Consider the following 57,671-nt stretch of genomic DNA (forward strand, 5'->3'; position numbering starts at 1 on the left):
AGCTGCTGCGGGCGGAGTTCGACCTGGTCGAGGTGCCGCGGGTGGTGCCGGGCGAGGTGCCGTACCACTCGCAGGTGCTCTCCGTGCACGTCTCCCGCGCCAATCCGGAGACCCTGACCGTGGTCCGCAAGACCAACGGCGGCAAGGCCGATGCCCTCAACGTCGGCATCAACCTGGCCCGGCACCCGCTGATCTGCATGGTCGACGCCGATTCGCTGCTGGACCCGGACGCGTTGCTGTCGGTGGCCAAACCCTTCGGCGACGACCCGCTGCGGGTGGCGGCGTGCGGCGGCGTGGTGCGCATCGCCAACGGGTGCAAGGTGATCGGCGGCCGCGTGGTGGACGTGCGGATGCCCCGGCAGTGGCTGGTGCGCATCCAGGTGGTCGAGTATCTGCGCGCGTTCCTGATGGGCCGCACCGGCTGGTCGCGGCTCGGTGGCCTGGTGGTGATCTCCGGCGCCTTCGGCATCTTCCGGCGGGATCTGGTCGTCGAGATCGGCGGCATGGCCACCGACACCATCGGCGAGGACGCCGAACTCGTGGTGCGGCTGCACCACCACCTGCGCCGGCGCCGGCAGGACTACCGGGTCATCTTCGTCGCCGAACCGGTCAGCTGGAGCGAGGCGCCCACCAGCCTGCGGGTGCTGGGCCGCCAGCGGCGGCGCTGGCACCGCGGCATCGCCGAGATCCTGCGCAAGCACCGCGGCATGATCGCCAACCCACGGTACGGCCGGATCGGGCTGATCGCGCTGCCGTACTACGTGGTCTTCGAGTTGCTGGCGCCGTTCATCGAGCTGGCCGCGCTGGTGCTGCTGCCGCTCGGCCTCTGGGCCGGCGCGGTCGACGTCGCGTTCCTCTGGCGCTTCGCGCTGGTCGCCTACGGCTACGGCCTGGTGGTCAGCCTCGTCTCGCTGTTCATCGAGGAGGTCTCGTTCCACCGCTACCCGCGCTGGGGCGACCTGCTGCGCGGCATGGCGGCCGCGGTGCTGGAGAACTTCGGCTACCGGCAGATCCTCGCGGTCTGGCAGGTCCGGGGAGCGTTCGGCGCGCTGCACGGGCGCCGGGCCGAGTGGGGCGCCATGCACCGCGAGGGCTTCGGCGGCGCGGCCGAGTCAGCCGAGCCCGTCGGCGTGGGCGTCGACCGCTGACCGCGGATGCCGCAGGCCGGGGTGCCCGGCCGGTAGGCTGCGCCGGATCACCCACCAGCTCACCGCGAGGCAGGCGGCGACCAGCGGCCAGGTGAGCAGGCCGCGGGCGATGCCCAGCGCCACGACCGCGTGCGCGGCCCAGAGCGGGATGAACACGGCGAGGCGCACCAGATATTGCGCGACCCACACCCAACTGCCCAACGAGTACGCCCGCAGCAGCACCGGGTCGCGCCGCCAGCGCGTCTTCTGCCCCAGCACCGTGCCGACGATGACGCCCAGCAGCGGCCACCGGACGACGATGCTGACCGTCCACGCCAGCGCGCTGGCGGCGTTCGTGACGATCTGCACCAGGAAGAAGTCCTCGGCCCGGCCGGTGCGCAGGGCGATCAGCGCGGCGACGCAGACACCGAGCAGGCCGACCAGGACCGCCCGCGGTTTGTCGCCCTGCCGCAGCCGCCAGCCGGCGACCACCAGGGCGGCGACGATCGCGGCGCCGGCACCGATCCAGATCGAGCGCCCGCCGGCCAGCCAGCCGGCGACGAAGACCACCGGTGGCACGGTCGCGTCCAGCGCGGCCCGCCGCCCACCCAGCAGATCGGCCAGCGACTCCGGTTGCGCCACGTCCCACCCCGCTCTTCGAGTTAGGCCAGCCTAACCGGTGGGCGCGGAGCCGATGGGCCGAGGGCGGCGCAGGCCGGCCACGGCGTGGCGGGCGACCGGCTCGGTGATTGATCGGGGCGCAGCGGGGGAAGGGCAGAGCAGGGGGTGACTCGCGTGTCCGACTCGATGGAAGCGGTACGGCGACTGCTCGACCTGCGCTATCGCAGCCGGCCGGAGGACCTGCCACCGGCGCTGGCCGACGTCGCGCCGCTGCTTGACGCCGTCAGCGTCACGGTGCTGCTGGTCGACTACGAGCAACTGTCGCTGTGGCCGCTGCACGGCACGCCGGGGAACTTGGAGCCGCAGGTGGTGGATGGGACTCTGGCCGGGCGGGCGTACTGCACCGCGCAGACGACCAGTGCGGAGACCTGTCTCTGGCTGCCGCTGCTGCACGGCGCGGAGCGCCTCGGGGTGCTCGAGGTGTGGCTGCACGAGGAGCCGGATGAGCGGCGACGTCGCGACTTCCGGGTGATCGCCGCGCTGGTCGCGGAGCTGATCGCGAGCCGGCGGTTCTACGGCGACGCGGTGGAACGGACCCGGCGCCGGCTGCCGATGCAGCTAGCCGCCGAGATCATCTGGAACCAGCTGCCGCCGCTGACCTTCGCCGCGAACGGCGCCCTGGTCACGGCGGTCCTGGAACCCTGCTACGACGTGGGCGGGGACGCCTTCGACTACGCGGCGAACGGCGACGTTGTGCACATCGCGCTCTTCGACACCGTCGGGCACGGCATCAGCGCCAGCGCGCTGACCACGCTGACGTTGAACACCTATCGCAATGCGCGGCGTTCCGGACTGGACCTGGCCGACACGTACCGGTCGATCGACAAGTGGATCCGTGCGCAGTATCCCGGCGCGTTCGTCACCGCCCTGCTGGGTGAGCTCGACACCGGCACCGGTCGCTACCGCCGGATCGCCGCCGGGCACCCGGCCGAGCTGCTCATCCGCGGCCAGTCGGTGCTGCCGGGGCTGCCCACGCCGACGGCGCTGCCGCTCGGGCTCGGTCACATGCTGACCCGGCCGCCGGGCGTCACCGAGATGGTGCTCGAGCCGGGGGACACCCTGATGCTGTACACCGACGGGATCACCGAGGCCCGCTCGGCGGACGGGGAGCTGTTCGGGGTGGACCGTCTCGTCGACTTCATCGTCGCGGCGCTGGCCCAGGGGTCGCCGGCCGAGGCGATGCGCAAGCTGATCCACGCGATCGTGTCCTACGAGAACGGTGAGCTACGCGACGACGCCACCGCCGCGCTGCTGCAGTGGCAGCCGTCGCCGGCCTTCACGCCTTCGCGGTGGTGACCCGCCCGTTCTTCGTGCCGGGACCCCGGATGCCGGTGCGGGCCAGGATCGCCCGGGCCATCACGAGCACGCAGAGGCCGCCGTTGACGAACGACGCCAGGACGTCGCTGGGGTGGTGCATGCCGCGGTACATCCGGGTGAGTCCCACGCCGGCCGGCACGATCAGCAGCAGCCAGGCGGCCCGCTTGAGCCAGGTGCGGTTCGCCACCCGGAACAGGATCACGGCCAGGCCCAGGTAGAGCGCGACCGCCGCGGAGGTGTGGCCGGACGGGAAGCTCGACGTCGGCGGGGACACGTCCATCTTCTCCACGTCCGGCCGGGGCCGGTCGATGACCAGCGTGGTGAGGAAGAAGACGACGGCCTGGGCGCACACGGCGGCGCACAGGAAGATCGGCTCCCGCCACCGCCGCAGGGTCAGCCGCAGCGCGATCGCCGCCAGCACGGTCACCGCGATGATCGCGGGGGTGCTGGCCAGGGTGCTGAAGATCAGCGACACCAGGCTGATGTCATGGGTGCGGTCGCGCTCGAGCTCGCGGTTGACCGCATCCTCGATCGTCAACGGCCACATGTCGTCCATGACCTTGGTGATGAGCAGGCCCAGGGCGATCATCGCGCCGAGCAACACGGCGACGGGAGCGATTATCCGCCTGAGCGCCTGGACCGCGAAAGCTGCCATGCGCGGCGCATTACCCGGAGCCGCCGTCGCGCGAAACACGTTACCTTTCCGGCTAATGCCAGAAAAGCGACAATCACCAACATCCCATGATCTGTAATCAGGTATCGGTCTCACGGAACGCGTCAATACGGTCGCCTATTGTGAAGATCCGGCATTTCTCGCTCGGTTGATCGGATATCTCCGGTGTCGAAGACCTGTCTCGGCGGTAGGTTGACAGTAGCGGACGAATGCGGCGATTGAGTGGCACAAATGCCTTTTGAGCTGCGAAAACTCTCATTCCAAAAACGGTTGGTGCGAATCTGTCGATGCCCACGGGCGATCCACCGGGCTGGCGGCTCCGAAGTAAACCTATAGAGGTCGGGCGTTCCCCGAAGGTCCATCGGTGAGGGTGGTGCGATGATCCGGGTTGCGGTGGTGCGGGACGAGGGATACTTCGGCGTCCCGGTACGGGTGCTGCTGGAGGGTAAGCCCGATCTGCAGTACGTCGGCACGCTGCCGCTCGGTGGCGATCTGGCGCAACGGGCCGCGGAGCTGTGGCCGGGAGTCATCGTCATCGACACCGAGTACATGGTCAGCCAGGTGCTGCCGATCGCGGCCGAACTGCACGTCACCATCCCGTCCTGCGCCATGCTGCTGCTCTGCGACCCGGCCAAGCGCGGCATGCTCCCGCCGCGGCGCTGGGCCGGCGGGCTGAACTTCCTGCTCAAGGACGTGTCCGGGGCGGTGCTCGCCGATTCCATCCGGCGCCTGGCCGCGGGCGAACGCGTCGTCTCGCCGCTGCTGCAGGCCGCCTCGCTCAACACCGACCGTGGCCTGAGCACCCGGGAGCTGGAGGTGCTCGGGCTCGCCGCCGAGGGGGAGTCGGTCAACGACATCGCCGGCCGGCTCTATCTCTCCGGCGGCACCGTGCGCAACTACCTGTCGGCCGTCATCACCAAGACCGGCGCCCGCAACCGCCTGGACGCGATCCGCATCGCCCGCAAGGACGGCTGGCTCCGCTGAGCGTTTCCGGCGGGATCGCGGGCGGCGCGACGTACCGTTGACCTGGATGCCATCCCATCAGCTCGACGTGCCGGCGCTGCCCATCCTGCTGCCGCTGGGCGGCGTGCTCATGGTCGTGTCGTGGCTGCTGCTGCACCGGCGCGGCCTGCTCAGCGCCCGCCGGCTGACCACCGCATGGCTGGCGGGCTGGTATGCGGTCGCGGTGATCGGCGCGACCATGCTGCCGCTGCATCTCGCCTGGGGTCCCGGCGCCGGCCCGCCCGACCTCTACCGGATCATCCTCGTCCCGCTGGTGACCATGCGGGTGGACGACTTCCTGCTCAACGTCGTGATGATGCTGCCGCTGGCCGCGCTGCTGTTCCTGGTGGCGGGCGTGCGCGAGCGGGTCCGGGTCGTCCTGGTGGGCTTCCTGACCAGCCTGGTGATCGAGGTCGCCCAGGCCGTCATCGACATCGCCTGGCACGGCAACCGGTGGGCCGACGTCAACGACCTGACCTCGAACACCGTGGGTGCGTGGCTGGGCTTCCTGATCTTCTGGCGGATCATGCGCCGGGCCCGCGTGCGCCGGGCGGTGCGAGGCTGGTCGCTGACCCGGGCCGAGGCCGAGGCGGCGCCGGCTCATCGGCCTGTCACCCGGTCGTAGACCCGGTCGACCGCGGCGGCCGTGCGAGGCTGGTCGCTGACCCGGGGCCGAGGCCGCGGCGGCGCCGGCTCATCGGCCGGTCACCCGGTCGTAGACCCGGTCGACCGCGGCGGCCATCGCCTTGGCGCAATAGCGGTCGCCGGCCGAGCGCGGCGGTAGCCGGGAGCCGTGGCGCTCCTGGTGGCAGAGCACCTCGGTGCGCAGCGCGCGTGGCAGCGACTGCGGGTCACGCGCGGAGAGCCGATGCGCGCCGTCGACCGCCGAACGGGCCGCGGCAAGCTCCTCCAGCGGCGGGCAGGTCGCGTAGATCGTGGGCAGGCCGGCGGCGAGGGCCTCCAGCACCACCAGCCCGGCGGTCGCCGAGCCCGGCGGCGACGCGAACACGTCCATCGCGCAGAGCATTTCCCGTACGTGGCCCACGGCCCCGGCGAACCGCACCCGGTCGGCGACGCCCTCGATGCCGGCGAGGCGTTCCAGCGCGACCCGGGCCGGGCCGTCCCCGACCAGCAGCAGGGTTGCCCCGGGCACCTCGCCGACGGCCCGGATCAGGTGGTCGAACCCGCCGCCGTGCGCGAGACGGCCGACCCCGCCGATGACGGGCACGCCGGGCTCGATGCCGAGCCGCGCCCGAGCCACCGCACGCAGCACCGGGTCGTAGCGGAACTCGTCCGGGTCGAGGGCCTTGGGGATGACGGTGATCCGGGCCTCCGGCACACCCCAGGCGCGCAGGCGCCCGGCCACCGCCGGGGTCACCGCGATGGTGGCCTGCCCGGCGCGCTCGCCGGCGAGATAGAGCGCGCGGGCGCCGGCCGAGGCCGGGCGGCCCTCGATGAGCTGCTCGCTCAGGTGGTACGCGGTGGCGACGATGTGCCGGACCCCGGCCAGCCGGGCGGCGAACCGGCCTTGCACGCAGGCCCGGTACAGATGGGTGTGCACCACGTCGAAGCGGCCACGCCGGATCAGCCGGCGCAGCCCGACGATCGTGGCCGCGCCCCGGCCGGTGCCGAGCTCGTGCACGGTCGTGCCGCCGTCCCGGATCGCCGCCGTGACCATCCCCGCCCGGGCCAGCGTGACCACCTCGCAGTCGTGCGGCAGCCCGCGGACCAGCAGCCGCAGCTGATGGCCGGCACCACCCTGGCCCGGTGCGCTGATGACGTGCAGCACCCTCATGGCCCGGTGTCGATCCGCGCGCGGTAATGCATCATTTTCTGCTCCTGGGTCGGCGCCCGCGACAAACACGCTGCCAGAGCGGAAGCAGGTAATGAAAGTCGCAGATGTCATGTCGAACGTGAAAGCCGCCGATGACTCAAAACGCATTCGGCACCGGCTGAACAGCTGGTGCGGCGCGGGGCCGAAAGTGCCTGCTCGGCGGGCGATCGAGGGCGCGTGATCACCCTCCGGGCAGAACATGAGGAATGCTCATATAGGCCGTGACAATTGCTACTGTAATCGGTCCTGCATGACTGGCACGCTTTATTCGGAAGTGCTGGAAATTGATCAGCGAAGAGCGGTCCGCGCCATTCCGGTGAGCCGGAATGCGGGTGCGGTCGCTCTATTTTTCCTTGCCAGTTCTCACCGCGGCCGTCCACCGCCGGTATCCGTCCAGGGAGGAAATCCATGCAGGTACGGCGAGCAGCGCCCGACGCCACCGCGGGTGACTCGGCTCCGGGCGAGTGGCGGTCCAGGAGCCCGCGGAAGGCGCCGTGGCTACGCGCGGCGTTACCCGGCCGTGCCGCCCGGGCCGGCGTCGACGCGGCGGCGCTGGGCGTGGCCCTGCTGATCGCCACGCTGCTGCGCCACGACGGCGACTTCTACCGGGTCGACCTGTCCGGGCTGCTGGTGCTGTCGATGTTCGCCGCGGTCGTGCACACCGTCGCCGGCATGCGCTTCGGCCTCTACACCGGGCGCTGGTCGTACGGCTGCTTCGAGGAGATCGCCGCGCTGGCCAAGACCGCCGCCGTCACCACACCCGTGGTCTTCGTCCTGGACACCCTGCTCGGCCGGCTCGTGCCGCGCTCGGCCATCATCGGGGCGGGCCTGATCGCCCTGGTGCTCACCGCCGGCGTGCGCTACACCGTGCGCCTGCTCAACGACCAGCGGCTGCGGCCCTCGCCGGAGGCCGGCACCCGGGTCGTCGTGATGGGCGCCGGCGAGGGCGCCACCCAGGTCATCCGGGCGATGCTGCGCAGTCCGTTCAGCCCGTACGTCCCGGTCGCGCTGCTCGACGACGACCCCACCAAGCGCACGCTGCGGGTCATGGGCGTGCCGGTGGCCGGCGACCGGTACGCCATGGCCGACGTCGTCCGGCAGTACGGCGCCGACGCCGTGCTCATCGCCATCCCGAGCGCGAGCGCCGACCTGGTCCGCGAGCTGACCGAGCTGGCCGAGCCGCTCAACGTCGACCTGAAGGTGGTCCCGCCGGTCGTCGAGCTGTTCGGCCGCACCGTCAGCGTGGAGGACATCCGCCCGGTCAGCCACGCCGACCTGCTCGGCCGCCGCGAGATCGGCATCGACCTGGCCGCGGTGGCCGGCTATCTGGAGGGCCGCCGGGTGCTCGTCACCGGCGCCGGCGGCTCGATCGGCTCGGAGCTGTGCCGCCAGGTCGCCCGGTTCCACCCCGCCCAACTGGTCATGCTGGACCGCGACGAGTCCGGCCTGCACGCCGTGCAGCTCTCGCTGGACGGCCGCGGGATGCTCGACGACCGCAACCTGGTCGTCGCCGACATCCGCGACCAGCAGCGCCTCGACGAGGTCTTCGCCGAGCACCGGCCCCAGGTGGTGTTCCACGCGGCCGCCCTCAAGCACCTGCCGCTGCTGGAGATGCACCCCTCCGAGGCACTCAAGACCAACATCATCGGCACGTACCAGATCCTGCAGACCGCGCTGCGCCACGGCGTCGACCGGCTGGTGAACATCTCCACCGACAAGGCCGCCGAGCCGGTGAGCGTGCTCGGCTACTCCAAGCGGATCACCGAGCGGCTCACCGCCGCGGCCGACGAGGCCGCCCACGGCACCTTCTGCAGCGTGCGCTTCGGCAACGTGCTGGGCAGCCGCGGCTCGGTGCTGACCGCCTTCGCCGCGCAGGTCGAGGCGGGCGGACCGATCACCGTCACCCATCCCGAGATGACCCGCTATTTCATGACTGTCCAGGAGGCCGTGCGCCTGGTCATCCAGGCCGGCGCCATCGACAGCTCGAGCGAGGTCCTGGTGCTCGACATGGGCGAGCCGGTCCGCATCCACGACGTCGCCCGCCGGATCGCCGCCGCCGCCGAGCGGCACATCCAGATCGTCTTCACCGGGCTGCGCCCCGGGGAGAAGCTGGCGGAGGTCCTGCTCGGCCCGAACGAGCCCGACCACCGGCCGCAGCACCCGCTGATCTCGCAGGCCCCGGTGCCGCCGCTGGACGGCGCCGTGCTCTCCCTGATGGACCCCACCGCGCCGCGCCAGGACCTGATCGCCGTGCTGCGCTGGCTGGCCGAGAGCCCGGCGCTGTCACCGGCCCGGGAGGCCCCCGCGCCGGTGCCGGCGGCGCGCTCCGGGCGCAACCGCCTGGGCGTGCTGCGGCAGCCCGAGTTCACCGTACGTCAGGGACGGCAGCTGTGAGCCACACCGAGCAGGAGGGAAGCACGCCGATGCGGGTCGTCATCGCCGGTCAGGGGTACGTGGGGCTGCCGCTGGCGGTCCGCGCGGCACAGGTCGGCCACGCGGTCGTCGGATACGACGTCGACGAGGAACGCATCAAGCGCCTCGTCGCCGGGGAGTCCTACGTCGACGACGTGTCGTCGGCGGAGCTGCAGGAGGTCCTGGACGCCGGCACGTTCCACCCGTCGGCCGACCCGCGCTCGTGCGCCGGCTTCGACGTCGCGGTCATCGCGGTGCCGACGCCGCTGCGCGAGGGCACGCCCGACCTCCGCTACATCGAGGAGTCCGCCCGGACCCTGGCGCGCTACCTGCGCCCGGGCGCGACGGTCGCGCTGGAGTCGACCACCTACCCGGGCACCACGACCGACCTGGTGGCGCCGCTGCTGGAGGAGGGCTCCGGCCTGATCGCCGGCGTCGACTTCCACCTCGGCTACAGCCCGGAGCGCATCGACCCGGGCAACCGCACCTGGAACCTGGTCACCACCCCCAAGGTCGTCTCGGGCATCAATCCGGCGTCGCTGGACCGGGTCCAGGCCTTCTACGGCTCGGTCGTGGAGCACACCGTGCCGGTCTCCGACCCCAAGGTGGCCGAGCTGGCCAAGCTGATGGAGAACACGTTCCGGCACGTCAACATCGCGCTCGTCAACGAGCTGGCGGTGTTCGCACACGAGCTCGGCATCGACGTCTGGGAGGCGATCGCGGCCGCGTCGAGCAAGCCGTTCGGCTACATGCCGTTCGTGCCCGGCCCCGGCGTCGGCGGGCACTGCCTGCCGATCGACCCGTCGTACCTGTCCTGGCGGGTGCAGCGGACGCTCGGGCAGAGCTTCCGCTTCGTCGAGCTGGCCAACGACATCAACAACCACATGCCGGACTACGTCGTCCGGCGCCTGGTCGGCGCGCTCAACCAGCGGCGCAAGCCGGTCAACGGCTCGACCGTGCTGCTGCTCGGGCTCGCGTACAAGAAGAACAGCGGCGACGCCCGCGAGTCGCCGGCCCGCCGGGTCGCGTCGCTGCTGCTGGACATGGGCGCCGAGGTGCGCGCCGCCGACCCGCACGTGGTCGAGGACGCCCACGTCGACCGCCGCGTCGTCCGGGTCGCCGCGACCGCGGAGCAGCTCGCCGCGGCGGACGCCGTGATCCTGCTCGCCGACCACGACGCCTTCGACCTGGACCTCGTGGTCGAGCACGCCGGCTATGTCCTGGACACCCGGCACCGCGTCACCGGACCGAACGTCGAGTCGCTCTAGCGCTGAAGGAGTCGCCGTGCTGTGGGAAGGTTTCAACCGACTGGTCGCCGCTGTCGCTCTCGTACTGTTGTCGCCGGTGATCCTCGTGGTCGCGGCCTGGATCAGGATCGCGGACGGCCGCGGGATCCTGTTCGTCCAGGACCGGGCCGGGCGCGACGGCGTGCCGTTCCGGATGCTCAAGTTCCGCACGATGGTCCACGACTCGGTGGCGCTGAGCGCGCAACTGGGCATCAGCGACCCGTTCGGGCTGGTGGAGAACGACCCGCGGATCACCAGCTGCGGCCGCTTCCTGCGCCGCACCAGCCTGGACGAGCTACCCCAGCTGGTGAACGTGCTGCGCGGGCAGATGCGGCTGGTCGGGCCGCGCCCGGACGTGCTGCCGCAGGTCGCGAACTACTCCGCCGAGGACGCCCGGCGCCTGGAGGTCAAACCCGGCATCACCGGCTGGGCCCAGGTCAACGGCCGCGACGACATCGACTGGCCGCAGCGCTTCGCGCTGGACCGCTGGTACGTCGACCACTGGTCACCCGCGCTGGACCTGCGCATCCTCTGGCGCACCTTCGCCACCCTGCGGCGCGACGAGGCGCCGGTGCACGTCGACGAGCTCAACATCCAGCGGGCCCGGGATCTCGGCCGTGCCGCCTGACGACCGCCGCGAGGTCGGTTCCGAGTTCCACTGGGAGCCGGCCGTCATCGCACCGTCCCCGGACTCTCCGCTGCCGCAGCGATTCGAGCTGTTCGCCACCGGCTGCGGGGCGCTGTGCATGCTGGTGCGGCAACTCGCGCCGTGGGGACGACTGCACGTACCGTCGTTCTTCTGCATGGGGGTCGCCGAGGCGCTGTCCGCGGACGCGCCGATCACGTGGTATCGGCACCTGCCGGACGGGCAGGGCCCGCGGCTCACAAACCTGCATGCCGTGCCCGGCGACGTCGTCCTCGCGCAGAACCTCTTCGGCCGCGACGAGCAGGAGCCGTGGGACGCGTGGATGCGCGCCCACCCCGGCGTCACCGTCGTGGAGGACCACTCGCACGACCCCTTCGGCGCCTGGGCCCGGGCCAGCACCGCGCCGTACGCGGTGGCCTCGCTGCGCAAGACCCTGCCGCTGCCCGACGGCGGCCTGCTGTGGTCACCGCGCGGGCTCGACCTGCCGAGGCCCAGCGGCCCGGAAAGCCCCGGCGCCCACCTCAAGCTCGCCGCGATGCTGCTCAAGGACGCGTGGCTCGGCGGCCGGGCGGTGCCCAAGGAGGCCTTCCGGGCGCTGCAGCAGCGCGGCGAGCACGCCCTGCTCGGCAGCGCCGGCCCGGCCAGCGCGCTGACCGCGACGGTGCTGCCGCTGCTGGACGTGGCCGGCCTGCGCGCCGCGAGCACGCGGAACGCGCACGCGCTGACCGAGGCGCTGGCCGGCCGGGCGGGCCGGGAGTGGCGGATCCTGACCGGGGGGCCGGCCGGCGCGGCGCCGTTCCGGGTGCAGTTGCTCTGCGTCTCCCCGGCCGTCCGGGATGCTCTGCTGGCGCACCTGGCCGGGCAGGGGATCTTCGCGCCGGTGCACTGGCGGCAGGACCGCGGTGGATGGTGGAGCGGCGACGAGGCGGCGGCTGACCTGGCCGACCGCATCCTGACCGTGCCGGTGGATCACCGCTGCGGGCCCGGCGAGGTACGGCGGGTCGCCGAGGTGCTCGGCGCCTTCGCCGCCGCGCCCGCCCCGGCCTGACCGCTTACCCCCAGCGGTGCCCCGAGCAAATGTCGTTGCTCAGCGAGGGCGGGGGCCGCAGACTGCTCGGATGCCTATGCGCGTCGCTCTGGTGACCGGTGCCAACCACGGGATCGGTGCCGCCACGGCGCAGGCGCTGGCAGCGGATGGCGCCGCCGTCGTATGTGCCTACTGGCCGGTGGACAACCCGGCGGATCCGGGTGTCCCCGAGACCTACCGGGTCAACCGCGCGGAGACCGCTGACGCGGTGGTGGCCGCGATCCGCGACTGTGGCGGCGAAGCGGTGGCTGTCGCCGAGGACCTCACCGATCCACAGGCACCGCCCCGGCTTTTCGACCGGGCGGAAGCGGCGTTCGGACCGGTCGACATCCTGATCAACAATGCCAGCGGCTGGGTGCAGGACACGTTCAGCCCGCGCGGTGCCGACAGCTTCGGGCGGACGTTGCAGCCCGTCTCGGCAGCCACGTGGCGGCAGCAGTTCGCCGTCGACGCGATGGCGCCGGCCCTGCTCATCGCGGAGTTCGCCGGCCGGCACGCCGCCCGCGACGCGACCTGGGGCCGGATCGTGGGCCTGACCTCCGGTGGTGATCTCGGCTTCCCGGAAGAGGTCTCGTACGGCGCCGCGAAAGCGGCCCAGACGAACTACACCATGTCCGCAGCCGTGGAACTGGCCCCGCTCGGCATCACCGCGAACGTCGTCCACCCGCCGGTGACGGACACCGGATGGGTGACCGACGCGGTCCGCGACTTCGTGTCGCACAGCGCCGCGCACGTGCATGTCGCCACCCCGGCGGAGGTCGCGGAGGTGATCGCCTACCTCGCCTCGGACGCGTCGGGGCTGATCACCGGCAACGTGATCACCTTGCGCTGAAGGGCCGAGCAGCCCGCCCGCGGCGCGTCGGAGCCCCGTCACCGGCGCGGCGGTGACACGGCGCGCCGGACGGTCGATACTCGACGGATGCGGGCCCGGGCTGCCGTCGTACTGGTGTCGGTTCTTGCCCTGCTCGCGGCCTGCGACGATCCGCCGCGGCCGTCCGGCGCTGCGTCGGCGTCGGCGACGCTGTCGCCGCAGCCGCTGCGACTCCCCGTGGTTAGGCCCGGCGAGCCGTGCCCAACCGCGACCGCGCAGGCCTGGACGGGGCCCGGCCAGGCGGCGAAGGTGCTCGGCGACGGGCCGCTGTATCCGATCGCCGACTATTTCGGCGGCGATGCCGTCCTGGAGCTACGCGACGATGAGCGAGGGCCGGACGGCTCGTACGAGAAAAAGGTCCGCTGGTTGGGCGTCGGCTACGCCGGACCTGTGCTCTTGCGCGCCGCCCGGATCGACGGACCCGGTGTCGCAAGCGCCCGGTTCTCCTACGTCGGCAGCTCGCGCGCCGGCGGCCACTATGCCGAGCTCACCAATGCGGACAGCGACCTGCCGGCGACGACCACCGTCGGCGGGCCGGGGTGCTACGCCTACCAGGTGGACGGCACGACCTTCAGCAAGACGATCGTGTTCGGAGCCATCGCAGCGCCCTGACGGGTCACGATCACGGTTGGCCGGCGCGGCGACCAGGTCCGAATAGCCGTGGACCGCGTTCCACAAGTGGTTCTCGGGATAGATCCCGGATCCCTTGTGGGCCGAGCGCCAATCGCGTGCCCAGAAGCCTGCTTCGACGCGGCGCAAGTGAGTGAGGCTCGCAACCGCGGGATCTGGGCCGCCGGCATCGTGTACGCGATCGGGCGGGTCAACTTCCTCGCCGACCCGGACCAGAATCCCCATCTGCGCACCGATGACCTGGCCAACAAGGGCCTGGAGGTCGACGGCTTCCTGGTCGACGCCCGCCACCTCCCGCCGGAGCTGCAGGTGGAGGCATGGCAGCGGGGCCCCAGCCGGCCGGGCAAGCAGATCCATCAATGTAATCCAGCCGATTCGATCCGTTCCCATGCTCTTCAGCGTGGCGATGACGGAGGGATCGGCAAGCCTGAAGTCCTGTCCTGTCGCTACCACTACGCGGATCGGTAGGCTTTCCCACCCCGCGGTAGACACCGCGGACACCTAGCACCTGGGGGAGCGCCGTGCGACTTCATGTGGGATGCGCGATGTGGTCGCTGAAGTCCTGGCAGGGACGCTTTCTGCCGCATCCGCTCCCTTCTCAGGAGCGCTTGCGGTCCTACGCCGGCTGGTGCACCGCGGTCGAGGGCAACACCACCTTCTACGCGACGCCGACCCGCGACACCGTGGCCACCTGGGCGCGGCAGACCGATCCCAGCTTCCGGTTCGTGCTCAAGCTGCCCAAGGTCATCACGCACGAGCGGCGACTCACCGACGCCGGTGAACCCTTGCGGATCTTCCTGGACGCGATCGAGCCGCTGGGCCCGCGGACCCACGCCCTCTGGGTCCAACTGCCGGGGTCGTTCACCCCCGCCGACCTCCCGGTCCTCGACAGCTTCCTGCGCGGACTGCCCACTTCCCACCGGTACGCCGTGGAGGTCCGCCATCCGGCCTTCTTCGATGACGCCGGCTCGACGGCGCTCCTGGAGGGGGTGCTCGCCGCCGCCGAGGCCGAGTGGGTCCCCTTCGACACCACCGCGTTCTTCGCCAAACTGCCAACCAGCGACGCGGAACGGGATGCCTGGACCAAGAAGCCGCGGCTACCCCGGCGCTCGCAGGCCCTGACCGACCGGCCAATCGTGCGCTACCTCGGCCGCGACGCCACTGCGGAGACGGTCGAGGGCTGGCGGCACTGGGTCGACGTGACCGTCGGCTGGCTGCACGAGGGCCGCTCGCCGACCGTGTTCGTGCACACCCCGGACAACGCGGACGCCCCGATGCTGGCCCGCCGCTTCCACGACGAAGTCCGGGCGCGGGTCCCCGAGCTCGCACCGCTGCCGGAGCCGACGCCGACCGAACCGCTGACCCTCTTCTGACCGTTCACAGCCGCCGCTACGGCGGTTCGTGGTCTGCGACCACACCCCGCGCGATCGAGGCTCGTCTCGATCGCGCGGGCCTCGCCGGCTCCCCCCGCCCGGCGACAGGACCCCCCCCAACGCCTGCTGACCCGTAAATAGAGAGTTCGGGGGCAGGCGGCAGCGTCCCGGCGGAGCCGGGATGTTTGTCGGGTTTTAGGGGTGTGTCATGTGGTGGGTTGCAGGGTGACTTGTGGCCGAGTTGTTCGAGTTGGTGGATCAAGCTGCGGGTGGAGCGCCACGGGCTCCCGACGTCGACCGGACGGCTACCACCCCACATCCACGACCATCGATCATGGCAGGCGATGGCCGACGCACACCCAGTCCCACCACAACACCGCATCCACCCACGACCGCAACCCACACGGCCCCATTTACGCAGCCCGACGGCGCCCCCGAACGGGGGCACGGATGCCTTTGCTCTGCTTCCCCATCGGAAACACCCCCTCGGTCGAGGCCCGGCATCAACCGAAAGCAGAACCGCACATGCCACCCGGTGTTTCCTATCGGGAAGCAGAGCAAAGCGAGTAACCACCAACACCCCTGCCGGCTGGACGCGGCGGCACCCCCGATCGGGCCTGGCGGTCGGGCCCGGCGGTCGGATCCGTTGGCCGGGCCTGGCGGCATTGGAGAACAAGCGCCGTGGCAGTACTACCCCCGGCCGGTCCAGGTTTCGAGCTCGGCGAATCCCCTGGTGAACGATGGGAGCATTGGGCGCAGGACCGCCGGGGCGATCGGCACCAGGCCGTCGGTGTGGGTGCCGCCGGCGATGTGGCTGTAGCGGTGGAGGCCGCCGCGGCCGGCGTTGGTGACCATGCGGTGGTAGATGTCGCCGTATGTCGCGGGTGGGGTCAGGGCGTCGAGAGTGCCCTGGATGCTGACCAGTGGACGCTTGATCCGCCCGGTTAGGGCGACGCGGGCGATGGCCTGGTGCACCGAGCGCGGCCGCACCGAGAGGTTGTAGTCGGTGTCGCAACCCGCCCCGGTGCCTTCGGCGCAGAACGGGGTGCCCGCTTCGGCAGTGCCGTCGTAGCGCGGGTCCAGTTCTTCGCGCGTGATTCGCTGCAGGAAGTCCCACTGGTTCTTGTGGTGGTAGCCCCAGAGGGCCTCGGATCCCTTGGGATAGCCGGCCGCGATCAGCTCGGCGTGGGCCTCGGGGTCGCCGGCGGCATAGCGGGGGTAGGCGCGTAGCGCCGGTGGGAGCGTGGTGAGCATGCTGGTGCTTCGAGTGAAGATGAGGGCGTTCCAGTCCAGGCCGCCGGTGTAGAGGTCCGGGCGGTTCTCCAGTTGCCAGCGCACCAGGTAGCCCCCGGCCGACAGCCCGGCCGCGTAGGTGGCGCGCGGGGCCTGGCCGTAGTGGCGTGCGGCCGCTTTCCCGGCCGCGACGGTGAGCTGGGTGACCCGCTGGTGCCATTCCATGATCGCGTCGCCGGGGCGGTGGCCGTCCCGGTAGATCTGCGCGCCGGTGTTGCCCTTGTCCGTGGCGGCGTAGGCGTAGCCCTTGGCCAGCACCTGGTCGCTGATGATCCGGTCGTTGGCGAACTGTTCGCGGGTGGCGGGCGGTCCCGCCACCACGAGTCCGCCGTTCCAGCGGGTCGGTAGCCGTAGCACGAACTGGCTGTCGTGCTGCCAGCCGTGATTGGTGTTCGTTGTGGAGGTGTCGGGGAAGTAGCCGTCCACCTGGACCCCAGGCACGCCGGACGGGGTGACCGTACCGGGAGCTTCCAGGCCCGCCCAGTCCGCCGGATCGGTGTGTCCGGATGGCACGGTGCCCGTGGTGGTCAGGTCTGCCAGGCACGCGGTGATGGAGTGTTCGGCTCCTGGCACCCGTACCCCCGGGCAATCCGCCTGCCGCGCGGCGGCGGGAACCGGGAGCAGGACGGCCAGCAGGAGCGGGGCCGCGACAACGCTTCGGAGTGTCATGCGGGGAAAACTAGGAGCCGCAGGTCACCCGGGATAAGTGCGAGACCGCCCGCACCGCCGCGGCCGTTGGGCACATGACCTTCGGCACCCGCCGTGGCGGCCGGCGTCCTCCTATGCTGAGCCGGTGACGCGGTCGATGTCCTGGATTCCGCCCGTTCTCTACAGCGCGGTGCTGGCCGGTGGCGTCTACTACTCTGCGGTCGGCCCGGGCCTCACTACGCGGACTGCCGGATTCGCGGGTCTGCTCGCCGTGCTCATCGTGCTGGACGCGCGGGACCGGCCGATCCCGCCCGGCCTGCTGCTGGGCTTGCGGATCGTGTTGTTCTGCGGGGTGACGGCGCTGGACGCGTCCGGCCTGTCGCGGGTGCTGTTCGTGCTCGTCCCGTTTCTGGCCTTCTTCGCCTTCGGCCGGACAGTCGCCCTGGTGCTCGGCGTGGGCTGTGTCGCCGCGGTGGCGGTGGCGTTCATGCTGTGGGTGCCGGAGTGGTACGTCCGCGCCGAGTACATCTCGGACCTGCTGATGTTCACCCTGGGCATCGTGCTGGCGATCGCGATGGCCGCGGTCGCCACCGGCGAGCAACGCGCTCGCCGGCAACTGGCGGGGACCCTCGATGAGGTCGCGGATCTGTCGGCGGCGCGGGAACGCAACCGGCTCGCCCGCGAGATCCACGACAGCCTCGGCCATCACCTGACCGCCATCGGTATCCAGCTGGAGAAGGCCGAGGCGTTCGCGCCTCTCGACCCCGCGACGTCCGCGCAGGCGGTGTCCAGCGCCCGCTGGTCGGCCGACCGCGCCCTGGCGGAGGTCCGCACCTCGGTCCGTACCCTCGGTTCGGAGACCGGACCGGTGGAGCTGTCCCGGTCCCTGGCCGACCTCGTCCACCATCTCGACGGCGGGGCCGGGCGCGTGCTGCTGACCGTCACCGGCCGTGAACGGCGGCCCTTGCTGGTGCTCTACCGAGCGGCCCAGGAGGGTCTGACCAACGCCTGCCGGCACTCCGGCGCGGCCCGGATCGGCCTCACGGTCGCCTACGACGACCGCGGAGCACGCCTGACCGTCAGCGACGACGGCCGGGGATTCGATCCGGCCGACGAGGGGTTCGGGCTGTCCGGGCTGCGGGAACGGGTCCGCCTGGCCGGCGGCGCCGTGGCCGTGGCCAGCTCCCCGGCGGGCACCGAACTCACGGTGGAGGTCCCCTGGTGAACGCGAACGTGAACGCGAACGTGAACGCGAACGTCACCGTCTTCGTCGTCGACGACCAGGAGCTCGTTCGCGAGGGCATCGCCGCCCTGCTGGGTCTGCAACCCGGCATCGAGGTGGTGGGCAGCGCCCGCGACGGCGCCGAGGCCGTCGCGGCTGTGCCCGGCTGCCGGCCCGACGTGGTGCTGATGGACGTGCGGATGCCCGAGCTGGACGGCGTCGCGGCCACCGCCGCCCTGCGCCGGCTGCTGCCCACCTGCAAGATCGTGATGCTGACGACGTTCGACGACGACGAGTACGTCACCCGCGCGCTGCAGGCCGGCGCGATCGGCTACCTGCTCAAGAACCTGCCGGTGGCGGATCTCGCCCAAGCGGTCCGCCTGGCACACGCGGGCGTCGCCCAGTTCGACTCGGCGGTTGTCGGCCGGCTGGCCGCGGCCCTGCCGGCCACCGACGTCCTCACCCCCCGGGAGACGGACGTGCTCCGGCTCATCTCGGTGGGCGCGAGCAACAAGGAGATCGCGTCCCGGCTGTATCTGAGCGAGGGCACCGTCAAGAACCACATCTCGCGCATCCTGAGCCGCCTCAACCTTCGCGACCGCACCCAGGCGGCCCTCTACGCCAAGGACAACGACCTGCTCTGAGCGCCGGCCGGGGTCAGCTCGCCGTCAGCCGGGCCGGCTCGCGGGGCCGGCTCACCGCGGTGCTCGCCGCGGCCAGCCCGGGCCGCCGCCGGGCCCGGTGCCACCGCCGGGTGCTCAGCGCCCAGCGGAGCAACGTCCGCGGCCCCGCGCTCTGCGTCGCTACATGCAGCAGGTATCGCCACGTCGGATACTCGCCGCGCCGGTTCGACAGCGCGTACGAGAACTGCTTGGCCGGCAGGTCCACATAGTCCGGCACCCGCTCGAACCATTCGCTGCTGGCCTTCGCCGCGCGCTGCAGCGGGGCCAGCGCCGTCTTGCGGCGGTGTTCGTAGCGTTCCAGCGCCACCGCCAGGTCGTCGTCGCCGGACACCGCGTCGGCCAGGGCCATCGCGTCCTGCATCGCCAGCTTGGTGCCGGAGCCGATGGCGAAGTGGGTGGTGTGCGCGGCGTCGCCCATCAGCACCACGTTGCCGTGGTCCCAGCGCTGGTTGGTGAGCCGCCGGTAGTTCAGCCAGCCGGTGCCGCCGACCTCGGCGCGGTGGTCGACCAGCGGCTGCCCGCCCAGGTGCGCGGCGAAGATCTCCTGCAGGCGGGCGCAACCCTGCTTGGCGTCCAGGCTGTCCAGCCCCAGCCCGGCCCACGTCTCCGGCGCGCATTCCACGATGAAGGTGCTGGTGTCCGCGGTGAACGGGTAGGCGTGATACCAGATCCAGCCGGCCGGGGTCTGCTCGAAGCCGAACGTGAAGGTGTCGAAGACGTGCGAGGTGCCCAGCCAGATGTACTTGTTGCGGCCCACCTCGATCTCGGCGCCGAAGTGTTCGGCGTGCTGGTCGCGGACCCGGCTGCGGGCGCCGTCGCAGGCCACCACGAGGTCGGCGGCGCCGGCCTCGGTCAGCTCGGTGAGCTCGTCGCGGTAGCGGATCTCGACGCCGAGCTCGACGGCCCGCGCGGCGAGGATGTCCAGCAGGTCGCGCCGGCCCAGGCTGAAGCCGTACCCGGCCAGGTGGGTCACCGCCTTGCCGGTGGCGCGGACCTCGTATTCGTCCCAGCGGCAGGCCGCCCGCGAGATGCGCTCGGCGCTGACCGGGTCGTAGCGGAACAGGTCGTCGAGCAGGTCGTCCCAGAAGACCACCCCCCAGCCGTACGTGACGCCGGCCGGGTTGCGTTCCAGCACGGTGATCTCGTGTGCGGGGTCCGCCAGCTTCGCCAGTACCGCGAAGTACAGGCCGGCGGGCCCGCCGCCGATGCAGGTGATGCGCATGCCGTGCTCCTAACGGTAGGGCGGGAAGGTGGCGGACAGGTCGTCGGGATCGGCGCCGGGCCGGCGGTCGGCGACCAGCAGCCGGTACGCGGCGGGATCGGTCACCACCCGCCAGGTGTGGAACGGGTGCCGGCTCGGGGAGAAGCCGGCCTTGTACGAGAACAGCGAGTCGTTCGTGCCGCCCTTGCCGCCGCCGAGGTGGAAGACGGTGTCGCCGCGGCCCTTGCACCACCGCCGCACCTCGTCGTACAGCAACTCGTCGGCGTACCGTTTCGGGGCCCGCCGGGTCGACGAGACGTAGCCGGTGGCGATGCCGTCGTGCTCGAAGAACGTGTTGCCGCCGACCACCTCGTCACCCTCCAGCGCGACGGCCAGGTGCATCCGGTCGCCGACGGCGTCGTGCATCGCCGCCAGGTGCTCGCGGGTGAAGAAGTAGTAGGACGACGCGCCGACCCGGCGCATGTTGTCGTGGTAGACGGCCACCCACTCGCCGAGCCGGTCCCAGTCGTCGAAGACGATCCGGGTGCCGGCGCGGCGCGCGCGGTTGATGTGATTGCGGTGGTCGCTGCGGGTCTGGGCCCACATCTCGTCGAGGCTGACGGTCAGGTCCATCGAGACGGTCTCGCCGTGCCGGACCAACGCGCCGAAGCGCCCCAGCGTGGCCAGCGGCGCGTCCAACAGCGGATGCATCCGCACGAAGGCCGTCACGATGCCCGCAGCCCGCAGCGTGGAGATCATCGCGGCGCACCCGCGCTCCCAGAAGCCGGTGTCGCCGGTGCCGACCGGGCCGGGATACCCGTACGGCGACAGCGCGTCGCGCAGCTCCGAGCCCGGCACGTCGCGCAGGATCAACGGCATCAGCAGCCGCCGGCCCTCCTCGGCGTAGTGGAAGGCCACCGGGGTGCCGCCGTAGAGCTTCGCGTCGAGCTCGACGTACGCCGGCTCGTGGTACATGTCGTGCGGGGTCTGCTGCAGCGCCTCTTTCCATTCGCGCGCCGTGGGTTCCAGCAGCGAAGCCTTCATGATGATGCCTCCTCAGGACCGCAGGATCCGGGCGTTGAGCGCCATGTTCGCGGCGAACTGATCGTTGACCACCTGGTGCCGCTCCAGCCGCTGCTGGACGGCCGCGTCGTAGCGGCCCAGCTTGACGAAGCCGTCGGAGAACCACCCGTTGTCGGCGCCGGTGCCGTCCACGAAGCTGCGGTAGGTTCGCCCGCCGGGCCAAATCACCTTGGTCAGCAGCGCGGAGAAGGCGGCCATGTCCGCGCCGGTCCAGCCCCGGCCGTGGTCGCGCGCCTCCACGACGTACGCCATGACGCCGTTGCCGTGGCTCACGTCCTGCCCGGGCCGCCTGGCCGAGCCCCAGACGTCGCTCCAGAAGTACGCGGTGGGCTCGGCGGGATGGCGCCGCAGCTGACTGCGCAGGCCCGCGCCGTTGCTCGGCAGGTGCAGGTCGATGTTGCCGGCAACTTCGAGGTAGCGCCGGCGGCGGGCCGGGTCGGCGGTGATCCGCGACAGGTTCAGCGCGATCAGCGCCCAGTGCGCCGCCATGTGCGTCCGCTCGCGGTAGATCGTCTCGCCCGCCCCGCGGGAATACCACTTCTGGAAGACGTGGGTCTCGGCGAAGTCCAGCAGCCGGTCGTAACGGGCGCGGTATTCCGGATTGTCGGGGGTCGCCGCGTTGTCCCGCATGGCGACCAGCAGCGCGGTTCCGTACCGCCAGAAGTAGCTCTCGTAGAGCGGGACCTCGTCGCCGCGCTGCCCGGAGCTGCTCGACGCCCAGCCGCGATAGCCGTCCTTGAACCGGCTGCCGCGCAGCGAGGACGACGGCCGGGCCGAACCGGCCACGTTCTCGACGAATTCCAGGGCGCGGTCGAGATAGCGTTTCTCGCCGGTGGCACGGAACATCGCGATGCAGGAGTCGACCGAGTAGGACAGGTCGTAGTGGTCCCAGCTGTCCGCCGACAGGCTCATCGGCCGGCTGTTCTCGTACTGGTAGTCCCAGCTCTGCAGGAAGACCGACGCCCAGTGCGAGACCGGCCGCAGCTTGACGGCGCGCGGCGGCGCGGCCGGCGCGGCCGGCAGCGGTTCCATGATCGTGGGTACGTCGTTCCGCGGCGGCGCGCTCGCGGCGGTCAGCGAGGCGAGGGCGAGCAGCAGCACCGCCCGTCGGCCGATCTTGGCATGGTCCGGGGTCATCGGGGCACCGGCTCTCGGAGGGGCACGGGCAGCTCCGGCCTGGCCGGCGCCGCGGGGATCACCGCCGCGGCTGCCGCCATGGCCGCGAACAGCCAGGCGAGCCGGGCGTCGTAGTAGTCGCCGGAGAACAGGCTGCTCAGGGCGACGAAGACCGCCGCGGCCACGGCGAGCCCGGTCAGCTGGGGGCGCTCGCCGCCGCCGCGCACGGTCCGGGTCCACAGGACGATCGCGGTGGTCAGCAGCCCGATGCCGATCAGGCCGCCCTCGGCCGCGACGCCGAGCACGTAGTTGTGCGGATATTCGACGCCCTGGTTGACGCCGATGTAGCCGTAGAAGCCGTCCAGTCCCGCGCCGCCCAGCGGATGCTCGACCGCCAGCCGCCAGGCGGCGGCCCAGATGTCCGTACGGTCGGACAGGTAGCGCTGTTGCACGGTCTGCTCGACGAACCGTTCCTGGAACAGGTTGGTGAAGGCGGGCGGGGCGAACGCCCAGACGGTGGCCGTCGCGATGACCAGGACGGCGGCCCCCGCGGCGACCGCCCCGGTGCGCAGCCGGCCGCGGACCTTGAGCGAGGCGACGGCGCCGACGGCGACCCCGGCCAGCAGTCCGGCCCGCGACCCGGACAGCACCGCCGCGAGCAGGAACAGCGGGATGACCAGCAGCGGCAGCACGCGGCGGGTGCTCAGATAGAGGGCCACGGCGCTGATCACGCCGAGGATCTCGATCCGGACGAAGACGTTGGGCCCGCCGCCGAACGCCGAATAGCGGCCCTGGTCGCCGGGGCCGTTGATGAACAGCGCGGCGAGCGCGAAGACCACCGCAGCGACGAAGAACAGCAGGAAGGTGGTGCGGATGACCACCGTCGGATCGCCGATCGTGTACACGTAGTACGCCACCGTCAGCACGCCCAGCAGGATCAGGTCGAGCGTCTGCGGGCCGACCCGGGAGGCCTGCGGCGCCCACAGCCCCGAGGCGATCTGGAACAGGAAGAACAGCACGGTCGCGACCAGCCAGCCCTCGCGCCGGTGCACGCCCGGACCGTGCGGGCGCCGGGCGACGTCGACCGCGAGCACGACCAGGGCGACGAGCAGCCCGATCACCCGCAGGTCCACCCAGGCGAGGTCGACGAACCCGGCCCGGTCCAGGGTGAACCGCCCGCCGATCGCGACCAGGACCAGCACCAGGCCGGGAGCGAGGAAGACGCGCGGGTCACGCAGCCACGTCATGGGGTCTCCCGGGCGATCCGGTCACCGGTGACCCGGCTGGCGACGAGGGCGAAGACCAGGCAGGCGCCGTAGCCGAGCAGCGAGCCGTACGCGGCGCCGAGGATGCCGAGCGGCGGGATCAGCAGCAGGTATGCGGCGAAGCTGAGCGCGAAGCCGGTGATCTCCGCGGCGGAGACCAGGGCGCTGTGCCCCCGGGCGATGAGCAGGCCCAGGCTGATCCGGGAGACCGCATAGAGGCCCGCGGCGGCGACCAGCGGCAGCACCACGGCCTTGGCCGGGGCGTACTGCTCGCCGAAGACGGGCACGATGAGCAGATACAGCCCGCCGGCCGCGATCGGGGCCACCACCAGGCAGTAGACGACCGCGGCGGCGACGATCGGGCGGGTGCGCAGCGCGCCCTCGCGGTGGGTGGCCCGCCACTTGCCGAGGCGGGAGTCCGCGTACGCGCGCAGCGGCCAGGCCAGCAGCTCCGTCATGGTCGCGACGCTGGCGTACAGGCCGAGCGCGGAGGTGGAGGCCAGCGCCGGCAGCGCCAACCGGTCCGCCCGCAGCATCGCCATGTTGGACAGCGCCGCCGGGAAGAGCGCGAGCCCCTCGGCGCGCACCGTGCGGTTGCGGGTCAGCGGCCCGGCGGTCGGGGCCGGCAGCCGCAGCCACATGACGAGGTAGGCGATGGTCGGCAGCGCCCCGGAGAGCAGGTAGGCGCCGATCCACACGGCCGGCTGCGAGGTGCCGGCCACGAACAGCGTGACCAGCATCGCGAGCAGCAGCAGGGACTCGACGATGCGGGCGTACAGGAAATCGCGCACCCGGCCGACGCAGATCGCGATGGCCCGGGTCGCCAGGCTCGAGGCCTCGGCGATCGCGTAGCCGACGATCAGCATGATGACGACCGGCCCCGGATCGAACCGAGCCGGCGCCAGGACGGCGAAAGCGGCGGCGGCGGCGAGCGTCAGCCCGCCGGGCACGACGAGCAGCCGGGCGTAGGCCCGCACCGCCGCCGCGGGCGTGACGTCGTGGTAGCTCGCGACGAAGCTGCGTTCCGTGCCCAGCAGCAGCACCTGGGTGGCCAGGTAGACCACCTGCAGGATCAGGGCGACCTCGCCGCGGCCCGAGGGGCTCAGGGCGCGGACCATCAGGATGTTGGCCGCCAGCGCGACGCCGCCGGTCAGCAGCTGCGAGGCGACGAGCTTGACGTACGGCTCGCGAAGCTGGGCACCGAGCCAGCCGGCCGGGCCGCCCCGGCGCGGGGGAGCGAGCCCCTGCTCCGGCGCGGCGCGTTCCGCCTGCAGCTCACTCACCGGGCTGCGACTTCTCGTCCGGGACGCGTTGCGCCGGCAGGTGCGGCGGCTCCGGCCGGACAGCCTCGTCGACCGCGGGCTGGGCGGCGTCGGACTTGGCGGCGTCGGGCTGGGTGGCAGCGGGCTTGGCGACGACGGGCTTGGCGACAGCAGGCTGGGCGGTGGCGGGCTTGGCGGTAGCGGGCTTGGGGGTGGCGGGCTTGGCGACAGCAGGCTGGTCGGCGGGCTGGGGGACGGGCTGGGCGACGACCACGCGGGCCTGTCCGCGTACCGTTGCCGTTCCGGCGCCGTCGCGCGGGTGCTGCTCGGCCTCCTCCGGGGTGCCGACCGTGGCCTTGACCACTGTGGTCTTGACCACCGTCGCCTTGACCACCTGGGCCCGGCCCCGGGCGGGCGGCCGGGCGGTCGCCGGCTCGTCGCCGGCAGTCGGGGCACCGAACGTTGAGCCCTGGCCGGCCGGGTCGGCGCCGAACAGCTGGTCGACGAGTTCCGGGTCGGAGCGGGCGGCCGGCACCGCGTTCTCCCGGTGCCAGGCGCCGCCGGTGGGCAGCTTCTTCGGCAGCGCGTTGAGCACGGCGCCGGCGAGCCGGGCGCCGACGCGTTCGAGCAGGTCCATCGAGCGCTCGACGTCGACCGTACGGGTGCGGTTGGCCCGCACCACCAGCAGCGCGCTGTCGGTCACCTTGCTCAGCACGGCCGCGTCCGCCACGCCGTGCAGCGGCGGCGCGTCCACGATCACCACGTCGAAGCGCTCGGTGAGGGCGCGCACGGTCGCGCCGAGCCGGGGCGAGGCCAGCATCTCGCCCGGGTCGGCGGGCTGCTTGCCGGAGGGCAGCACGGTCAGCCGGCCGTCGAGGGAGTCCTGCAGCACGTCGGGCATCTCGGCCGTGCCCGACAGCACGTCGGCCAGGCCGTGGCTGGTGTCCATCGCCAGATAGCGGCCGACCCCCGGGCTGCGCAGGTTGGCGTCGACGAGCACCACGGTGGCGCCGGTCTCGGCCATGGCGATGGCCAGGCCGCACGCGACGGCGGTGGTGCCTTCCTTCGGCTGCGCCCCGGTGAGCAGCAGCGAGGTGCCGCGCTCGGCGTCGCCGTGCAGCCCGGCGACGTCCGGCAGCAGGCTGCGCAGCCGCCGGAACGCCTCCGCGAGCGCCTCGTCCGCGTGGCCGTTGCGACCGGAGCGGCCGCCGAGCGAGATGAGGCCGACCGCGCCGAGCCCGAGGCGGCGCAGGTCGTCCTCCTCGCCGATCGTCTTGCGGGTGGCCTCGCGGACCGCCACGGCGACCGCGCCGATCAGCAGGCCCAGCACCGCCGAGAAGCCGATGTTGCGCACCAGGTTGCCGGGCACCTCGGTGGTGACCGGATTCTGGGCGATCGAGACCGACGGGGTGGGCCCGTCGACGGGCGCCTTGGGCGGCGGGTCGAGCTGCTTGGCGAGCTCGACCAGCGACGCGGTGGCCGTGGTGACGATCGACTCGCTGCGCTCGGCGGACGGGTCGGTGGCCGAGACCACCAGCAGGTCGGTGCCCTCCTGCACCTGCGCCGACAGCTTGGCCTGGACCTCGGCGGTGCTGAGCGGCAGCTCCAGCTGGGTGATCACGTTCTCGGCCACCCGTGGGCCGGTGAGCAGCGCGATGTACGAGCCGAGCCGGCTCGCCTTGGAATCCGGGTCGCCGGTGCCGGTCGTCACGAACAGCACCATCGATGAGCGGTAGGCCGGCTTCGCGGTCAGGGTCAGCCCCGCCGCGGTGCCGGCGGCCAGCAGCACGGGTATGACGAGCCAGAGCCATCGGCGCCGGCAGGCCCGTACGTACTCACGCAGTTCCACTCTGGTTCTCTCCGCTCTTCACGCCTGCTCGACGGCGGCCCGGGCGGCGCGGCGACCCGGTTTCCGCACCGCCGCGGACCGGTTCAGTACGGCTTCGAACTGCGCGAAGAGCAGGTCCCGGGAGAACCGCTCCACGGCGAGCCGGTGCGCGGCCTCCCGCGCCTGCTTGAGCCACACCTCGTCGCGGAGGTGCGCGGCCAGCACCGCTCCCGCCTGCTCGGCGTCGTACGGGTCCAGCACCAGCCCGGCGCCGGTCTCGCGCAGCAGGTCGGCCTGCCAGCCGCCGTAGTTGACGGCGATCGGCCGGGAGGCGGCGAGCGCGTCGAAGAACTTGTTGGCCGAGTTGTCCCACAGGGCCCGCACCGGCCGGACGAAGCTGCTCGACATGGTGGCGGCGCCGAGGATCACCGGCAGGTCGGCCTTGGGCACCTTCTCCCACATGTGCACGGTGCGGTCGAGCAGGCCATACCCGGCGGCGAGCGCCTTGGTGTCCTCCCATTCCTTGCCGTGCCCGACGATGAGCACCTGCGCTTCCGGGTCGGTCTCACCCATCTTGCGGGCGGCCCGGACCAGGTATTCGACGCCGTTCACCGCGCCCAGCGCGCCGGTGTAGACGATCAGCGGCCGGTCGCCGAGCCAGCGGTGCTCGTCGCGGAAGCGCCGCACGGCCTCCGGCGCGACCTCGAACATCGCCAGGTCGGCGGCGTTGGGGATCACGGTGGTCCGGGTGCCCGGGCGGCGTGCCGTGACGCCGGCGGCCATGCCCGGCGACAGCGCGATGACCTCCTCGGCGTTGCGGTAGGCGAAGCTCGCCAGCGCCCCGGCGATCCGGCGGGCGATCGGGTTGCGCAGCACGCCCATCTCGATCGGCACCTCGGGCCACAGGTCACGGACCTCGAAGACGAACGGCACCCGGCGCAGCCGGGCCGCGACGACGCCCGGGACGGCGACGGTCAGCGGCGTGCTGGTGGCGAACACCAGGTCGGCCTTGAGGGCGGCGGCCTTCGCCGCCGCCAGGACCATGAACTCGGCGAACGCGCGCAGCCGCTGGGCGAAGGACATGTTGTTCGAGTACGGCACGGAGAACCAGTGCACCTGGATGCCGTCGTCGTCGGTGCGCCGCCAGCCCAGCGACCGCTTGCCGGGCGTGATGTCGGTGGTGATGACGTGCACCGTGTGGCCGCGGGCGACCAACCGGCGGGCCTGCTCGTAGGACCGGATCCCGCCGGTCATCGACGGGTTGCAGTAGTACTGGTGGATGTAGACGATGCGCATCCCGCCGTCACCCCTTCTCTCGGGCCACCGCGCGGACGGCGGCGACGACGCGTTCCCGGTCGTGGTCGGTGAGCGCGGAGCCGCTCGGCAGGCACAGCCCGCGGCGGAACAGGTCGGCGCTGACCATTCCGCCGCGCACGACGCAGTCGCGGAACACCGGCTGCAGGTGCATCGGCTTCCAGGTGGCCCGCGCCTCGATGTCGTGCCGGCCCAGGTGCTCGATGATGCGGTCGCGGTCGGCGCCGAAGGTCTCGGCGTCGACCAGCAGGCAGGTGAGCCACCAGTTGGGCACGCCGTACTCCGCCACCGGCATGAACGTCAGGCCGGGCAGGTCGCCCAGCGCGGCGCGGTAGTAGTGCGTGTTTCGGCGGCGGGCCGCGATCAGCTCGTCGAGGCGCTGCACCTGGCCGCGGCCGACCGCGGCGAGCAGGTTGCTCAGCCGGTAGTTGTAGCCGACCGCGCGGTGCTCGTAGTGCGCCACCGGCTCGCGGGCCTGGGTGGCCAGGTAGCGGGCCTGGGTCGCCACCCGGCCGTCGTCGGTGACGAGCATGCCGCCACCACCGGTAGTGATGATCTTGTTGCCGTTGAACGACAGCACCCCGGCCAGCCCGAACGACCCGGCCGGGCGGCCCCGGTACGACGCGCCGAGCGCCTCCGCGGCGTCCTCGATGAGCGCGACGCCGTAGCGGTCGCAGGCCACCAGCAGGGGCTCGTAGTCGGCGCACTGGCCGTACATGTCGACGGCGATCACGGCCCGGGGGAGCTGGCCGCGATCGGCGCGCTGGCGCAGCTCCTCGGCGACCAGCCGGGGGTCGACGTTCCAGGTGTCGGCGGTGCAGTCCAGGAAGACCGGCCGGGCGCCGAGATACATCACCGCGTTGACGCTGGCGGCGAACGTGAACGAGGGCACCAGCACGGTGTCGCCGCGGCGCACCCCGGCCGCGATCAGGGCCAGGTGCAGGGCCGCGGTGCCGCTGCTGAGGGCCACCGCGTGCCGGACGCCGACCAGCTCGGCCACCTGGGCCTCGAACGCGTCCAGGTCGGGCCCGACCGGCGCCACCCAGTTCGAGTCGAACGCGTCGAGCAGCAGCTTGCGCTCGACGTCGCCGACGTCCGGCGGGGACAGGTAGATGCGGGCGTCAGTCATGGACCCGCGTCCTCACGGCCCAGATCGGCCAGGCCGGGTGCAGGCCCTGCCGCTGGATCCACATCGGCGAGTCGCCCGGGTGCATCGGCTCGCGCAGCGTGGTGGCGAAGCTGCGGTAGCCCGCCTCGCGCACGGTGCGCAGGTCGCGGTCTCCGAAATCGACGGCGGGGTTTCCGTACGGGGCGGCGAAGTCGCGCACCTCGACGCCGAGCTGGTCCTCGATCTCCTTCTTGGAGTCGAGGATCTCCCGGACCGCCGCGTCGTCGTCGGCATCCGCCAGGCGCGGGTGGGTGACGGTGTGCGAGCCGAAGTGGTATCCGGCCGCCGCCAGGTCGCGGCAGTCCTGCCAGGTGAGGTTGCCGGGCTGCCCGACCAGCCCGGAGGTCAGGAAGAACGTGGCCGGCGCGCCGAGCTCGCGCAGCACCGGCGCGACCACGTCGCGCCAGCTCAGGTGCCCGTCGTCGAAGGACAGGCAGAACATCGGCCCGGTCATCGGGTGGCGCCCGGCGAGCACGTCGAGCGCGGTGTCCCAGGAGATCAGCGGGCCGAGGCGGCGGAACGCGAGCAGGTGCCGGCGCAGATCGCCGGCATATTCGCCGAGCACGTCGTGGTAGAAGGGGAAGTAGAGCCCGGCGGAGGTCGGCAGCCGCTTGAACAGCCCGGCCGGCGCCAGCACCCGGCCCTGGGCGCGGGGGCGTGCCCGCAGCTTGCTGCGCAGTCCGAGCTCGTTCATCCGTCGCTTGATCCCGGTCGGCGACCCCATGCTTCTCCCACCCCTCCGACTCGCCGGCGTCGGCGTCCCACTCACTTTGACAAATGGCGGCGGCCAGCGTCAGTAGCAATTGTCATAACGAACATGAGAAGCATTCACATCAATTCGAGAAGGGCCCGGACGGTCCTTGCGGAATGGCCGCACGGCGGGGCATCATCCGGCACAGGGCCTTTATTTCAGTGGCGCCGGGGGGATCTCATGCTCGCACTGCACCGGGTGGAACCGACGGCCGCGCTCTGGGCCGACCGGGCGACGTACGACGACCGGTTGATCTTCCACACCGAGGAGTGGCTGCGCTTCGTCGCCGAGTCGCAGCGCGCCGAGCCGGTCCTGGCGACGGTCACCGACGGCACGCGCGCCGTCGGCCACTTCACCGGACTGGTCACCAAGCGCTACGGCCTGCGGATTCTCGGCAGCCCGATGGCCGGCTGGACCACCTCCTACGTGGGCTTCAACCTCGAGCCGGGGGTGCCGCGCCGGGCCGCGCTGGCGGCCCTGATGCCCTTCGCCTTCGGCGATCTCGGCTGCGCGCATCTGGAGATCCGCGATCGCGGCCTGACCGAGACCGACCTCGAAGGGCTCGGCCTGCGCTGGGCGGCGGCGCCGACCGCGGTGATCGACCTGCGCCCGGCGCAGGACACGCTGTTCGGCGCGATGGCCAGCGCCTGCCGGCGCAATATCCGTAAGGCCGCCAAGTCCGGAGTCGTCATCGAAGAGGCGAATCCCGGCGACCAGGAATTCGCGGACGACTTCTACCATCAACTACGCGACGTATTCGCCAAACAAAATCTGGTGCCGACGTATTCGATCGAGCGGGTGCGCGCATTGATCCGCAATCTCGCCCCGGCGGGCCGCATCCTGCTGCTGCGGGCCCGCGACCCCGAGGGCCGCTGCGTCGCCACGGCGGTCCTGCCCTGGTATCACCGCACGATGTATTTCTGGGGCGGCGCGAGCTATCGGGAGCACCAGCATCTGCGCCCGAACGAGGCGCTGATCTGGCACGCGCTGCGCTGGGCGAAGGAGCGCGGGGTGACCGAGTTCGACTTCGTCGGCGGCAACTCCTACAAGGCCAAGTACGGCACCACCGAAGTGCCGGTGCCGTGGGCCCGCCGGTCCCGCTCGCCGCTGGTGGCGGGGCTGCGCGACGCCGCCAAGGAGGGCTTCGCCCTCAAGCAGCGCGCGGTCGCCCGACTCTCCCGGGTGCACCACTGACGTGTGTGCCGCGTCACCTATACGGGTGGTTGCGAAAAGGGCGTGCGACCAGCCTCGGCTGCTCCGCCGCCCTTCGACGGACAACGGTGAGCAGTTGATCACCGCGTGCGGTTGGGAGTTTGGCCTACTCTTGCGCACGTGAATGGGTGCTTGTGGTCGACGGAATCCTGATCCTGCTGATGCTGGTCTTCGCGATCAGCGGCTACCGGCAGGGGTTTGTCATCGGTGCGCTGTCCTTCGGCGGCTTCTTCAGCGGTCTGCTGATCGGGTTGCAGATCGGCCCGCTGATCGCGAACCAGTTCGCCGACAGCGCGGTCCGGCTGGTCGTGGCGCTCGTGACGATCCTCGCGCTGGCGGTGCTCGGGCAGACCCTCGCGGGCTGGCTCGGCACCAAGGTGCGCAGCTCGATCCTCAGCCCGTCGCTGCAGCGTCTCGATGACGGCGGCGGGGCGGTGATCTCCCTGACCTCGGTGCTGGTCGTCGCGTGGCTGCTCGCCGTGCCCCTGGGGTCGACGCCCTTCCCGGAGTTCAACAAGCAGGTGCGCAGCAGCGCGGTGCTGCAGGGTGTGGACGATCTGCTGCCCGAGCAGGCGCAGGCGCTCTCGGCCGGGCTGCGCCAGTCGCTGGACACGGACGGCTTCCCGGACGTGCTCGGTGGACTGACCCGCACGAGCGCCGCCCAGGTGCCGCCGCCGGACCCGGCCCTCGCGAAGTCCCGGCTCGTCACCGACGTGCGCCGGTCGGTGCTCAAGGTGCTGGGCACCAGCTGCGACCAGCGCATCGAGGGCACCGGCTTCGTGTATGCCGAGGAGCGCATCATGACCAACGCGCACGTGGTGGCCGGCACCAGCGCGGTGCAGGTGGAGACGGCGAACGGCCCCCTCGACGGCAAGGTCGTGGTCTTCGACCCGGAACGCGACCTGGCGGTGGTCTACGTGCCGGGCCTGCGCGCGCGGGCGCTGCCGTTCGTCCGCCGGCCGGCGCCCACCGGCGCGAACGCGATCGTGCTGGGCTATCCGCTGGACGGCCCGTACAACGCGCAGGCGGCCCGGATCCGCGAGGCCGGCGACATCACCGGCCCGAACATCGACGACTCGGCCAACGTGACCCGCGAGATCTATACGATCCGGGCCCTGGTCCGCCGCGGCAACTCGGGCGGCCCGCTGATGGCCCCGAACGGCGAGGTGCTCGGGGTGATCTTCGCGGTGGCCCGGGACGACCGCAACGTGGGCTTCGCGCTCACCGCGGCCGAGGCCGCCGGCGCGGCGCGGCTGGGCGCCGAACGCACCCGGGGCGTCGAGACCGGCGCCTGCGGCTGACCCGGCTCACCCGAGGGACCAGCGCTGCAACACCCCGTCCCGGACGGCGCCGAGCTGACGGGCCGCGCGATGGTGGCAGGTCGGCACGAAGCCCGGCACGCTGCCGGTGCGGTGCCCGGTGACGGGGTCCCAGATCTGCAGCCCCTCGGGCGCGGCCGAATACAACCTCGTGCGGTTCGCGAAGAGCGCGCCGGCCGGCCCCGCGAACGAGGTGACCTCCGCTCCGGTGGCGGGACTGAAGATCCGCACACCGTCCAGCATGGCCGCGTCGTCGTCGCCGATCCCGCTGACGGCGAGCAGGTCGTTGGCGATGAAACACATGGGCGAGTCCCAGTGGTAGTCCCGGTGGCACAGCCGTTGCCGCGACGGGCCGTCCTCGGACTCCCACACGTTGTCGCGCAACCACCGCCCGAGGTCCCAGACCGTGGGCATGCCGACCGGCGACCACACCCAGCCGTCGTCGGCGAGCCAGTGCCCGTCGGGCGAGACGTGCAGCCGGCCGTGGAAGTAGTCCAGGTTGTGCGCCGGGCGCGCGCCCGGCTCCACCGGATCGGGGGTACGGGCGGTGAGCAGCCGGCCGGTCTCGGCGTCGTGCACATCGAGGCGGTTCCAGTCCGTACGGTTGATCACGACGGACCGCCCGTCGTGGCGCGCGAAGGCCACCGAGAACGGCACGGTGTCCGGCCGGTAGGTGCCGCCGTCGAGCGTGAGCGTCGTGCGGCCCGACTGTCGCAGGTCGACGACCCGCCCGCGCCGGCCGTAGTCGTTGACGACCGCGGCGAAGCGCCCATCGGCCGACACGTGCAGCCTGCCGGTCAAGGCGTGGCCGACCCACGGCCGGTGGTCGGGCTCGGCGATGAGCAGATCGGTGGCGAGCACGGTGCAGCGATCCTTGTCGGGGTCCAGGGCGACGATCGCACCCGCCGCGGTCAGGCCCAGCCACGTCTCGCCCCGCCCGCCCGGCGCGAGGTCGATCACGGCGCCGGCCACGTCCGGCAGGGCCCAGGACCTGACGGTGCGGTCCACCGGCTCCGGGCGATCCTCGATGCCCGGTTGCCCGCGCCAGGCGGTGAGGCCGCCGTCCTCGGCGTCCTCGTTCAGCCGCTCGACGCATCCCTCGCAGATCACGACCAGGGTGATCGGCGCCCCGCCCGCGTCGCACTCCTCGCAGGCGATGTCGTATTCCAGGCGCCGGCCGGTCAACAGCCGCACCTGACTGACGAACTCCTCGGTGGGGCGCACCAGGTGCGGACACACCCTGGACGGTGCCTCATTCGCGGCATGCCCGCACGCCAAAGTCCTCACGGCGCCAACGTACCGCCGGATGTCACCGAGCGGTGGGCGCGGAGGTATCCGCCAGGTCCGGATCCAGGCCCTCCTCGACGACCGGCTCGGCACGGAGCCGCGGGAACGCCGCCGCCGTCACCGTGACCACCGCCACCCCGAGCAACCACCCCGCCACCACGTCGCTGGTCCAGTGCACGCCGAGCACGATCCGGCTCAGGCCGGTCAGCACCGCCACCGCGATCGCCGAGCCCCACAGCACCCACCGCTTCGCCCCCCGGGCGACCGGCAGCAGCACCAGCACGAACACCCCGGCGGTCAGCGCCGCGTTCAGCGCGTGCCCGGACGGGAACGAGAAGCCGGCGGCCCGGGCCACCGGGTCGAGCAGGTCCGGGCGGTGCCGTCCGACCAGCAGCTTGAGCACCACGCCCAGCAGCCCGCCGACCACCATCGTGGTCGCGACCCACAGCGCGAGCCGCCGGGCCTGGCGGCGGAACAGCCAGATCACCAGGCCGAGCGCCGCCACCCGGAGCGGGTTGGGGTCGAAGATGTTGGTCAGCCACAGGTTGGCCTCGGTCCAGTGCGGGTGCCCCAGGGCCCAGCTGTGCAGCGAGTCCGTGACCCGCTCGTCCAGGTCGTGCAGCGGGCGCCAGCCGCCGGTGACGAGCACCGAGATCAGCGCGAACGGCACCAGCACCAGCAATGCGAGAACGGACGCCGTGGTGAGTCGCAGTCCGAGCTTCATCATCACTCTCTACCCGGAATCCCGCCGCCGAACCCGGGCCGGCGAACCGGCCGCCCGCCGCCGGAGTGGGTTACCAGCGCCGGGTCAGCCGATGATCACGGTCTGCAACTCGGTGAACGCCTCCATCGGGTGGGCGCCCCCGACCCGGCCCAGGCCGCTGTCGGAGCCGGACCGCCCGCCGAACGGCAGGTGGCTCTCCCAGTAGTTGGTGGACTCGTTGATGTTCACCCACCCGGTGCGCACCGCGTCCGCGAAGGCGAGCCCGGCGGTCAGGTCGGCGGTGTAGACGGCGGCCAACAGCCCGTACCGGGAAGCGTTGGTCAGCTCGATCGCCTCGTCCAGGCCGCTGATGCCGACGATCGGCGCGATCGGGCCGAACGTCTCCTCGGTCGCGGCCGCGGCGTCGGCCGGCACGCCGGTGAGCACGGTGGCCGGCCAGTACAGGTCGGTGGCGAAGCCGGTGGCGCGGGCACCGCCGGTCAGCGCCGTGGCCCCGCGGCGGAGCGCGTCGGCGACGTGCTCGTCCATCTTGGCGGCGACCGCGGCGTTGTTCAGCGGCCCCATCGTGGTGGCGTCGTCGAGCGGATCGCCGAGCCGGATCCGGTCCTTGACCGCGCGGGCGAGCCGATCGGCGAAGTCGTCACGCACCGCGTGGTGCACCAGCAGCCGCTCGCCGGCGGTGCAGCTCTGACCGGCGCACAGGAAGCAGGCCTGCAGGGCGCCCTCGACGGCCCGGTCCAGGTCGGCGTCCGCCAGCACCACGAGCGGGCCGTTGCCGCCCATCTCCAGCAGGGTGGCCTTGCCGGCCGCCGCGCTCGCCACCGACCGGCCGGTGGCGGTGGAGCCGATGAAGGCGACCGCGTCGGTGCCGGGGTTCCGGGCGATCTCGTCGCCGACCACCGGGCCCGGCCCGGTCACCAGGTTGAGCACGCCCGGCGGCAGGCCGGCCTCCGCGAGGCAGCCGGCCAGCGCGACGGCCGACACGGCCGTCGACGGGGCCGGGGTCCAGACCACCGTGTTCCCGCTGGCCAGCGCCGGCGCGATCAGCTCGGCGGGCATCGTGTACGGCCAGTTCCACGGCGTGATCACCCCGACCACCCCGCGCGGGCGCCGGACCAGCAGCGCCCGCTTGCCGGTGCTGGACGAATTCGGCAGCAGCCCGCCCAGCCGCTTGCCGTCCTCGGCGGCCATCCGCCAGTACGTGACCAGCTCGTCGACCTCGTCGTACGCCTCGGCGCGCAGCGGCTTACCCTGGTCCAGGGTCAGCGTGCGGGCCAGGTCGTCGCGGCGGCCCTCGATCACATCCGCGACCCGGTGCAGCAGCGCGGCCCGCTCGAAGGCGGAGAGCCGGGCCCAGCCGGGCGCGGCCCGGCGGGCGGCCGCGATCGCGGTGCGGGCGTCCTCCCGGTCGCCGTCCGGCACGGTCCCGAGCTCCTCGCCGGTGGCCGGGCTGATCGCGACGGTGGTGGCGCCGGACCGCGCGGAGATCCAGGCGCCGTCCACGAACATCTGATGGTGCATGACTCTCCCAGCGGGCCGGACAACGAGGCGAGCCCACCCTAGTCTGTGCGCCTCGATGACCCTTGTCAGGTCACCGCGATCGTCTGGAAGGCGGTCCAGCCGCCCTCCTTGACGATCTTTCCGTTGTCGACCTCGAGGGCGGTGTGCGCCCCGGTCAGCTCGAACAGGCCGGAGTCGCCGGCCGGGGCCAGCCGCCAGGACTGGGTGGCGTCGCCCGGCCGGCAGGGCCGCATCAGCAGGACGCCTCGCCGTTCGTCGGTGACGCACGACTCCGGTCCCGAGGCGGCGGCCACGGGCGACGCGACGATGATGACGTGGTTTCTGTTCGCCTCCGTGCGCTTGCGGACCTTGGCGGGCCGCAGCGTCATCCGGGTGGACTCGGTGACGGCCGTCCCGGCGAAGTCCACGGATCCGTCCGGGTGTGACCCGAGGTGGTACTCGGCGCCCGCGTCGGCGGAGGTGGTGATGACGACGGGGACGCCGAGGTCGATCGCGAAGCTCTTCAGCTGGGACAGATTCGCATCGACCAGCTTCGGGCCGCTGCTGGCCGGCGCGGCGGACGGCGATGGCGCGGCGGACGGCGAGGTCACGGGTGCCCCGGATCCGTCGGTGGCCGGCGCTGCCTGAGGTGTGGCCGTACCGCAGGCGGTCAGCGCGGTGACGCAGGCGGCAGCCATCATCGATGTGGACGGGCGGCGCATCTTGATCTCCTCAGAGCTCGCCGCGGTCGACGAGGCTGTACTTGTCGGCGAACTGGGGCTCGCCGACGTGGGTGACGTCGGATCGCTTGGTGTCGGCGTCCCACAGCAGCCAGCCGTACTCGTTGCCGATGCTGTATGTGGGGCGTCCCTTGGCGTCTTTGTCGCGGGTCTCGGCCAGCGAGAACAGCGTGCCCTTGGTCGGGTTGCAGGCCGCGCCCACCACCGGAGCGGCTTGCTCCTCCGGCAGGATGTCGACGCCGAGGCAGACCTCCGGGCCGGCGTATCCCTCGTTGCTCAGCGACCGGATCATGTATTGCACGCCCACCGACTCCAGGACGAACTGCGACCGGGAGCCCGTGCCGTCGGAGATCTCCAGCTCCTCGCCGTCGCGGTCCAGCATGAAGTACCGGTTGACCTCGGTGAGCTGGATGGAGAACCGGCGGTCGCCGGCCAGGATCGCGGTGAGCGCGTCCGCCGGTGACGCCGAGGGCCGGGCGGCGGGGCCCGACGGGAGGGCCTGCGGGTCGCTGCCGAACACGTTGGCCCAATGCGCACCGAGCAGACCGACGGTCAGCAGCACCACAGCGACCGCGGCGGCGACCGCGACGCGGCGCAGCGGGCTGCGGCGGGTCTGTCGTGGCGGTCCTGGGACGGCGGCGGTGTCATCCGGCGGCGGGACCGCGACGGGCGCCGGCCCCACCCGATCCCGCCGGGCCTCCAGCACCTCCGTTTGGCTGCCCAGCAACGCGTCGAGCAGCTCGCGGGCGGTCGGCCGGTCCTGGGGATACTTTGCGAGCGCGCTCTCCACGAGACCGCGCAGCGGCTCCGGAATCCCCGCGGTTTCCGGCGGCTGGGTGAGAATGCGCATGGCCGTCGCCGCCGGGGAGTCGGCGGCGAACGGGGTGCGCCCGGTCGCCGCGTAGGTGACCACCGCGCCCCACGCGAAGACGTCCGCGGCCGAGGTCACGTCCTTGCCAAACTCGGCATCGAACCGTTCCGGCGCCATGTAGGCGACCGTGCCGACCATCTGATCGGTGCGGGTGTGCCGGCTGGTCGCCTCGAACGCCCGGGCGATGCCGAAGTCGATCACCTTGATGCCGCCCAGGGCGAACAGCACGTTGCCGGGCTTGAGGTCGCGGTGGATCACCCCGGCGCCGTGGATGGCGGTCAGCGCGGTGGCGACACCGACGGCCAGGCTGTGCAGGGCGGGCCCGGACAGCGGACCCTGGCCGCGCATCAGCTCGGTGAGGGACGGGCCGTCGACGAACTCGACCACCAGGTAGGGCGGGGTGTGCTCGGGATCGGCGTCCAGCACCGCGGCGGTCGAGAACGGCGGCACCTGCTGGGCCCGGGTCACCTCGCTGCGGAACCGGCCCCGGAACTCCGGATCGTCGGAGAACTCCGGCCGAACCATCTTGATGGCGACCATCGTTCCGTCCTCGGCGTGGCCGAGGAAGACGGTGCCCATACCGCCCTGACCGAGCCTGCCGAGCAGGTCGTAGGTGCCGAGCCGGGTGGGGTCGCCAGGACGCAGCGGCATGCTCATGATGTGGTCAGAGCCTGTTCTGTCGGTCGTCGCGGCGAAGCGTACCCATGCCTCATGCGACGGTCAAACACGTCGATCCCGGGCAGTTGCCCCCCTCACGGACGTGGCCGGGCACACCCGCGCCCGATCACCCGGCGGCCGGCTGTCGGCGTCCTCCATCAGCCACAGCCGCGGCACAACGGGCAAATGGTTAACCAGGCCGGCGGCGTGCAGAGTCATCCTGCCGACATGACGCTCCCTCCCGGGGTGGCCGTGCGCGATTCTGAAAGCTCGCCCGGGCGATCCAAGCGAGTGTGTTCCGAGGGTTTGACCGGTACCGGCAGGGGGCTCGCGAGGCTATGTCCAAGTTCGATGCTCATTTGCGGGGACGCCTCCGCCGGCTTGGTGCGCGCGATCTTACGAGCGCGGCGGTCGGCCCGGACGAAGGAGTGGATCCGGCTCGGAGCGAGCGGATCGAGATCATCGTCAGGTTCACCGGTGACCTCTCCGATCTGGTCGACGTCGGGTTCCTGTCCATGACGGTCGCCGAGCCGGGTCGCGAGCGGTTCCACATCGTCCCCGGCTCCATCCCCGTCGATCGCCTTGATGATCTCGCCGGCGTCGAGCACGTCGTCTCGATCAGCGACCCCGAGCCGTACCGGCCCTTGCTGGACTTCAGCATTCCGGAGATCCGCGCCGATCTTCTGCACAGCGGTTCGCCCACCCGCAAAGGTCAGGGCGTCGTCATCGGCATCATCGACTCGGGTATCGACTGGCGGCACCGGGACTTCGTCGGCTTCGACGATCGAACCTCGCGGATCACCGCGCTCTGGGATCAGCTGCTGAAGCCGGAAGCGGGGGAGACGGCCGGACCGGGCGGCGTCGGCGTCACGTACGACCAGCACGCGCTGGACCAGGCGGTTCAGGGCGTCGTGCCGGTCAACAGCCTGGACCGGGGGACCGTCAGGGACACCGAGGACGAGCACAGCAAGGGCCACGGGACGCATGTGGCGGGAATCGCGGCGGGTGACGGCTCGTCGGCCGGCTGCTGTCACGGCCCGGACACGTACGTCGGTGTCGCGCCTCGCGCGAGTCTCGTGATGGTGCGCAGCGACCTCGGCCAGGCCCGGGTGATCGCGGGCATCGACTTCATTCTCGCTCAGGCGGCCGGCCGGCCGGTTGTCATCAACATGAGCTTCGGTAACACCCTCGGACCCCACGACGGAACGGGGGACATGGAGGAACACATCAACAGCGTGGTGCTGGCTCAGCCCGGACGGGCGGTCGTCGTGGCAGCCGGAAACTCCGGCGACGTCAAGACACAGCCCTGCCACGTCGCTGCCACGGTCGCCGGCAACGACAGCGTGGACGTCGCGTTCACCACCGTGGACGGCATCCGGGGCAGGGCGTTTGTCGATGTCTGGTATGCGCGCGCCGGTCAGCTGACGGTTTCACTCACGTGTCCCGACGGGACGGTGATCGGACCGGCCACCCATGGCAACGATGTCGGACCGAGCCCCGCCAACCCCGGCGCCGCCGCGGCATCGCAGGCGATGGTCACTCTCACGTCGGCGATCAACGACGTCCTGGGCCGTGACAACCAGCACCTGGTGCGGATCGGGAAGCCGACGAAGGGCAGCGTGCCGGCGGGCTCATGGAAACTGACGCTGGCGAACCCCACCGGTACGCCCGTCGCGTTCCACGCCTGGACCTCGCCGTTCGAGTTCGTGAACTTCCTTCCGCCGGTCGAGCCACCGGACGCTAAGATCCGCGGCTCGGCCGACTCCACCGTGGGATCGCCGGGAACGGCGGCTCAGGCCATCACCGTGGCGAACCACGCGTCACGCACCGGCTGCTGCGATCTGTGGCCCTCGACGGACATCGAGCCTTCGTCGTCGCGCGGCCCGCTTGTCCGCGACGCAGCCGCGAATCCGAAGCCGAACATCGCGGCGCCGGGGCTGTTGATCACCGCGGCGAACGCCGACGCGGCCAATCTGCCGGGCAAGTGCTGTGACTGCTGCCCCGACGCCTGCTGCACCCTGTATGTCGACAAAACCGGGACCAGCATGGCCGCGCCGCATGTGACCGGCGCGATCGCGCTCATGCTGGAGGAGAAGCACGATCTGACCCGCGCGCAGATTCTCAAGTTCCTGTCCGACTCGGCTCGCGCCGCACCCGCGCCCGCGGACCCGAACACCTGGGGTGCGGGCAAGCTCGACGTGAAAGGGGCGGTGGACGCCATCCGCGCGGCCGGCGGGGGAGGCGGCGGCGGGGGAGGCGGCGGCGGAGGTCCGGCGCCTGTGCTCCCGGCGTACGCGGGACCGCCCCCGGCTGGGGCGCACCGCCGCAGCCCGATCCCCGGCGGCTTCCTTGAACTGCGCGGTCAGCTGGCGGCCCTGCCGGACGGGGAACGACTCGCGGCCGTCGCGAGCCGGCACTTCAGTGAGGTTCGCCGACTCATCAACACCAACCGGCGGGTAGCCGCCATGTGGCACCGGGCGCGCGGGCCCGCGCTTCTCCATCGCCTGTTCGCGGCCGAGACCCACCGCTGCTGCATCGCCGTCGGCTCAGCGGAGCGGAGATATTTCGAGCGCTTCGTGGGTCAGCTGGAGCTGTACGGCAGCCCGCGGCTCCGCGCTGCCATCGCCCTTGACGGACCGGCCCTGTTCGCGGTCCTGCTGGGTGCGCCGGCGATGTCGTCATGAGTGACGTGGCCGGCACGATCGAAGGGCTCGCGGCCGAACTGGCCCTGATCTTCGCCCCGCTGGCCGAACGTGCCGCGAATGGGACCCCCGACCTGCTCCTGGAGTGGGTCGGACTCCGTACCTTCGACGCCGCCGCCGGATCGGCCAGGTTGGCGTCCGCCCTCGTCTCGTGCACGGGATCGGCCGCGGACCTGACGGCGCTCGCCGAGGACCTGGTGGAGGCGGTCACAGCCGACGACGGCGGCGCCGTCGCGGCGACGGCGACGGCTCTGCTCACGAAGTTCGCGGTGACCGTGCAGGCCGTCCGGGACGCCGCCGACGAACTGCGGACCCTCAGCGCTGACCCGGCCCTCTCGGCGGCGCAGCGCGCCGAGGTGTCGGCGGTCGCCGACGAGTTCGTGTCGCGGGTGCTCGGCCGCCTGCTCGTGGAGTACCTGGAGGTGCGCTTTCCGCCGCTGGTCACCGCGCTCATGGCCACCGGTGTTGTCGAGGTCGTGGACCAGCCTCCCGGCCCGGCCGGGTCGCTGGTCGCCGCGCACCGACAGAAGACGCTGCATGCCGATCGGCTGGTCCGGCTGGTCAGCGATCCCGTCGGGCTGGTGGGCGAGGTGTTCCGGTGGGGACAGCCGGACTTCGACGGGCTTGCCCTGTTCACCAGCCTGAAGGCGTTGCTCCGGGAGAGGTTCGACATCCCGGCCGAGATCCTGCAGCCGCCGGGTAGCCCGGCCATGCTGGAGGCTTTCGGCTTCTCCGCCGAGGTGGATCCCACGCTGTCGCCGCCCGGTCTCACAGTCAATCTCCGCATGCCCGCCGGGATCCAGCGGAACGAGACGCTGGCCCTCGGTGACTGGGAGGTGATCCTCGAAACCGACGCCGCGTTCCAGGCTGACCTCGAGGGAACTCTGCGGCCGTTGCTGGACGTCGAGCTGACCGCCGCGGCGGGCACAGTCGACGTGACGGTGCAGGTGAGCTTCGCGCGCTCGCCCACGGCGGAGCCGTTCCTGCTGCTCGGCTCGCCCGGTGGCTCGCGGCTCGAGGCGCGGAGCCTGACCGCCGGGGTCGCCCTCGCCATCCACCTCGACACCGCGCAGGGCCGGGTGTCGCTCGATCCCGAGCTGAAGCTCGCACTGCGCGGGGGCAAGCTGGTGATCAGCTCTGCCGGGGGCGACGGCTTCCTCATCACGCTGCTGTCCGGGATCCACCTGGAGTCGGTCGTCAACACCGACCTGACGTGGAGCCCTGCGCTGGGCGCCAGGTTCACCGGCAGCGGAACCCTGCAGGTGGCGATCCCCGTCCATGTCGAGCTCGGACCCCTCAACGTGCAGACCCTCTACCTGGTCGCCGGTCTCGCCGGCTCCGGCGTTCCGGTGGAGCTGTCCGCCGGGATGTCGGCCCAGCTGGGCCCGCTGAGCGCCGCCGTCGACCGGCTCGGGCTCGCGGTGAGTTTCAGTCTGCCGACCGGCGGCGGCAACCTCGGCCCGCTCGACGTCGGACTGGCGTTCAAGCCGCCGACCGGGGTCGGGCTGGCCGTCAACGCCGGCGTGGTGACCGGTGGGGGATTCCTGAAGCTGGATCCGGCCGCCGGCGAGTATGCCGGCGCCCTGGAGCTCGAGTTCGCTGAGTTCCTCGCGCTCAAGGCGATCGGGCTGATCACCACCCGGATGCCGGACGGCTCCGCCGGGTTCTCGCTGCTGCTGGTGATCACCGCCGAGTTCCCCGGCGGGCTGCAACTGGGGTACGGCTTCAAGCTGATCGGTGTCGGCGGCGTGCTCGGCCTGCACCGCGGCATGCGGCTGGACGCGATCATGGAGGGCGTCCGGACCGGCGCGATCGAGTCGGTCATGTTCCCGCACGACGTGGTGGCCAACGCGCCGCGCATCCTGTCCGACCTCAAGGCGTTCTTCCCGCCGGAGGACGGTGTCTTCGTCATCGGTCCGATGGCCAAGCTCGGCTGGGGCACCCCGACGATCGTCACCGTCTCGCTGGGGATCATCATCGAGATCCCCGGCAACATCGCGCTGGTCGGCGTGCTCAAGGTCGCGCTGCCCACCGAGGACGAGGCGATCCTGCTGCTTCAGGTCAACTTCGCCGGAGCCATCGAGTTCGACAAGAAGCGGATCTACTTCTTCGCCTCGCTCTTCCACTCGCGGATCCTGACCATCAGCATCGAGGGCGAGCTCGGCCTGCTGGTCGCGTACGGCGACCAGCCCGACTTCGTGCTCAGCGTCGGCGGCTTCCACCCGGCGTTCAAGGCGCCGCCGCTGCCGTTCCCGGTGCCCAAGCGGATCTCGATCAACCTGCTCAACAGCGATGTCGGGCGCCTCGGCGTCGACGGGTACTTCGCCGTCACCAGCAACACCGCCCAGTTCGGCGCGCACGCCGAGCTGTACCTGGGCCTCGGCGCCTTCAGCGTCGAGGGCCACCTCGGCTTCGACGCGCTGTTCCAGTTCTCCCCGTTCACGTTCGTCATCGAGATCTCCGCCGGCGTGTCGGTCAAGGTCTTCGGCGTCGGCTTGTTCAGCGTCTCGCTCGAGTTCACGCTGTCCGGCCCGACGCCGTGGCAGGCCACGGGCAGCGCGTCGATCTCGCTGCTGTTCTTCTCCATCGGCGTCGACTTCGACATCACGTGGGGCGAGCCGCGCGACACCGCGCTGCCGCCGATCAACGTGGTGCCGCTGGTCAAGGGCGAGCTGGACAAGCCGGAGAGCTGGCGGGTGAACAACCCGGCCGGCGGCGCGCCGCTGGTCACGCTGCGCCCGCTCGCCGCCGGCGAGGCCGACATCGTGCTGCATCCGCTGGGCACGGTGGTCGTCCAGCAGCGTGCCGTGCCGCTGGACATCCGGGTCGACAAGGTCGGCGCCGAGGCCGCCGCCGACGTGTCCTCGGTGCGGGTCGTGGTGGACGGCGGCGGCCTGGTGAAGCTCTCGGATGCCGCCGACATGTTCGCGGTCGCGCAGTTCCAGAACCTCAGCGACGCCGAGAAGCTGTCGCTGCCGTCCTTCGAGCGTGAGCACGCCGGCGTGGAGCTGGCCGCGGACGGCACGGCGATGACGTCGGCCCGGGCCGTGCGCCGCAGCGCCCGCTACGAGCAGGTCATCATCGACGACCTGGGCAGCACGGCAAGCAGCTTCGTGCCGTACAACGCCGCGCTGTTCCAGCATCTGCTGGCCGGCGCCAGCGTGGCGCGGTCACCGCTGGCACAGACCGAGCGGGTGCTGCGGCAGCCCTTCGCCGACGGCATCGTGGTCACCGGTGACACCTATGTGGTGGCCGCCACCCGGGACAACACGGCGCGGACCGGGGTCTTCAGCAGCCAGGCGCAGGCCCGCGCGCACCTGGACGCGCTGGTCGCCGCCGATCCCAACCTCATCGACGCGGTGCACGTCATCCCGGCCATGGAGGCGGCGCCGTGACCGCCGGTGCGTACTCCTTCCTGCCCTGGCTGCGGCGCGGCATCGCCACGCGGATCAACGCGCCGGCCGCAGCGGCGACGCGGGCCGCCGTGACGGTGAAACTGAGCGTGCGGGGCGCCGGCATCGGCGGTGGCGTGGTGGCCCTGCCGGTTGAGCACGAAGTGGCCGTCTACGGTCCGGGCGATGTGGTCGGCGTGGATCCGCGCGCGATCGTCCGCACCGACCCGCACCACTGGATCACCAACTTCGATCCCAACTACCTGCCCGCCATCGAGTTCTACGACGAGGACTTCCCGTGGCGCTACAGCCCGGCCGTGGTCGAACCGGCCACCGGCCGGCTGCAGCCGTGGCTGGCGCTGATCGTGCTGAGCGAGGACGAGTTCCGCGACCAGGGCCAGCTGCCCGGCCGCCCGCTGCCGTCCATCGGGATCGACGACCTGAGCGTGCTGCCGCCCGCCGACCAACTCGGGGCGTGGGCACACGTGCACGTCAACCGGACCATCACCGCGTCCGATGCCGAGACTGTCGCCGCCGATGTGCCCGAGGCCCTGATCCGGCTGGCCGCGGTCGTCGCGGAGAACCCGGATCTGGCCTGTTCCCGGTTGCTCTGCCCGCGCCGGCTCGACCCGGAACAGGGCTACCACGCCTTCCTGGTGCCGACATTCGAGACGGGCCGGCTGGCTGGGCTCGGCTTGGATCCGGCCGGCTCGCCCAGCGCGGTGCAGTCGAGCTGGGTCGACTACGCCGGCCGCCCCGAACCGGCCGGCCTCTGCTACTACCACCGTTGGCAGTTCCGCACCTCGCCGGTCGGCGACTTCGAGTACCTGGCCCGGCTGCTCAAACCCCGTACCGCCGGCGCCCGGGTCGGCAGCCGCGACATGGATGTGCGCGCGCCCGACCCCGAGCTCGGGCTGCCCGGCATCACCAGCCCACAGCTCGGCGGCGTGCTGCGCCTCGGCGGTGCGCTCAAGGTGCCGGACAAGGCGCTGAATCAGGAAGAACTCGCCGAGCAGACGCTGTACGAGAACTGGGACCAGCCCTACCCGACCGCGTTCCAGCAGGCGCTGGCAGCGGTGATCGACCTCGCCGACGACTACCTGGACCAGCGCGTCACCGGCGTTGACCCGCTGGTCACCCCGCCGCTCTACGGGCGTTGGCACGCGCGGGTCAGCCGGCTGCTGACCGAGCGCGACGGCACGGCGATCACCCCGAATGACAACTGGGTGCACGAGCTCAACCTCGACCCGCGGTTCCGGGTGCCGGCCGGCCTCGGTGGCCGGGTGGTCCGCACGCACGACGAGGAGTACATGCGCGCGGCCTGGGACCAGCTCGGTGACGTACTGGCCGCGAACAAGCGGATCCGGGCCGCCCAGGTCGCCCGCGAACTCGGGTTCTCGCTGCACCGCGGCCACCTGGAACCGCTGCGGCTGGTCACCCCCGGCCAGCTGCTGACGCTCAGCGCTCCGGTGCAGTCCCGGCTGCTCCCCGGCGCCGGCTTCGCACTCGCCGCGGCCGGCGCCGCGCCGCTGACCATCGCCGCCGGCATCGCCGACAGCCGGATGACCGCCACCGTGGTGTCGCCGGTGCTGCGGCGGATCACCCGGCCGGGCTCGCGGCTGATGCGCGGACTGCCGTTCGGCCCGGGCGCGGGCACCGGCGGCGTGGACGTCGCCGCCGGCGCCCCGGAGGTGCCACCGGCCCGGCAGGACCTGCTCGCCCGGATGAACGACGGGACGGTCACCGCAGCCCCGCCCAAGGTGGCCCCGGCCGGGGTGGTCACCGTCGACGCCCTGGAGGAGGTGCTGGCCGGCCCGGTCATCGGGATCGCGGAGGCCGCCGCCGGCCCGGTTCCGAACCCGGTTCCCACGCTGGCGACCAGCGCCGACTTCGTCATCTCGCTGCCCGGCGAGGGTGTTTCGCCGACCGCCGGCGGCACCGACAGCATCGAGGCGGCCCGGTTCAAGCAGGCGCTCAACGGCGCGTACGAGGCGTTCAACACCGCTGCGGTGGCCGGCGCCGTGGCCCCGCGGGACAGGCTCGACCTGGACACGCTGGCCGAGGCCACGATGGATGCCGTCCATCCCGACCGGACCGTGCCGCGCCGGGCGATGGCCGGGATGACGCTGCCGGCCCGGTTCCTCGCACCCGGCGACGGCGGCGACGGTGGCGTCATCACCGCGCGGTCGCCCGCCGCACCCGACCTCCTCGGTGAGGTCATGGCGTACCCGATCATCGACCTGCCGATGTTCCGGCCGCTGATGGACATGGGGCCGGAATTGTTCTGCCCGAACATCGATCTGGTGCTGCCCGACAGCGTCACGCTGCTCGAGACGAACCCCCGCTTCATCGAGTCCTACCTGGTCGGGCTGAACCACGAGATGTCCCGCGAGCTGCTCTGGCGCGAGTATCCGACGGATCAGCGCGGCAGCGTGTTCCGCCAGTTCTGGGACGTCCGCTCGGGGCTTCCGCTGCCGTCGGAAAGCGCCGAGGCGCGCCGCGAGCGCCTGCGCGACATCCCACCGATCGATGTCTGGGACCCGGCGTCGGCGCTCGGCGCGCACAACAACCGCGGCGCGTCCGTCGAAGAGCTCGTCCTGGTGATCCGCGGCGAACTGCTGAAGAAGTACCCGACGGCGGTGATCTACGCGCACCGGGCGGTGTGGACCGGACAGGCCCGCGAACTGGCCGAACTCGGCCCCGGCGAGGCGGACAACCCGCCGCACGACAAGGTCCGGATGCCGGCGTTCGACGCCAAGCTCGATCCGGACATCTACTTCTTCGGCTTCGACCTCACCGAGGAGATCGCGCGCGGCGACGACGATCCTGCCGTGGACGCCGGCTGGTTCTTCGTGCTCAAGGAACGGCCCGGCGAACCCCGCTTCGGGCTGGACATCGAACGCGAGGGAGCGCTCGAGGTGTGGAACGACCTCGCCTGGCCGGACGTGATCCCGGCCGGCGGCGGCGCCGGCCCGACGTACATCCGGTTGGACGCGGACACTCCGACTCCGCCGCTGGAAACCCCCACCGACCCGGAGAAGACCGCTCAGTTCACCGAGGACAGCGCGCTGACCTGGAACGCGGAAATCAACGCCGCCGACCTCGCCTACATCCTCTTCCAGGCGCCCGTGCTGATCGCCATACACGCCCGGGAGATGCTCCAGGATGGCTGACACCGACCAGCTCAGCGACGCCTACCCGGTCCTGCTCGGCCCGGTCCGCATCGAATACCGGTTCACCACCGACGACCTGCTGGTCCGGGTGTTCCCGGACGCCTGGGCGGTGGACACCTTCGAGGAGAAGACCACAGCCCTGGAGCAGCAGCACGCGCTGCGCTACTGGAGCCGGCACTGGCAGGCAGGCGGGGACCGCACCGGGCAGCTCGCCGCCTGGCGCGACCTCGCCTCGCACGTCGGCGCCGGCCGCGCGGCGCACGTCGCCGCCGCGCGCCGCCCGCGCAACCCCGGCGACGAGCCCCGGCGTAGCGACCCCGACCAGATCATTCTCGTGGTGGCCGGCGACGGCCCGCTGCCGGCCGCCGACCACGGACCGGCCGCCGGATACTGGCGGTCGGTCTACCGGGCCGGTGCCGACCGGAACGCGTTGCGCGCCGCCGACACCGCGCTGGTCGGCGCGGTCGGCTCGGCGCGGGCCACCCGCATCCGCGCCCGGCGCCCGGACGGCCTCGACCGGGAGCCGGCCACCCGCGACCGCGGCCACGCCGATGTCCTGGTCGCGGTCGCCGACCTGCCGGCGCCGGCGGCCACCGACACCAAGGCCGGCACCTGGACCCAGCCCGCCCGTGCCCGGCTGCTGCCGGACGCGTTCACCCTGCTCGGGTACGCGAACGGCCAGCAGGTGCTGAAGGTGACCGGCAATCCCGTACCCGTCGATCTGCCTGTCGGCCCCGACCCGGACGCACCCGAGGCGGACCAGTTCCGCTCCACCGGCGCCGGTCTGCACGTGCCCGGACCACTGACCTGGCTCGTCGACTTCGACACCGCGGTGTCGGTCGGGATGGGCTTCCGGGTGCCGCTCACCGACGCGCTGCGGCCCGGCCTCGATCGGCTGATCGTGCTCGGCCTGCGCGTGCGCGACCCGGACGTCTCCCGGACCGACCTGGAAATGCTGATCACCCACCAGGCCGGCAGCCGGGCCGGGTTCCGCCTGCTGGCCCAGGGCACGCCCACCAACAACACCGGCAAGACGCCCTCGGCGCTGGGCACCGCCGACGAGACCGCCCAGCGATTCGACGCGATGACCGCGCCGGCGCGCACCGCCACCGCCGGCACCGCCAAGAACGACGGTCAGTGGTTCGCCGAACTGCTCGGCATGGACCCGGCCGTGCTCGCCCCGCTGCCCGGCGCCGACGGCGCCGACCAGGCCGAGGCTCGCGCGATGAACGTCGCGCTGTGGCCGGCGACCTGGGGCTACCACCTCGGCTCGATGCTCAACCCGCTGCTGGACACCGCCGCGCTCGACGCCACCCGCGCGTTCTTCGTCGACAACGTCAGCGGGCGCGGACCGGTGCCGCCGCTGCGCATCAACGGCGAGCCCTACGGCGTGCTGGTCACCACCGCGTTCTCGCGGTTGGCCTGGGCCGACACCGACCCGGACGCCGCCCACCGGCGCCGGCTGGACGCCGTGTTGTCGGTCGCGGCGCAGGACTGGACGGAACTCGCGGGTAGCGTGCCGTTCCTGGGTGCCGAGGGCGACCCGCACGCGCTGCTGCTGGGCATCCTCGGGCTGCATCCGAGCTCAGCCGAGTTCTACCAGCGCTACGCGCAGAGCATCGAGGACTACTTCAACCGGCTCAACCTCGCCGGGGAGGGCCGGACCGCGATGGACGCGTTCGCCCAACTCGGTGCCCGGGAGCGGATCCGGGACCTGCTGACCCGGCTCGGCCTTCCGGCTGGCGAGCCCGACCCGGACGCCTCCACCCGACTGTTCGTCGGGCGCCAGCACGCGTTGCGTGGCGCCCTGGTCGACGATCGGCCGGCCTCGGAGACCGCGTCGCTGCGGGCGTACACCGACGACGACCAGAACTACCTGGACTGGCTTGCCACCAATGCGGCCGCCGCGTTCGACACCGTACGGCAGGAAAGTGGTTTCACCGGCGACCAGCCGCCCGGTGCGCTCCTCTACCTGCTGGCCCGGCACGCCGTTCTCAACGCCTACGCCGAGGCCGCACTGCGCCTGGCCGCCGCCGCACACGGACTCACCGACGCGGAGGTGGTGCGGGCACGCCGGGAGCCGCCGTTCGTCCACATCAGCGCGCGCACCACCGACACCGAGAGCCGCTACGGCCGGCTCTACGCCCCCGATCCGGCGATCACCGGCGACCCGCGGACGCTGGTCGCGGACTTCATCGCCGGCGCCGTCGGCGTCCAGCCGGCGCTGGCGGACCTGGCCGCGCAACTCGACGCGCTCGGTACGCTGGCGGCGCGCCCCACCGCCCGCCTCGAACGCGCCCTCGTCGAGCACCTGGACGTGGCCACCTACCGGCTCGACGCGTGGCGGCTCGGCCTGGCCACCGAGAAGCTCTTCCGGCAGCGCTATCCGGCCGCCGGCGCCCCGCCCGTCACGGGCGTCCACATCGGATCGTTCGGTTGGCTCGAGGAGGTGCGGCCCAGAGCGATCCCCCTCACCCCGGTCACACTGACCGGCGAGCTCGCTGAGGTCTTCACGCCCCTCGGCGCCGCCCCGCTGACCCGCGACCCGGCCAACCAGGGCTACCTGCACGCACCGTCGCCCGCGCACGCCAGCACCGCTGCGCTGCTCCGCGCCGGCTACCTGGCCAACGCCGCCCCGGGCAACCCGGGCACGCTGGCGGTCAACCTGAGCTCGGACCGGGTCCGTACCGCGCTCACCTTTCTCGACGGGATCCGGGCGGGCCAGTCACTCGGCGCGCTGCTCGGCTATCGGCTCGAGCGCGGCCTGCACGACAGGCACGCCATCGCCGAGACCGACAAGTTCATCGGGGCGCTGCGCGAGGCGTTCCCGCTGGTCGCCGGCAAGCTGCCGGACACCGCGCCGCCGCCGGGCACACCCATCACCGCACTGGAAGCGCGCAACGTGGTGGACGGGCTCGCCCTGGTGCGCCACGTGACGCGGACCGGGCCGGCCACGTACCCGTTCGGGCTGACCGGGATGCCGACCGCCGACGGCGACCAGGGTGAGGTCATCGACCTCGAGGTGCGGGCGCTCGTCGAGATCAACGATGCGCTGGCCGACCTGGCGGTGGCCGAGGGCGTGCACCAGGCCGTCATCGGCAACTCCGAACGGGCCGCCGCCGGGATGGACGCGTTCACCCGCTCCGGAAACCCGCCCGACCCGGCCGTGGTCGCCACCCCGCACACCGGGCAGCGCCTCACCCACCGGGTCGGCCTGCACCTGCGTCCCGGCCTCGCCCCGGGCACCTCCCCGGTTCCCGGCCTGGCCATGACGCCGCGCGCCGCCGGCGACCCGGCCGTCGCCCGCTGGCTCGCCGACCTGCTGCCCGCACCGTCCGTCGTCGCCTGCACGGTGACGTGGACCGACCCGCTGACCCAGGCCGCCCGTAGCCGGGTGGTCACCCAGGCCGAGCTCGGCCTGCAGCCGATCGACCTGTTGTGGGCGCTGCGCCCGACCGATCAGGCGGCCATGACCGACCTGGACGACCGGATCGTCGCCCGCGTCCAGCACACGGAAGCCCTGCGCGCGGACACCGAACTGCTGATCCGGTACGCCGGCCCGATGGCCGGCAGGATCAGCATGTTCCAGCTCTCCGCGCTCACCGACACGCTGCGTTCGCTGCTGCTGGCCGCCCGGCCGGTCCGGCCCAGCGACCTCACCGTGCCGGCCGCCGGCGACCTGCTCGCGCCCGGCGGCGACGCCGCCGTGGCCCTGCCCCGGGCACGCCCGCAAGCCGTCCGGGACAAGCTCACGGCGTTCGGCACGGCGCTGGACGCGCTCATCGCGGCGCTGAACGTGCCGCTGGTCGACCCGGTAGCGCACCGCGCGCAACTGCTCAGCGGCGTGGACACGTTCCTCACCCGGTACGGCGACCTGCTGCTCACCGCCGGCGGCCTCGGCCTAGTCCGCAGCGGCTGGGGCGAATTGGTGCTGTGGCGCCGACAGCGGTTCACCGAGGTGCTCGCCGCGGTGGCCGCCGCCACCGAACGGATGGCCGCCTCGCTGGCCGACGCCGACGCGCTCATCGCCCAGCACGACGCGCTGCCGGCCGGCGCCGACGACGAGGACCGCTTCACCCTGCTGCAACGGGCCGAACGCCTGCTCACCACCGCCCCCACGAGCCCGCGCCCGAGCACCCCGGCGCAACTGCGCGCGATCGCCGGCGCCCGCCGGACCGCGTTCGCCGGCCGGGTCAGCGCGCTCGCCGCGATCCAGCGGACCACCCGTACCACGCTCGGCGGGCTGCTCGCCGACGTGACCGCGCTGCTGCCGCTGACCGCCTTCGACCCGGTCGGCCTCGACCTCACGACGACCGGCGACGCGGTCGTCGCGTTCTGCACGGACCTGCTCGCCCGCTCGGCCGGGCTCAAGGACGAGGCCGCGCGGCGGCTCGCCGCGATGGACCAGGCGCTGTCCGACTACGACCGGGCCACCGCCGGCCCGGCCCGGGTCGCCGCGGGCGTCGCCGCGATCCGGGCCGCGCTCGGCCCGGACGCGCTGGCCACCAGCGAGTTCACCGTCGCACCCGGTGTCGGTCAGGCCTGGCAGCAGGTGCTCGCCGCCGCCGCGGGCGGCACGCTGACCCAGCACCTGGACCGGGACTTCCCGGTCGACGACTGGCTGCATGGCATTGCCCGCGTCCGGCCCCGGCTGGCCCAGTGGGAACGCCTCGCGCTGCTGGCCGGCGCGCTCGGGAAAGCCGAACCGGGGCTGCTGCCGGCCCAGCTGCCGTACCCGGCCGGCGACCCCTGGCTCGCGCTCGAGCTGCCGCCGGTCGGCTGGACCCATCTCAACCCCGACTCAGGGCTGGCGAATAACGCCGACTTCGACTGCAGCGGCAGCCAGGTGGCGGCGAAGTTCGCGGTGGCGGGGGATTTCGATGGTGACGGGCGGGCGGAGATCGCGGTCGCGCAGGATGCGGTCGGTACGCGTGGCAATGACTTTTGGGTGATGGATTTCGATCCGGGTACTGGTCGGTGGTCGTCGTCGAGTTTTGATGCGAGTTCGGCGGCGGTGGCGGCGAAGTTCGCGGTGGCGGGGGATTTCGATGGTGACGGGCGGGCGGAGATCGCGATTGCGCAGGATGCGGTCGGTACGCGTGGCAATGACTTTTGGGTGATGGATTTCGATCCGGGTACTGGCCGGTGGACCTCGTCGAGTTTCGACTGCAGCGCGACCGCCGTCGCCGCCAAGTTCGCGGTGGTCGGTGACTTCGACGGCGACGGCCGCGACGAGATCGCCGTCTGTGAGGAGCACGCCGGCACCCGGGGCAACGATTTCTGGGTGATGGACTTCGACCCGGCCACCGGCCGCTGGTCACACCTGACGCCGGGTTCGGGGCTGGCCAACGACGCCGACTTCGACGGCAGCGGCGCCGAGGTCGCCGCCCGGTTCGCGGTGGTCGGTGACTTCGACGGCGACGGCCGCGACGAGGTGGCGGTCTCCGAGGGCACGACCGGCACCCACGGCAACGACTTCTGGGTGAAGGATTACGACCCCGACAGCGGGCTGTGGGTTCACCTCGGCCCGGCGCCGCGCGGCGCCGGGGCCCGACCGGACTTCGACTGCAGCCCGACCACGGTCGGCCCCGCGTTCGCCGTCACCGGGGACTTCGACGGCGACGGCCGCGCCGAGGTGGCGATCGCCGAGGACCTCACCGGCACGCGCGGCAACGACTTCTGGGTGATGGACTACGACCCCGGCGCCCGTGGGGTCACCGGCGACCGGCTGCTCTATACCGCCCACTACGGCGTGCCGTTCGACCCGCACGCCCAGCAGTGCGCGCTGCTGCTCGACGAGTGGACCGAGGTCATCCCCACGACCACAGCGACCACGGCGATCGCCGCGCACTACGACCGGCCCGGCACCCAGCCACCGCAGAGCCTGCTGCTGGTCGTTCCGCCCGCCCAGACCGGCACCTGGAGCTGGGACGACCTGGTCGCGGCGGTGTCCGAGACGCTCGACCTGAGCCGGGTCCGGGCCGTCGAACCCCAGCACATCGACGGCACCCCGTACGCCCAGCTGCTGCCCGCCACCGTCCTGGCGGCCACCGCTCGGCCGATCACGGTGACCACCGACCTGTCCGTCAACAACGACGCGCCGCTTGCCCGCGGACCGTTCCGGGCCCCAGGGAGCTGACATGACCCGACCGCCCGTCATCACCGACCTGCCCGCGGCGCTGGCCGAACGCCGCTTCCCGACGGTGACCGTCTGGAACCGTCTGGAGGGCCGCCCCCGTACGGTCGAGTTCGACGCCGCGCTGCGCGCCGAGGTCCGGGATCCGTTGTGGATGCTGGCCCGGCAGTGGCAGCTCGGCGAGTTCCGCGGCGAGGACGCCGGATCGCCGGTCTCGGCCACATACCACCTGCGGACCAGCCGGCCGACCCGCTACCGCGCCCGGGAGTTCCCACCGGAGCCGCTGCCCGACCGCCAGCCGCTGGAAGCGACCGTCGAGGCCCGGCCGGTGCCGTTCACCATCGGCACCGAGCGGGTCGCCATGGACCTGCGGATCGCGATGGGCCGGCGCTGGGTCAAGCTCATGGCGGTGGCCCCCACGGTTCCGGCGCCCCTGCCGGCGGCGGTGCAGCGGGCGGTCGTGGCGCGGTGGCCGATCGTCGCCCCCGATCCGGCCGCGGAGGGCGACGTCCCGCTGCTCGCGCACCCCGACGTCCGGGCGACGCTGGAGGCGGTGGCCGGCCGGATGATGGACGGCTACGAGCTCTACGCGCACCTCAAGGGCGGCGGACATCCGTACGACGGGGTGGCCGGCGTCGGGGCGGTGGCACGGGTACAGCTCGACACGCTGACCGCCCGGTTCCTGAGCTGGTTCGACAAGCTCATCGCCCAGCCGGACGGGCCGGAAGCGTTCGACCCGGCCCGGCTGGAGCACCGCTTCACCACCGCCGCGCCCGAAGCCGCCGGCGGCGAGACCGTGCTCACCGCCGCCGAATACCGCGGCGGCGGCCTGGACTGGCACGCGTTCTCCTACGACACGTCCGGCATCGCGATGGGTACGCCCGGCAGCCCGGCGACGGCGCGAACAGTCACCCGTACCGTCATCCCCGGCGAGGTCCGCTTCGCCGGCATGCCGCACCCACGCTGGTGGTCCTTCGAGGACGGCCGGACGGATTTCGGGGCCATCAGCGCCGACAGCACCGACCTGGTCAAGACACTGTTCCTGGAGTTCGCGCTGGTCTTCAGCGACGACTGGTTCCTGCTGCCCTGCGACCTCGACGAGGGCACGCTGGCCCGGGTCGACGGCGTGGTGGTCACCGACGTCTTCGGCGAGCGCCGGTGGATCGATCCGGCCGGCGCCGGCGTGGACGACGACTGGCAACGCTGGTCGATGTTCAACCTCGACGTGGCCGGCACCGCGCCGGTCGCCGCCCAGCTCGGCATCTACCTGCCGCCGAGCGCGCCGACCATGGACGGGCCGCCGGTCGAGGACGTGCTCATGGTCCGCGACGAGGCCGCCAACATGGTGTGGGGGATCGAGCAGGCCGTCTGGCTGGCCACCGGCACGCCGATGCCGGGGCAGGAGGCGGCGCGCCAGACGCTGGCGTTCCGTCAGCGGCAGCACCCGCCGGCCGACCCGCTGACGCCGATCGCCGCCATCGCCTACGAGGCGATGGGCACCGTGCCGGAGAACTGGATCCCGTTCCTGCCGGTGCATGTGCCCGGCGACAGCCGTGAGATCCAGTTGCAGCGGGGCGCGATGCCGCGGTCGATCGGCGGCCGGATAGATCGCGTCGAGCCCCGGACGACGCTGCTGCGGACGGGGCTGGACGACGGCAACCGGTACTTCCTGCACGAGGAGGAGGTGCCGCGGGTCGGCACCCGGATAAGCCTGGCGTTCCACCGCACCCGCTGCTACGACGGCTCGCCGGTGATCTGGCTCGGCGCGCACCGGGCAACCGGCCGGGGCGAGGCGAACAGCGGCCTCGACTGGGACCGTATTGTCAACACCCCGTGACCGCGAACGGGTCGGTCGCGGTCATCGGCTCTGGTGCGTTGCCAGCCGAGATTCACGGCGAAGCCCTGGTCGCGGGCTTCGCCGTGAACCGGGTGGTCAGGCCGACGGGGCCTTGCCAGAGGTGTCCTTCGGCATCAGCTTGGCCGCTTCGGCGATCTGCTCGTCGGTGACCTTCTGGAATCCGAAGATCCGGGTCGCCTCGTAATAGACGAAGGCCAGGGCATAGCAGGGCGGCTGCAGCACCGCCTCGTACGTCGCACATTGCCGCTGCAGGTCGCCGTAGAAGGCGAGGTCGAGGCGGTCCTTGTTGGCCTCGAACCGCTGGGCTGCCTTGTAGTTGCGGTAACCGAAGTCGTGGCGTGCGCAGGATCGCTCGAAACTGAACCCGAGTGGGTTGTCCGGGGCCCAGGTACAGAAGTTGGTCGCCCAGTCGAAGGCGTACTCCGCGAAGGCGGCCTGGTTCTGCCGGGCGGCGTTCCATGCGTCATAGCTGCCGGGACTGTCCTGCGTGAAGCTCGCCAGCAGCGCCAGCCGGTTGGGCGCGAGGCCCGTGCCGAACTCCCCGGACCCGATCGAGACCGACACGGTGGGGGTGCCGACGCCGTAGCACGGGCTCAGATAACGCTCCCCGGCCGGCAGTTGGAAGCAGCCGGCCCACGGCGCCCCGTTCAGCGTCTGCAACGCCAGATCGAACCCGATCTCCATCTGACTACCACCGTCGTAGACCCGGCCGTCGATCAGCACCGCGCCGAGGCTGTATCCGTAGTAGCCGTTGTAGAAGGAGAACGGCGCGGCGGCCGCGACGACTTGCCCGTTGTACGGGGAGCCGCCCGTCCGCTCGATCAGGTATGCCTGCCCGGCGCCCGCGAGGTAGAAGTTGCAGACGACCTCAGCCAGGTAGTCGATCCGCACGTCGAGGCCGGCCCGGGTCACCAGCTTGCTGATGTACGGCGTGCACACCGCTGCTTCCTGCGCGGCGCCGGCCATGCGTACGGGCGCGCCTGCTTTCGGCGTACCCAATCTCAACGCGCCGCCGGCCTTGCCGGGCGCTGCCGAGCGCGCGCCCGCGAGGAGCTTGGCCGCGTTCGGCTTCAGCTTGGAAACGCCGGGCGTGGCGGTGGCAACCCTGCCGGGCAGGTCCGGCGCGCCGCCATCCGCGGGCGCTTGGGCGTGTGCGGGGAGAGCGTTTCCCAGCGTGCCGATCAGCGCCAGGGTCAAGGCCAGCGTCAAGGCCGGTATCCGGTTGATGATCCGTGTCCGTCTCATGTCTCCTCCAGCGGTGGAGTCGGTTGGAGGCAGGCTCTCCAGCGGGACTGGACCGGGGATGGACTTCGACTGGACGGGGTCAGACCTCCTCGCCGCTGCCGCGGCAGATCGCCGAGACCGGTTGCTGTCGTACCCGTCGCGTATGGTGCCGGTCAAGGGCAGACTCCCGGCCCTTGGCACCACCCTGTCCCAGACCCCGGCAGGCGCACCTGCTCAAGCGGCATCCCACCCGGCCGTCGCCACCACCGAGCGGAGGCGGGCGAAGGGTGCCGCCACGACAGCGACCCGGAATCAACCGTTTTGGGCACGCATCGCCCCTGCAGGAACCGCCCCTCAGTCCAGGGAAACGAGTCTGTGAGTCCGTGACAACTGATCTGCCCGTGCTGCAAGTACTCGTGGTCGAAGACGATCTCGGCGACGTCGCGCTCGTGGAGAGCGCCTTCGCCGACCACAGCATCCCCAGCTATCTGCACCACGCCGCCGACGGCGCCGAGGCACTGGCCTTCCTGCGCCGCGAAGGCCGCTACCACGCCGCGCCGCGGCCGGACCTGATCCTGCTCGACCTGAACATGCCCCGCGTCGACGGCCGCCAGGTGCTCACCGCGATCAAGGCAGACGGCGACCTCAAGTCCATCCCGACGATCGTGTTCACCACCTCGTCCTCACACAGCGACGTCACCTCCAGCTACGACGCCCACGCCAACGCGTATGTCACCAAGCCCATCAACTTCGACGAATACGAACGGGCCGTCATCAAGATCCGTAACTTCTACGGACACACCGCCGTGCTGCCCCGGCGGGCCTCCGACAAGGCGACCTTCTAGCTCTCACCGGAGTTGTCGCCGGCCGGCCAGGCCTCGGCTCGCGCCGACGGCCGGCGGGCCGCAGCTGACCCGCGGTTGAAGGTTGTCGAAGCGGATGAGCGGAAAGCCGGTCAGGAAGCCTCAATCGGGTGTTCAAGGATACGATTCATGGACATGACACAGAGCACGCACATCGTGTCCGGAGACTTCGACCTGACGATGGACGAACTGCGCGTCGTGGCACGGTATGTGGTTCAGCACGCCGAGGCCGTCCTGTCC

42 protein-coding genes (2 of these 42 running past the window's edge) are annotated in these 57,671 nt (G+C 72.1%); 23 read left to right on the plus strand and 19 right to left on the minus strand.

Annotated elements, in window-relative coordinates:
- Positions 1 to 1,148: the 3' portion of a glycosyltransferase family 2 protein gene (locus tag DMB66_RS06625; RefSeq protein WP_125803108.1), read on the plus strand. 316 nt of this gene lie to the left of the window's left edge; 1,148 of the gene's 1,464 nt are visible here — the last part of the coding sequence; its start codon lies beyond the left edge, outside the window; it ends in the stop codon at positions 1,146 to 1,148.
- Here DMB66_RS06625 and DMB66_RS06630 read toward each other — a convergent pair.
- Entirely contained in the window at positions 1,113 to 1,769 is a 657-nt protein-coding gene (locus tag DMB66_RS06630) for a DUF3159 domain-containing protein (RefSeq protein WP_125803109.1), read from the minus strand. The two genes, DMB66_RS06625 and DMB66_RS06630, sit on opposite strands and share 36 nt — an antisense overlap.
- A 153-nt stretch (positions 1,770 to 1,922) precedes the next feature.
- Between DMB66_RS06630 and DMB66_RS06635 the strand changes: the two genes are divergently transcribed.
- Positions 1,923 to 3,104, plus strand: coding sequence for a PP2C family protein-serine/threonine phosphatase (locus DMB66_RS06635; RefSeq protein ID WP_125803110.1), 1,182 nt, complete (start codon positions 1,923 to 1,925; stop codon positions 3,102 to 3,104).
- On the opposite strand, the gene DMB66_RS06640 is transcribed toward DMB66_RS06635, so the two are convergent.
- Positions 3,085 to 3,780, minus strand: coding sequence for a phosphatase PAP2 family protein (locus DMB66_RS06640; RefSeq protein WP_125803111.1), 696 nt, complete (start codon positions 3,778 to 3,780; stop codon positions 3,085 to 3,087). The two genes, DMB66_RS06635 and DMB66_RS06640, sit on opposite strands and share 20 nt — an antisense overlap.
- A 396-nt stretch (positions 3,781 to 4,176) precedes the next feature.
- Here DMB66_RS06640 and DMB66_RS06645 point away from each other — a divergent pair, with 396 nt between their 5' ends.
- Positions 4,177 to 4,782 carry a response regulator transcription factor gene (locus tag DMB66_RS06645; protein WP_125803112.1) on the plus strand — a complete coding sequence of 202 codons (606 nt, stop codon included), beginning with the start codon at positions 4,177 to 4,179 and terminating at the stop codon, positions 4,780 to 4,782.
- Positions 4,783 to 4,828: 46 nt separating this feature from the next.
- Positions 4,829 to 5,425: a VanZ family protein gene (locus DMB66_RS06650; RefSeq protein ID WP_125803113.1), complete on the plus strand. Its 597-nt coding sequence runs from the start codon at positions 4,829 to 4,831 to the stop codon at positions 5,423 to 5,425.
- 69 nt (positions 5,426 to 5,494) lie between these two features.
- Here DMB66_RS06650 and DMB66_RS06655 read toward each other — a convergent pair whose 3' ends face one another.
- Complete coding sequence (locus DMB66_RS06655) at positions 5,495 to 6,595, minus strand: glycosyltransferase (protein ID WP_125803114.1); 1,101 nt, start codon at positions 6,593 to 6,595, stop codon at positions 5,495 to 5,497.
- A 447-nt stretch (positions 6,596 to 7,042) separates the two neighbouring features.
- On the opposite strand from DMB66_RS06655, the gene DMB66_RS06660 reads away from it, so the two are divergent.
- From DMB66_RS06660 to DMB66_RS06695, 8 genes are all read left to right on the plus strand, one after another.
- A complete protein-coding gene (locus DMB66_RS06660) occupies positions 7,043 to 9,028 on the plus strand; it encodes a nucleoside-diphosphate sugar epimerase/dehydratase (protein WP_125803115.1) in 1,986 nt (661 codons plus the stop codon).
- Positions 9,029 to 9,057: 29 nt separating this feature from the next.
- Entirely contained in the window at positions 9,058 to 10,314 is a 1,257-nt protein-coding gene (locus tag DMB66_RS06665) for a nucleotide sugar dehydrogenase (RefSeq protein WP_125803171.1), read from the plus strand.
- 16 nt (positions 10,315 to 10,330) lie between these two features.
- Positions 10,331 to 10,960 (plus strand): sugar transferase, encoded by a 630-nt coding sequence (locus DMB66_RS06670; RefSeq protein ID WP_233624342.1) that lies wholly within the window; start codon positions 10,331 to 10,333, stop codon positions 10,958 to 10,960.
- Positions 10,950 to 12,026 (plus strand): hypothetical protein, encoded by a 1,077-nt coding sequence (locus DMB66_RS06675; protein ID WP_125803117.1) that lies wholly within the window; start codon positions 10,950 to 10,952, stop codon positions 12,024 to 12,026. The genes DMB66_RS06670 and DMB66_RS06675 overlap by 11 nt, the downstream gene beginning before the upstream one ends.
- Before the next feature lie 70 nt (positions 12,027 to 12,096).
- A complete protein-coding gene (locus DMB66_RS06680; RefSeq protein WP_125803118.1) occupies positions 12,097 to 12,897 on the plus strand; it encodes an SDR family NAD(P)-dependent oxidoreductase in 801 nt (266 codons plus the stop codon).
- 87 nt (positions 12,898 to 12,984) lie between these two features.
- Positions 12,985 to 13,548, plus strand: coding sequence for a hypothetical protein (locus DMB66_RS06685; RefSeq protein WP_125803119.1), 564 nt, complete (start codon positions 12,985 to 12,987; stop codon positions 13,546 to 13,548).
- Positions 13,549 to 13,695: 147 nt separating this feature from the next.
- Positions 13,696 to 14,034 carry a DUF6398 domain-containing protein gene (locus DMB66_RS06690; RefSeq protein WP_125803120.1) on the plus strand — a complete coding sequence of 113 codons (339 nt, stop codon included), beginning with the start codon at positions 13,696 to 13,698 and terminating at the stop codon, positions 14,032 to 14,034.
- A gap of 77 nt (positions 14,035 to 14,111) precedes the next feature.
- Positions 14,112 to 14,939: a DUF72 domain-containing protein gene (locus DMB66_RS06695; protein WP_199752069.1), complete on the plus strand. Its 828-nt coding sequence runs from the start codon at positions 14,112 to 14,114 to the stop codon at positions 14,937 to 14,939.
- 690 nt (positions 14,940 to 15,629) lie between these two features.
- Here the strand turns inward: DMB66_RS06695 and DMB66_RS06700 are convergent.
- A complete protein-coding gene (locus tag DMB66_RS06700) occupies positions 15,630 to 16,901 on the minus strand; it encodes a tannase/feruloyl esterase family alpha/beta hydrolase (RefSeq protein WP_125803122.1) in 1,272 nt (423 codons plus the stop codon).
- Positions 16,902 to 17,025: 124 nt separating this feature from the next.
- Here DMB66_RS06700 and DMB66_RS06705 point away from each other — a divergent pair, with 124 nt between their 5' ends.
- Entirely contained in the window at positions 17,026 to 18,105 is a 1,080-nt protein-coding gene (locus tag DMB66_RS06705) for a sensor histidine kinase (protein WP_125803123.1), read from the plus strand.
- Positions 18,102 to 18,746 carry a response regulator transcription factor gene (locus tag DMB66_RS06710; RefSeq protein ID WP_233624343.1) on the plus strand — a complete coding sequence of 215 codons (645 nt, stop codon included), beginning with the start codon at positions 18,102 to 18,104 and terminating at the stop codon, positions 18,744 to 18,746. Before DMB66_RS06705 ends, DMB66_RS06710 begins: the two co-directional genes overlap by 4 nt.
- Before the next feature lie 13 nt (positions 18,747 to 18,759).
- Here DMB66_RS06710 and DMB66_RS06715 read toward each other — a convergent pair whose 3' ends face one another.
- Genes DMB66_RS06715 through DMB66_RS06755 form a run of 9 tightly spaced genes read right to left on the minus strand, consistent with a single transcriptional unit; the run spans position 18,760 to position 29,716 of the window.
- On the minus strand, positions 18,760 to 20,007 hold the full coding sequence (locus DMB66_RS06715) for an FAD-dependent monooxygenase (protein WP_125803124.1): 1,248 nt from the start codon (positions 20,005 to 20,007) through the stop codon (positions 18,760 to 18,762).
- A gap of 9 nt (positions 20,008 to 20,016) precedes the next feature.
- Entirely contained in the window at positions 20,017 to 21,030 is a 1,014-nt protein-coding gene (locus tag DMB66_RS06720) for a GNAT family N-acetyltransferase (protein WP_125803125.1), read from the minus strand.
- A 12-nt stretch (positions 21,031 to 21,042) separates the two neighbouring features.
- On the minus strand, positions 21,043 to 22,206 hold the full coding sequence (locus tag DMB66_RS06725; RefSeq protein WP_125803126.1) for a hypothetical protein: 1,164 nt from the start codon (positions 22,204 to 22,206) through the stop codon (positions 21,043 to 21,045).
- Entirely contained in the window at positions 22,203 to 23,432 is a 1,230-nt protein-coding gene (locus DMB66_RS06730) for an O-antigen ligase (protein WP_125803127.1), read from the minus strand. Before DMB66_RS06730 ends, DMB66_RS06725 begins: the two co-directional genes overlap by 4 nt.
- Complete coding sequence (locus DMB66_RS06735; protein ID WP_233624344.1) at positions 23,429 to 24,733, minus strand: lipopolysaccharide biosynthesis protein; 1,305 nt, start codon at positions 24,731 to 24,733, stop codon at positions 23,429 to 23,431. The genes DMB66_RS06730 and DMB66_RS06735 overlap by 4 nt, the downstream gene beginning before the upstream one ends.
- Positions 24,726 to 26,561 (minus strand): polysaccharide biosynthesis tyrosine autokinase, encoded by a 1,836-nt coding sequence (locus tag DMB66_RS06740; protein WP_125803128.1) that lies wholly within the window; start codon positions 26,559 to 26,561, stop codon positions 24,726 to 24,728. Before DMB66_RS06740 ends, DMB66_RS06735 begins: the two co-directional genes overlap by 8 nt.
- A gap of 18 nt (positions 26,562 to 26,579) precedes the next feature.
- The gene (locus DMB66_RS06745; protein WP_125803129.1) at positions 26,580 to 27,836 is read right to left on the minus strand and encodes a glycosyltransferase family 4 protein; all 1,257 of its coding nucleotides are present in this window, start codon (positions 27,834 to 27,836) and stop codon (positions 26,580 to 26,582) included.
- Between the two features lie 7 nt (positions 27,837 to 27,843).
- Positions 27,844 to 28,983 (minus strand): DegT/DnrJ/EryC1/StrS aminotransferase family protein, encoded by a 1,140-nt coding sequence (locus DMB66_RS06750; RefSeq protein ID WP_125803130.1) that lies wholly within the window; start codon positions 28,981 to 28,983, stop codon positions 27,844 to 27,846.
- Positions 28,976 to 29,716: a polysaccharide deacetylase family protein gene (locus DMB66_RS06755; RefSeq protein WP_233624345.1), complete on the minus strand. Its 741-nt coding sequence runs from the start codon at positions 29,714 to 29,716 to the stop codon at positions 28,976 to 28,978. Before DMB66_RS06755 ends, DMB66_RS06750 begins: the two co-directional genes overlap by 8 nt.
- Positions 29,717 to 29,953: 237 nt before the next feature.
- Between DMB66_RS06755 and DMB66_RS06760 the strand changes: the two genes are divergently transcribed.
- Both DMB66_RS06760 and DMB66_RS06765 read left to right on the plus strand, forming a co-directional pair.
- Positions 29,954 to 30,967 (plus strand): GNAT family N-acetyltransferase, encoded by a 1,014-nt coding sequence (locus tag DMB66_RS06760; RefSeq protein WP_125803132.1) that lies wholly within the window; start codon positions 29,954 to 29,956, stop codon positions 30,965 to 30,967.
- A 146-nt stretch (positions 30,968 to 31,113) separates the two neighbouring features.
- Positions 31,114 to 32,286 carry a MarP family serine protease gene (locus tag DMB66_RS06765; RefSeq protein WP_125803133.1) on the plus strand — a complete coding sequence of 391 codons (1,173 nt, stop codon included), beginning with the start codon at positions 31,114 to 31,116 and terminating at the stop codon, positions 32,284 to 32,286.
- Positions 32,287 to 32,292: 6 nt separating this feature from the next.
- Here the strand turns inward: DMB66_RS06765 and DMB66_RS06770 are convergent, their stop codons facing one another.
- The 5 genes from DMB66_RS06770 to DMB66_RS06790 all read right to left on the minus strand — a co-directional run bounded on the left by DMB66_RS06770 (position 32,293) and on the right by DMB66_RS06790 (position 38,077).
- Positions 32,293 to 33,528: a hypothetical protein gene (locus DMB66_RS06770; RefSeq protein ID WP_199752059.1), complete on the minus strand. Its 1,236-nt coding sequence runs from the start codon at positions 33,526 to 33,528 to the stop codon at positions 32,293 to 32,295.
- 85 nt (positions 33,529 to 33,613) lie between these two features.
- Complete coding sequence (locus DMB66_RS06775) at positions 33,614 to 34,315, minus strand: phosphatase PAP2 family protein (protein WP_125803174.1); 702 nt, start codon at positions 34,313 to 34,315, stop codon at positions 33,614 to 33,616.
- Positions 34,316 to 34,399: 84 nt separating this feature from the next.
- On the minus strand, positions 34,400 to 35,836 hold the full coding sequence (locus tag DMB66_RS06780; RefSeq protein ID WP_125803134.1) for an aldehyde dehydrogenase: 1,437 nt from the start codon (positions 35,834 to 35,836) through the stop codon (positions 34,400 to 34,402).
- A gap of 65 nt (positions 35,837 to 35,901) precedes the next feature.
- Entirely contained in the window at positions 35,902 to 36,537 is a 636-nt protein-coding gene (locus DMB66_RS06785) for a hypothetical protein (protein ID WP_125803135.1), read from the minus strand.
- A 10-nt stretch (positions 36,538 to 36,547) separates the two neighbouring features.
- A complete protein-coding gene (locus tag DMB66_RS06790; RefSeq protein WP_370318339.1) occupies positions 36,548 to 38,077 on the minus strand; it encodes a serine/threonine protein kinase in 1,530 nt (509 codons plus the stop codon).
- 434 nt (positions 38,078 to 38,511) lie between these two features.
- Between DMB66_RS06790 and DMB66_RS06795 the strand changes: the two genes are divergently transcribed.
- The 5 genes from DMB66_RS06795 to DMB66_RS06815 are packed head-to-tail and all read left to right on the plus strand — an operon-like array spanning position 38,512 to position 55,323.
- A complete protein-coding gene (locus DMB66_RS06795) occupies positions 38,512 to 40,767 on the plus strand; it encodes a S8 family serine peptidase (RefSeq protein WP_158647153.1) in 2,256 nt (751 codons plus the stop codon).
- Positions 40,764 to 44,180 carry a DUF6603 domain-containing protein gene (locus tag DMB66_RS06800; RefSeq protein ID WP_125803138.1) on the plus strand — a complete coding sequence of 1,139 codons (3,417 nt, stop codon included), beginning with the start codon at positions 40,764 to 40,766 and terminating at the stop codon, positions 44,178 to 44,180. Before DMB66_RS06795 ends, DMB66_RS06800 begins: the two co-directional genes overlap by 4 nt.
- A complete protein-coding gene (locus DMB66_RS06805) occupies positions 44,177 to 47,350 on the plus strand; it encodes a hypothetical protein (RefSeq protein WP_125803139.1) in 3,174 nt (1,057 codons plus the stop codon). Before DMB66_RS06800 ends, DMB66_RS06805 begins: the two co-directional genes overlap by 4 nt.
- Positions 47,343 to 53,489 carry a VCBS repeat-containing protein gene (locus DMB66_RS06810; RefSeq protein WP_125803140.1) on the plus strand — a complete coding sequence of 2,049 codons (6,147 nt, stop codon included), beginning with the start codon at positions 47,343 to 47,345 and terminating at the stop codon, positions 53,487 to 53,489. The genes DMB66_RS06805 and DMB66_RS06810 overlap by 8 nt, the downstream gene beginning before the upstream one ends.
- 1 nt (position 53,490) lies before the next feature.
- Positions 53,491 to 55,323 carry a hypothetical protein gene (locus DMB66_RS06815; protein WP_125803141.1) on the plus strand — a complete coding sequence of 611 codons (1,833 nt, stop codon included), beginning with the start codon at positions 53,491 to 53,493 and terminating at the stop codon, positions 55,321 to 55,323.
- 96 nt (positions 55,324 to 55,419) lie between these two features.
- Here the strand turns inward: DMB66_RS06815 and DMB66_RS63525 are convergent, their stop codons facing one another.
- Positions 55,420 to 56,589 (minus strand): phospholipase, encoded by a 1,170-nt coding sequence (locus DMB66_RS63525; RefSeq protein WP_233624346.1) that lies wholly within the window; start codon positions 56,587 to 56,589, stop codon positions 55,420 to 55,422.
- 362 nt (positions 56,590 to 56,951) lie between these two features.
- Between DMB66_RS63525 and DMB66_RS06825 the strand changes: the two genes are divergently transcribed.
- Positions 56,952 to 57,413, plus strand: coding sequence for a response regulator (locus DMB66_RS06825; RefSeq protein WP_125803142.1), 462 nt, complete (start codon positions 56,952 to 56,954; stop codon positions 57,411 to 57,413).
- A gap of 75 nt (positions 57,414 to 57,488) precedes the next feature.
- Positions 57,489 to 57,671, plus strand: partial view of a putative immunity protein gene (locus DMB66_RS06830; RefSeq protein ID WP_233624347.1) — the start only. The gene runs 510 nt beyond the window's last position; only the first 183 of its 693 coding nucleotides appear in the window; its start codon is at positions 57,489 to 57,491; its stop codon lies beyond the right edge, outside the window.

It is taken from the genome of Actinoplanes sp. ATCC 53533 (genome assembly GCF_003947245.1).

What these genes read in the sequence shown, in the direction of transcription:
- DMB66_RS06640 (WP_125803111.1), bottom strand. Translation starts at nt 3,780, where the DNA reads ATGGCAGCTTTCGCGGTCCAGGCGCTCAGGCGGATAATCGCTCCCGTC.
- DMB66_RS06645 (WP_125803112.1), top strand. Translation starts at nt 4,177, where the DNA reads ATGATCCGGGTTGCGGTGGTGCGGGACGAGGGATACTTCGGCGTCCCG.
- DMB66_RS06650 (WP_125803113.1), top strand. Translation starts at nt 4,829, where the DNA reads ATGCCATCCCATCAGCTCGACGTGCCGGCGCTGCCCATCCTGCTGCCG.
- DMB66_RS06655 (WP_125803114.1), bottom strand. Translation starts at nt 6,595, where the DNA reads ATGAGGGTGCTGCACGTCATCAGCGCACCGGGCCAGGGTGGTGCCGGC.
- DMB66_RS06660 (WP_125803115.1), top strand. Translation starts at nt 7,043, where the DNA reads ATGCAGGTACGGCGAGCAGCGCCCGACGCCACCGCGGGTGACTCGGCT.
- DMB66_RS06665 (WP_125803171.1), top strand. Translation starts at nt 9,058, where the DNA reads ATGCGGGTCGTCATCGCCGGTCAGGGGTACGTGGGGCTGCCGCTGGCG.
- DMB66_RS06680 (WP_125803118.1), top strand. Translation starts at nt 12,097, where the DNA reads ATGCCTATGCGCGTCGCTCTGGTGACCGGTGCCAACCACGGGATCGGT.
- DMB66_RS06685 (WP_125803119.1), top strand. Translation starts at nt 12,985, where the DNA reads ATGCGGGCCCGGGCTGCCGTCGTACTGGTGTCGGTTCTTGCCCTGCTC.
- DMB66_RS06695 (WP_199752069.1), top strand. Translation starts at nt 14,112, where the DNA reads ATGTGGTCGCTGAAGTCCTGGCAGGGACGCTTTCTGCCGCATCCGCTC.
- DMB66_RS06700 (WP_125803122.1), bottom strand. Translation starts at nt 16,901, where the DNA reads ATGACACTCCGAAGCGTTGTCGCGGCCCCGCTCCTGCTGGCCGTCCTG.
- DMB66_RS06715 (WP_125803124.1), bottom strand. Translation starts at nt 20,007, where the DNA reads ATGCGCATCACCTGCATCGGCGGCGGGCCCGCCGGCCTGTACTTCGCG.
- DMB66_RS06720 (WP_125803125.1), bottom strand. Translation starts at nt 21,030, where the DNA reads ATGAAGGCTTCGCTGCTGGAACCCACGGCGCGCGAATGGAAAGAGGCG.
- DMB66_RS06725 (WP_125803126.1), bottom strand. Translation starts at nt 22,206, where the DNA reads ATGACCCCGGACCATGCCAAGATCGGCCGACGGGCGGTGCTGCTGCTC.
- DMB66_RS06730 (WP_125803127.1), bottom strand. Translation starts at nt 23,432, where the DNA reads ATGACGTGGCTGCGTGACCCGCGCGTCTTCCTCGCTCCCGGCCTGGTG.
- DMB66_RS06745 (WP_125803129.1), bottom strand. Translation starts at nt 27,836, where the DNA reads ATGCGCATCGTCTACATCCACCAGTACTACTGCAACCCGTCGATGACC.
- DMB66_RS06750 (WP_125803130.1), bottom strand. Translation starts at nt 28,983, where the DNA reads ATGACTGACGCCCGCATCTACCTGTCCCCGCCGGACGTCGGCGACGTC.
- DMB66_RS06755 (WP_233624345.1), bottom strand. Translation starts at nt 29,716, where the DNA reads ATGAACGAGCTCGGACTGCGCAGCAAGCTGCGGGCACGCCCCCGCGCC.
- DMB66_RS06760 (WP_125803132.1), top strand. Translation starts at nt 29,954, where the DNA reads ATGCTCGCACTGCACCGGGTGGAACCGACGGCCGCGCTCTGGGCCGAC.
- DMB66_RS06775 (WP_125803174.1), bottom strand. Translation starts at nt 34,315, where the DNA reads ATGAAGCTCGGACTGCGACTCACCACGGCGTCCGTTCTCGCATTGCTG.
- DMB66_RS06780 (WP_125803134.1), bottom strand. Translation starts at nt 35,836, where the DNA reads ATGCACCATCAGATGTTCGTGGACGGCGCCTGGATCTCCGCGCGGTCC.
- DMB66_RS06785 (WP_125803135.1), bottom strand. Translation starts at nt 36,537, where the DNA reads ATGCGCCGCCCGTCCACATCGATGATGGCTGCCGCCTGCGTCACCGCG.
- DMB66_RS06790 (WP_370318339.1), bottom strand. Translation starts at nt 38,077, where the DNA reads ATGCCGCTGCGTCCTGGCGACCCCACCCGGCTCGGCACCTACGACCTG.
- DMB66_RS06800 (WP_125803138.1), top strand. Translation starts at nt 40,764, where the DNA reads ATGAGTGACGTGGCCGGCACGATCGAAGGGCTCGCGGCCGAACTGGCC.
- DMB66_RS06810 (WP_125803140.1), top strand. Translation starts at nt 47,343, where the DNA reads ATGGCTGACACCGACCAGCTCAGCGACGCCTACCCGGTCCTGCTCGGC.
- DMB66_RS06815 (WP_125803141.1), top strand. Translation starts at nt 53,491, where the DNA reads ATGACCCGACCGCCCGTCATCACCGACCTGCCCGCGGCGCTGGCCGAA.
- DMB66_RS63525 (WP_233624346.1), bottom strand. Translation starts at nt 56,589, where the DNA reads ATGAGACGGACACGGATCATCAACCGGATACCGGCCTTGACGCTGGCC.